Genomic DNA, 57,671 nt, shown 5'->3' on the forward strand with positions numbered 1-57,671 from the left:
ATCGGTTCGGCATGTGTCGAGAACTTCCAATTTAGGCGGAGTGGACCCGCCTCGCAAGCGAATTCGGAGAGAACCTCCGTGTCGCCCGACGCCGGGGGTAAATGGACTTATCGCCCGCCGCCGTCAAGTCCCCAATTCGCTTGCCGGCGGCGAAAATCTGCGAACACAATCGGACGCTGGGAAAAGGGACCGGGGAGGCGCGCGGACAAGGTGAAGAAACCCGTCATCGGCCTGGCCCTGGGCGCCGGCATCGCCCGCGGATGGGCGCATATCGGCGTGCTGCGCCGTCTCGAACAGGCTGGCATCGCCCCCGACATCATCTGTGGCACCTCGATCGGCGCGCTGGTCGGCGGCACCTACGCCGCCGGCAAGCTGGACGCGATGGAGCACTGGGCCGGCGAGCTGACGCGCGGGCGCATGTTCCGCTACATGGACCTTGCCTTCGGCGGCGGCGGGCTGATGGGCGGACGCAAGCTGGTCCGCCGCCTGGAGCAGGACTGCGGCGAGGTGCGCATCGAGGAGATGGCGGTGAAGTTCGCCGCCGTCACCACCGAACTCGCCACCGGGCACGAGATCTGGCTGCGCGACGGCCCGCTGGTGCCCGCGATCACCGCCTCCTACGCCCTGCCCGGCATCTTTCCGCCGGTGAAGGTCAAGGATCGCTGGCTGGTCGACGGCGCCATGGTCAATCCGGTTCCGGTCAGCGTCTGCCGCGCCCTGGGCGCCCGCCTGGTCATCGCCGTCAATCTCAACGGCGACGTCTTCGGCAAGAACAACCTCGCCGCCGATCTGATCGACGAGGACCTGCATTTCGACGACCTGCTGGCGCGCATCCGCGAGAACCCGGTCAAGGCGCTGAGTCCGCAGACGCTGATGATGCGCCAGATCTTCGGCCGCGAGGAAGGCCGGCCCAGTGTCTTCTCGGTGATGATGAGCTCGATCCAGATCGTCCAGGACCGCCTCAACCGCTCGCGCATGGCCGGCGACCCCGCCGACGTCACGGTCGAGCCGCGGCTGAGCCACATCGGGCTGCTGGAGTTCGACCGCGCCGAAGAGGCCATCCGCGAGGGCCGCGAGGCCGTCGAGCGGGCCCTGCCCGGCATCGCCGACGCCTACGCCGTCCTCGCCTGACGCCGCCCGCCGGGCCGTTTCCGGACAGCCGATGGTCGCATTCGGGCGCGCGGGGGCCTATGTTCTGGCGCACAAGCCAACGGCCGCCGCCCCGATCGCCGACGGAAAAGAAGAAGGTCAACATGCTGGGCGCTCTCCTCTCCCTCTCCGCCCTGTTCATCGGCATCGGCCTGATGATGGCCGGCAACGGTCTGCAGGGCTCGCTGCTGGGCCTGCGCGGTTCGCTGGAAGGCTTCGACACTGCCGTCCTCGGCATCGTGATGTCGGGCTATTTCATGGGCTTTCTCGCCGGCTCCCTCTACGCGCCCCGGGTGGTCAAGCGCGTCGGCCATATCCGCGTCTTCGCCGCCCTCGCCTCGCTGGCGTCCGCGGCGATCCTGGTGCACTCGATCTTCATCGACCCCTGGGTCTGGGGGGCGATGCGGGTGGTCACCGGCTTCTGCTATGCCGGCCTCTACATCGTCTGCGAGAGCTGGCTCAACGACATGAGCGACAACCAGAACCGCGGGCGGCTGCTGGCCATCTACATGGTGGTGCAGATGGGCGCGATGTCGGGCGGGCAGTTCCTGCTGGGCCTGTCCGACCCGAGCGGCGCCAACCTGTTCATGCTGATCGCCGTGCTGGTCTCGCTGGCGGTGCTGCCGCTCTGTCTCTCGGCCACCCGCGCCCCCGACATCTCGGCGCCGGAGGCGATGAGCTTCCGCGAACTCTTCCAGGCCTCGCCGCTCGGCACCATCGGCATCTTCATGTCGGGCATCGCCAACGGCGCCCTGTTCGGCTTCGGCGCCATCTACGCTCAGCGCGCCGGCCTGACCGTCGGCGAGATATCGACCTTCGTCGCCGCCATCTTCCTGGGCGGCATGCTGCTGCAGTTTCCGATCGGGCGCTTTTCCGACATCTTCGACAGGCGGATCGTCATCATGGCCGCGACCCTGGCGGCGTCCGTCGCCGCGGCCTCGGCGCTGTTCGTGCCGACGCCGGCGCCGCTGGATCCGATGGGCCCGGTGACAGAAGAGCGTCTGGTCTGGCCGATTCTCGCTCTCGCCGTGCTGATCGGCGGGCTGTCCATGCCGCACTATTCGCTGTTCACCGCGCATGTGAACGACCGCGTGCCGACGGCGAAGATGATCTCCGCCTCGAGCGGGCTCGTCTTTCTCAACGGCGCGGGCGCCATTCTCGGACCCAATATCGCCGCCGCCTTCATGGGCGCGCTCGGACCGGTGGGGTTCTTCGTCACCATCGCGGTCGTCCACGCCGCCATCGGCATGCTGACCTTCTTCCGTATCTCCCGCCGGGCCGCGCCGACGCCGGACGAGCAGGCCGATTTCGTCGCCATGCCGATGCGGGGCACCCAGTACGCCAGCCAGATGCCGACCGGCTGGGACAGCGACGAGACACCGGAACAGTCCGACGACGATGCCGAACCGGCGATGATCTTCGATGACGAATCGGAGCCGGAGGACCAACCTGCGGGCCCATGACTGAAAAGGCGGACGTGGTGGTGGTCGGGGCGGGCGTGATCGGCCTGGCGGCGGCGCGCGCCTTCGCGCTGGCGGGACGGGAGGTCATCGTCATCGAGCGCGAGGGCCATGTCGGCGAGGGCACCAGCTCGCGCAATTCCGAAGTGATCCACGCCGGCATCTACTATCCGAAGGACAGTCTGAAGGCGCGCGCCTGCGTCGCCGGCAAGCATGCGCTGTACGACTATTGCGCCGGGCACGGCGTCCCTCACCGGCGCTGCGGCAAACTGATCGTGGCAAGCGGTTCCGACCAACTCGACGAACTGCGCGCGCTCCGCGCCAGGGGCGCGGCCAACGGCGTCGGCGACCTGCGGCTGCTCGACCGCGAGGAAATGCTGGCGCTGGAGCCGGCGGTGGACGGTGTCGCGGCCCTACTCTCCCCTTCCACGGGTATCATCGACAGCCACGCCTACATGCTGGCCCTGCAAGGCGACGCCGAGGCCGCCGGGGCGATGATCGCCTTTCTGACGCCCCTTCTCGCCGTCGAGGCGGGCGAGGCCGGCCCGGTCATCGAAACCGGCGGCGCGCAGCCCATGCGGCTGGCCTGCCGGACGCTGGTCAACGCCGCGGGCCTGGCAGCGCCGGTCGTCGCCGACCTGGCCGACGGCCGCCGCCGCCGCCGCTTCTACGCCAAGGGTAACTACTACACCCTGGCGGGCCGCTGCCCGTTCTCGCGCCTGATCTATCCCGTCCCGGAACCGGGTGGCCTGGGGGTCCACCTGACCATCGACATGGCCGGCGAGGCGCGCTTCGGACCCGACGTCGAGTGGCTGACCGAAGACGATCCGGCCGCCATCGACTACCGGGTCGATCCGGCCCGCGCCGAGCGCTTTCACGACGCCATCCGGCGCTACTGGCCGGGCCTGCCCGAGGATGCGCTGCAGCCCGGCTATAGCGGCGTGCGCCCGAAGCTCTCCGGCCCCGGCGAACCGGCCGCGGACTTCGTGGTGGAAGGCCCCCGGGAACACGGTGTCCCGGGCCTGGTCAACATGCTGGGCATCGAGAGCCCGGGAATCACGGCCTCGCTGGCTCTCGCGGACCTGGCGATGACGGCGGCCGGCCCGACGGACTGACGGGACCGGACGGCAAGTCGGTCAGGCGTCCCCGCCGGCCGGGTCCTGCGGCTTCGCCGCTATCGCCGCCAGCGCCCGCGCCTGTTCCTCGACATCGATCGGCATGGCGGAGGCGATCTCCAGCTCCCGGGCTTCCAGCGCCCGAGGACCCTGCCGCGCCACAGCCGCCAGCAGCACGGCGTCGCGGCGGCGTATCAGATGCTCGATCTGCGGCCGGAACAGCACGACCAACGCCCGCAGCCAGCGGTCGACGTCGGCGGGCGGCCCCGCGCCGGCGGGCCGGAAGCGGTCCAGCATGGCAATCACGTCGTCGCCGGCGCAAAGCGCTTCCCCGGTCACCCAGCGGTTGGTGGTGAACAGATGGCTGGGCCTGCCGCGCCGGTCGACCGCAAGCGCGACGAGGTGCGAGACCGATCCCCGCCCTCCGGGCCAGGACGTGGCCTCGTCCGGAACCAGCGGCCGGACGCTCGCCGGCATGCCGGGCGCGCGCAGGAAGGTATGGAAGTGGCCGAGGTCGCCCGGCGCACCGTCGTGACGGTGGAAATAATACTGCGCGTGGCTCTCGGGATCGTGGGCATCGCCCTCGGGCAGTCGACGCCAGTCCGCCGGTGTGGGTCCGTCGTCGCCCAACAGCAATCCGGCGACGCCACCGGGCCGGCCGCGGTGACGCGCCTCGATGGCGGCGACCGTTCTCGCCGCCGCATTCATTGCCGCCAGCCGCGACGCCCCGGCCCCGGCGGCCGGATTCGCCGTGCTCGCCCGGAAGATGTATCGCCAAGGGTCCTTCATCGGGGCTATTCTCCGGCCGGCGGATCGGAATGGAAGGTGCCGGATGCAGACCCCGGCAAGGAAGCCCATAAATTCACCAGATTGCCCAAAATTCCGGCATTTCATTTGACAAAAAATCAGTCAGTTTGCTAACTTGTTGAAAATATTGGGGTAATTTCTACCATTCGGGTGGCACGCGGTGTGCTAATCCGGCTTAGGCTGTGCCGTGGCATCAGCGTGGGGAAATCTGACGACAGGAGGGTGTCAGTACGCGGCGATGAAGAAAATCGAAGCTGTCATCAAACCGTTCAAGCTCGACGAGGTGAAGGAAGCCCTTCACGAGGTCGGTCTTCAGGGCATCACCGTGACCGAGGCCAAGGGCTTCGGGCGCCAGAAGGGCCACACCGAACTCTATCGCGGCGCCGAATATGTCGTCGACTTTCTGCCGAAGGTGAAGGTCGAGGTGGTGCTGGACGACGACATGGTCGAGCGCGCGCTGGAAGCCATCCAGCAGGCCGCCCGCACCGGGCGGATCGGCGACGGAAAGATCTTCGTTTCCACCGTGGACGAGGTCATCCGCATCCGGACCGGCGAGAAGGGCTCGGACGCGGTCTGAGGACCGTGATCAATTCCGGGCGCCGCGGCCCGCCGCAGCGCTCTGTGCAATCTGTGAAAGGACAGGGAATCAAACATGTCTGACGACATCAACAAGGTCATGAGCCGGATCAACTCCGACGAGGTCAAGTACGTGGATCTCCGGTTCACCGACCCGCGGGGCAAGTGGCAGCATCTGACGATGGACGCCGACGTGTTCCCCGAGGATTTCTTCGAGGAAGGCGTGATGTTCGACGGCTCCTCGATTGCTGGCTGGAAGGCGATCAACGAATCCGACATGGCGCTGCTGCCGGATCCGACCTCGGCCGTGATGGACCCGTTCATGGCGCAGCCGACGCTGATCCTGTTCTGCGACATCAACGAGCCGTCGACGGGCGAAGGCTACAGCCGCGACCCGCGCACCACCGCCAAGCGCGCCTCCGAGTACATGAAGTACGCCGGCGTCGGCGATGCGGCCTATTTCGGTCCCGAGGCCGAGTTCTTCCTGTTCGACGACGTCCGCTTCGACGTGAAGATGAACCACACCTTCTTCCGTATCGATGACCAGGAAGGCCCCTACAATTCCGGCACCGAGTTCGAGGCCGGCAACATGGGTCACCGCCCGGGGGTCAAGGGCGGCTACTTCCCCGTGCCGCCGGTCGACGCGGGCCAGGATATCCGCTCCGAGATGCTCGCCGTCATGCGCGAGATGGGCCTGAATACCGACAAGCACCACCACGAGGTGGCGCCGTCGCAGCACGAGCTCGGCATGACCTTCGCCGAGATGACCAAGGCCGCCGACAACATCCAGATCTACAAGTACGTCGTGCAGCAGGTCGCCCATCAGTGGGGCAAGACCGCGACCTTCATGCCAAAGCCGATCATGGGCGACAACGGCTCGGGCATGCACGTCCACCAGTCGATCTGGAAGGGCGGCGAGCCGACCTTCGCCGGCTCCGGCTATGCGGATCTCTCCGACACGGCGCTCTACTACATCGGCGGCATCATCAAGCACGCGAAGGCCATCAACGCCTTCACCAACCCGTCGACGAACTCCTACAAGCGGCTGATTCCGGGCTTCGAGGCGCCGGTCCTGCTGGCCTACTCCGCCCGCAACCGTTCGGCGTCGTGCCGCATCCCCTTCGGCTCCAGCCCCAAGGCGAAGCGCGTGGAGATCCGGTTCCCCGACCCGATGGCGAATCCCTATCTCGCGTTCTCGGCCATGCTGATGGCCGGCCTGGACGGCATCGAGAACAAGATCCATCCGGGCGATCCGATGGACAAGAACCTCTACGACCTGCCGCCGGAGGAGCTGGAAGGCGTGCCGACGGTGTGCGGCTCGCTGCGCGAGGCTCTCACCTCCCTCGACGCCGACCGCGAGTTCCTGAAGAAGGGCGACGTCTTCACCGACGACCAGATCAACGGCTACATGGACCTGAAGTGGGAGGAGATCTTCCGCTTCGAGCACACGCCGCATCCGGTCGAGTTCGCGATGTACTATTCGAACTGATCCCCACGGGGATCGTCGAAACGGGTAAGGCCGCGGCGCAAGCCGCGGCCTTTTCCTTTGGAGTGCCGCGGCGGTGGCGCGCGGCAAGTTTTCGCTGGACAGCGCCCGCCCCCTCCCCAACCTTCCGGCACAGAAAACAAGGGGAGCATGGGATGCCCGAACTGAAGAACCGCCAGGGCTTCGCGACGCGCGCGATCCACGCCGGTCAACGCCCGGATCCGACGACGGGCGCCGTGATGACGCCGATCTACGCCACCTCGACCTACGTCCAGGAAAGTCCCGGCGTCCACAAGGGTTTCGAGTACAGCCGTTCCCAGAACCCGACACGGATGGCGTTCGAAGCCTGTGTCGCCGATCTCGAGAACGGCGCCCACGGCCTTGCCTTCGCGTCCGGCATGGCGGCGATGGGCACCGTACTGGAGCTGCTCGACAGCGGTGATCACGTCGTCGCCATGGACGATCTCTATGGCGGCAGCTACCGGCTGTTCGAGAACGTCCGCAAGCGCTCCGCCGGGCTCGACTTCAGCTTCGCCGATCTCTCCGATCCGGCCGCCTTCGAAGCCGCCATCCGGCCGGAGACGAAGATGGTCTGGGTCGAGAGTCCGACCAATCCGCTGCTGAAGCTGGTGGACCTCAAGGCGATTGCCGACATCGCCCGGTCCCGCGGCATCCTGATGGTCTGCGACAACACCTTCGCCACGCCCTACTGCCAGCAGCCGCTGGAGTTCGGCGCGGACATCGTCGTTCATTCGATCACCAAGTACATCAACGGCCATTCCGACGTCGTCGGCGGCGTCGTCGTGATCGGCGAGAACCCGGACCTGAAGGAACGGCTCTACTACCTGCAGAACGCGGTGGGCGGCATCCTGGGACCGTTCGATTCCTTCCTGGCGCTGCGCGGCGTCAAGACGCTGGCGCTGCGCATGCGCCAGCACTGCAACTCCGCCCTGGCGATCGCCGAGCACCTGGAAGCTCACCCCGGCATCGAGAGGGTGATCTATCCGGGCCTGCCGAGCCATCCCCAGCATGAGCTTGCCGCGCGCCAGATGGACGGCTTCGGCGGCATGGTGACGGCCTTCATCAAGGGCGGACTGGCGGACGCCCGCCGTTTCCTGGAACGCTGCGAGATCTTCGCCCTGGCCGAGAGCCTGGGCGGGGTCGAGAGCCTGATCGAGCATCCGGCGATCATGACCCATGCCTCCGTGCCGGCCGACGTGCGCGCCAAGCTCGGCATTTCCGATACGCTGATCCGCCTTTCGGTGGGGGTCGAGGACATCGACGACCTGATCGCCGAACTTGACCGGGCGCTCGGCTGAGCCGCGGAAAGGAGGGAGCGATGAAGGACCGGGAGCCCGAAGGCCGTCAGGGCGGCGTGGACCCGATGGAGCGGCTGCTGCGTGTCATGGCGCGGCTGCGCGATCCCGAACGCGGCTGCCCCTGGGACGTCGAACAGGATTTCGAGAGCATCGCGCCCTACACCATCGAGGAGGCCTACGAGGTCGCCGACGCCATCGAGCGGCGCAGCATGGAGGATCTGAAGGGGGAACTGGGCGACCTGCTGTTCCAGGTCGTGTTCCACGCCCGCATGGCCGAGGAGCTTGACGCCTTCGACTTCGAGGATGTGGCCGACCACATATCGGAGAAAATGATCGAGCGTCACCCGCATGTCTTCGGCGAGGGCGCCGGGATCGACAGCGCCGGCGCCCAGACCCGTAACTGGGAGGCGCAGAAGGCCGCCGAGCGCGGGCGCCGGGCCGCCCGGGAGGGCCGACGCCCCTCCGCGCTGGATGGCGTCGCCATGGGACTGCCGGCGCTGATGCGGGCGGAGAAGATCCAGAAACGCGCCGCGCGGGTGGGTTTCGATTTCCCCGATATCGCACCGGTCATGGGCAAGATCGACGAGGAGTGGGCCGAAGTCCGGGCCGAGATCGAAAGCGGCGACCGGGATCGTCAGGAGGCCGAGATCGGCGATCTGCTGTTCGCCGTCGTCAACCTCGCCCGATACCTTGGAATCGACGCCGAAGCCGCTCTGCGCAATACGAATTCGCGCTTCGTCAGCCGCTTTCACAGGGTCGAGGCGGCGGTCGCCGCGGAGGGGCGCTCCATCGAGGAAGCCACGCTGGAAGAGATGGACGCCCACTGGAACGCAGCCAAGAAGACGCAGGACTGAGTCCGCTTCCTACTTCCTCGGCCGCAGCACCGTGACCGTCGGGAACGCCGCCTCCACCGCCTTGCGCGTCAGCGGCAGCCGGATGTAGTCGCCCCTCTGCCAGAGCGGCAGCTGGTCGCTGAATCCTTCGGCGTTCAACCAGCCGTCCTGCCCGCCGAGCAGGACGAAATGGTTCTCGTCAGGGTCGGCCATGTCGGAGATCTGCCGGGCCTGGGAGCCGTAGAACGCCCAGTGCCGCTCACTGGCCGGACTGTGGGCGGACTTCATCACCGTCTCGTTGGAGCCGCCGGCGGGCACGTCGCCGAAGACGTAGCGGCCGCCGATCAGCGGCGCGTTGGCCAGCGGGTGGCGAAGCTGCAGACGGTGCATGTCGCCCCAGACGGCGAATTCCTCGCCGGCGGCTTCCATTTCCTCGAAGCCCTTCTCCAGCGCCGCGCGCGCCTGTTCCGGCGTGAGGCGCAGCAGGTCGCGCGCAAGCTTCATGCGGAACCAGGCCCAGCGGCTGACGACCTCCAGAACGTCGACCTCGCCAAGGGCTTCGTAGACGGGGGTGGCAATGCCCGCAATCATGCCTTCCAGCAACAGGGCGCCTCGGGAATCCGCCTCGTAGTCGCCATTCCACTGCGCGAGTTCGTCCGGAACCCGGCTGCCGAGGCCTGCCTTTTCCGCCGCCTCCACGATGGTGTCGCGGAGCACGACGGCCGAGGGCGAGTGGGTGTTCCGCTGAAGCTTCGCCATGAATTCGCGGTCCACGTTCCTGGTCGGCCGGAGATGGGATTCGATCACCGAGATCCGGTCCGGCGGCGTGTCGAAGATGGTCAGCGGCGTGACCGCCTCTGCGGTCGGGTTGTTGGCCGAAGCCACGAAGCCCTTCTCTGGATTGACGATCCAGGGCAGCGAAGATGCGGTCAGCAAGGTGTTCCACGGATCGGCCTCGCCGGACGCCGGCGGCTGCACCACCAAGTCGTCGGGGGCGCCGTGCGGGCGGGCGGGCAGACGGGCCGCCGTGCCGATGGCGATGTCGCCGTCGGCCGCGGCCAGCACGAAGGCCAGGCCCGGAATGGCGAAGCCTTCCATGGCCGCGCGGAATTCGCCCACATCGTTGGCGCGCGCGGCGTCCATATAGGCGCTGAGTTCGTCGCTGCCGCCCTGCCCCACCCAGCGCAGGGCAAGCTGCCGCCCTCGCGGGTCATCGACCATGGGCGCGTCGGTGATCACAGGGCCATAGGGCGAAACGCGAATCTCGATATCGCGATCGAAGCCGAAGCGGATCGGCACCTCCTCCCGAACCGTCGTGAAGGCGCTGTCGGGCAGGGCGCTGACGTCGATCAGGTCGGACGATCGCGCGCGAAGGTTGGTCGCGCCCCAGGCGAGATGCCGGTTCCGGCCCAGACCGAAGACCGGCATGCCGGCCGGCATCATGCCCACCACCTCTAAACTGGGCGTCTTCAGTCCGGCCAGCAGCCAGATGTTCGGCACGGTGATGCCGAGATGGGGGTCGGTGGCGAGCATCGGCGCGCCACTGGCCGTGCGCGCACCCGAGACCGCCCAGGCGTTGGAGCCGGCCCGCGCGTCGCCGCCCAGCGCGAACAGCAGCGCGGCAAGCAGCCGCCCGCCGTCGCGGTCCTCTTCCAGATCCGCAATGCTGGGAAGCGATCCGCCGTTGAAACGCATCACCTCGTCCCAGATCTCCGGCCAGTCCTCGCGGTCCGTCAGGCCGAGCAGGCCGATCGAAACCAGCCAGTTGACGTCGGAGCCGGCGAGGCGGCCGAAGGCCAGCACGTCGATCGCCGACCATGGCTTCGGTTCGAAGGCGAACAGCCGGTATTCGTGCGGCAGTTCGTCCAGCCTGGCGACGTAAGCGTTGACGCCCTCGGCGAAGCGGTCGAGCCACAGCTTCGTTTCCACGGGCAATGCGGGGTAGTTGGCCTCGGCCGCGCGGCGGTAGCCGATGGTGCGCAGGGTCTGGTCCAGGTCCGCCGCCAACGGACCCGCGACCTCGGCCAGGCGCCCGCTGGCGGCGCGCCGCAGGATCTCCATCTGGCCGAGCCGCAGATGCGCGTGGACATAGCCCAGCGCATAGGCGCCGTCGGCGTCGGACTCTGCGGTGATCCACGGCACCATGTGCTCGTTCCAGCGAATCTCGACCGGCGCCGCGACATCCAGACCCGCCGTTTCCAGCGCGGCGATCCGGTTTCCGACGTCGACCGGTTCGGGGACCGAGGTCAGCAGACTGCATCCGCCGATCAGCGCCGCCACGGCGACGGTCGACAACAGGGTAGAAATGCGTCGCGTCATGGGCTGCGCTTTCTCCGGAACCGCACTGGCCCCATCTACGTGCGCGAGGGGTATCCGGATGACAAGTGAAGGCAGGCCGTTTCCGCGCAACGGTTACAAATCGTAATTCCGGCGCGGGATTCCGGCCAGACGCCGGTCAGGGTCCGGCCGATTCCTGCACGATGATCGCGAAGCACGCGCCAAGACCCGGCGTCGAACGCACTTCGACGCGCCCGCCGAGTGAGTCCACCTCCGACAGCGCCACGTCGAGGCCGATACCCCGGCCGGCGTAGAGGCTGACGTCCGCGGCGCCGCTGACGCCCGGCTGGAAGACACGCGCGGACAGTTCGTCCGGCAATCCCGCGCCATCGTCGGAGACCTCGACGGTGAGCAGGCCGCCGGCACGGTGCGCGGCGATCGCGATGGTCCCGCGCTGCGGCTTGCCCAGCGCAGACCGCCGGTCCGGCGTCTCGATACCGTGAACGATGGCGTTGCGGACCAGATGCTGCAGCGCCCGGGTGAGCGCCGCGCGGCTCTGATCGTCAATCCGAAGATCGCCGCCGGTGATGTTGAGTTCGGCTTCCTTGCCCAGGGAGGCGGAGATCTGCCCGATCATCCGTTCCGCCCACCACAGACACTGGGTGAACGCGCCCTCCCCGGCCAACCCGGCGGACGCGGGCGCGCCCGTGCCGATTTCCGAATCCAGCAGACGCCGCGCCTCCGACACGCGCTGCGCCACGTCGCTGCCATCGCCGCCGCGGCCCATGACCCCTTCGAGTTCGTGCAGGGCGCCGGCAAGTTCGGAAAGACCGAGAAACCCGACCGCGCCCTTGACCGTGTGCAGATCGCGCAGCGCCCTGTCCCGCCCCTGGGGATCGCCGTGAGCGGTTTCGGCAGACTCGATGGCGCGGCGGACATCGGCCAGCACTTCGGCCCGGTGGCTGTCCGCAGCGTCTTCCTGGATCGCAATATTCATGGATGAACGGTATTCAGACCCCGAGACAGAACAGACTCGCAGGAGACGCTTAATTTTGGATGAAGCCGCCGCGCCCCTGATCCGTTTCGACCCGCCGCTGATCCGCGCCACATTGCTCAGGCGCTACAAGCGATTCCTGGCCGACGTGCGCCTGGAGGACGGGCGTGAAGTAACGGCCCACTGCCCCAATCCCGGTTCCATGCTGAGCCTGATCGATGGCGGGGCGCAGACCGTCTGGCTCACGCCGGTCGACAACCCGGCGCGCAAGCTGAAGTGGACGCTGGAACTGATCGAGGCCGGCGGCGCCGTGGTCTGCGTCAATACCCAGCGGCCGAACGCCATCGCGGAAGCGGCGCTGGCGGGCGGGACGATCCCCGAACTCGCCGGCTATCCGGTCCGCCGCCGGGAGGTCCGCTATGGCGAGAACTCCCGCATCGACCTGTTGCTGCAGGCCGAGGGGCGTCCGGATTGCTATGTCGAGGTGAAGGGCGTGACCCTCTCCCGCCAGCCAGGCCTGGTCGAGTTCCCGGATTCGGTGACAAGAAGAGGCGCCAAGCACCTGAAGGAATTGACCGAAATGGCGGCGCGCGGCCATCGGGCGGTGATGCTGTTCCTCAGCCCCAGGGGCGACGGACAGGCCTTCCGCCCCGCCGCCGATATCGATTCCGCCTACGCCGCAGGCCTTGCCGCCGCGATGGACGCAGGGGTGGAAGCGGTCTGCCGGACTTGCCACGTTTCCGCGCTGGGCATATATCCGGGCGACGCCATTCCCGTCCTCATCGACTGAGCGCCATATGAACTACATCTCGGCGGACAACGCACCGGTCCGCAACACCGGCCAGATCAAGCTGCACGACGCGGCCGCCTTCGATGGCATGCGCGCCGCGGGGCGGCTGGCCGCCGAGACGCTCGACATGATCGTCGGGCACGTGAAACCGGGCGTGACCACGGAAGAGCTCGACGGCCTCTGCCACGAGTTCATCACCGCCCGGGGCGCGGTGCCGGCGCCGCTCAACTACCGGGGCTTTCCGAAGTCGATCTGCACGTCCATCAACCATGTCGTCTGTCACGGCATCCCGGGCCCGCGGGCGCTGAAGGACGGCGACATCATGAACATCGACGTCACCGTCATCCTCGACGGCTGGCACGGCGACACCAGCCGCATGTTCCACGTCGGCAAACCGAAGAAGAAGTCGGAGCGGCTGATCGACGTCACCTACGAGGCCATGATGCGCGGCATCCGGGCCGTCAAGCCCGGCGCCCGGCTGGGCGACATCGGCGCGGCGATCCAGGAATACGCGGAGGCCGAGCGCTGCTCGGTCGTGCGCGACTTCTGCGGTCACGGCCTGGGCCGCGTCTTCCACGACGCGCCCAACGTCCTGCATTACGGCCAGGCGAACTCCGGCGTCGAGTTGAAGCCCGGGATGTTCTTCACCGTCGAGCCGATGATCAATCTCGGCGACTGGCGGGTGAAGATCCTGGAGGACGGCTGGACCGCCGTGACCCGCGACCGCTCGCTGTCGGCGCAGTTCGAACACTCGATCGGCGTCACCGAAGACGGCGTCGAGATCTTCACGGAATCGCCGGCCGGCCTGCACAAGCCCCCCTACGGCTGAGGCGGCGGGGCGCGGCCATGGCGGAAGCGAAACGCGCCGGCACGGAAAAGCCCCACTACCACGGTCACCGGCAGCGGGTCCGCGAGAAGCTGATCGAAAACGGGCCCGATGGCTTCAAGGACTACGAGATCCTCGAAATCCTGCTCTGGGCGGCCAGCCCGCGTGGCGACACCAAACCGCTGGCCAAGCGCCTGATCGATCATTTCGGCGACTACGCCCATGTCATCACGGCCGGTCCCGAGCAACTCCGCGAGGTACCCGGCATCGGCGACGCCGCGGTGGCCGCCATCCGCATCGTCGAGGCATCGGCCGTCCGCCTCGCCCGCGCCCGGGTGATGCACCGGGATGTCGTGCTGTCCTCCTGGCAGGCCCTGCTCGACTACTGCAACGCCACCAAGCGCTACAAGGCGACCGAGGAGTTCCATGTCCTGTTCCTCGACCGCAAGAACGTATTGATTGCCGACGAGGTGCAGCAGAAGGGCACCGTCGATCACACGCCGGTCTATCCCCGGGAGATCGTCAAGCGCGCGCTCAACCTCGAAGCCTCCGCGCTGATCATGGTGCACAACCACCCCTCCGGCGACCCGACGCCGTCCCGCGCGGACATCGACATGACGAAGCAGGTCCGCGACGCGGCCAAGGCAGTTGGGCTGGTCCTTCACGATCACCTGGTGATCGGTCGCGACGAACCCTTCAGCTTTCGCTCGAACGGTCTGCTCTAACGTCCGAAGATTTCATCGAATTGCCGCTTCAGCGCGGCGTCGAGATCGGCCATCGACGCCGCGACCCCCAGTTCCGCGAACGACGTCACGCCATAGTCGCTGATGCCACAGGGCACGATGCCGCCGAAATGCTCCAGGTCGGGGTTCAGGTTGATGGCGATGCCGTGGAAGCTGACCCAGCGCCGGAGCCGGATGCCGAGCGCGGCGATCTTTTTCTCGCCCTCGGCGGTCTCGACCCATACGCCAACGCGGCCCTGGCGCCGTTCGCCGGCGATGCCGAATTCGGCGAGCGTCCCGATCACCCAGCGTTCCAGGTCGTTGACGAAGCGCCGGACGTCGGGTCCGCGGCGGCGCAGGTCCAGCATGACGTAGCCGACGCGCTGCCCGGGACCGTGATAGGTGTACTCGCCCCCCCGCCCCGTCCGGTGCACGGGAAAGCGGTCGGGCGTCAGCAGATCGGCCGCGTCGGCCGAAGTGCCCGCGGTGTAGAGCGGCGGATGCTCCAGCAGCCAGACGCACTCGTCCGCGCCGTCGTCGCGGATCGCCGCCGCGCGGCGCTCCATCCAGCCGACCGCCGCCGGATAGTCGACCGGCGCCGCCGATTCTCGCCATTCCACCGTCATGCGCCGCCGCCTTTACCTTCCGCTAACCGGTTTCTGCCTAGATGGTGCGCATGAACGATGACGAAAACAAAGCCCAGCCCGAGAGCATCGCCGACAATTTCGAACTGGCCATAGCCGACGTCGATGTCGAAATCTCCGTCGTCCTGGGCCGGGCCCAGATGCCGATCCATCAGCTTCTCAAGATGGGCCGCGGCGCGGTGATCGAACTCGATTCCGGCGTCGACGACCCGGCCTGGATCCTGGCCAACAATCAGGTCATCGCCCGCGGCGAGATCGTCGTCACCGGCGAGCATGTGGGCATTTCCGTTCTGGAGAAGGTGAAGGCCTTCCAGTAGGCCCCGCCCGCGCTATTGTCCCAAGGGTCAATTGCCGGTGGAGACGGAAAGCATGTCGGACGAACTCAGGCGGATGGTCAGCGAGCGCATGACGCCCTTCGGCGCGCTCCTCGGGATCGAATTCACCACCGTCGAGCCCGACCTTGTCGAGGCCGAGATGCTGGTGAAGCCGGAGTTCTGCACCAACCCCGCGATCATGCACGGCGGCGCGGTGATGGCACTGGCCGACAATGTCGGCGCGGTGGCGACCGTCATCAACCTGCCGCCGGATACCGTCACCACGACGCTCGAGAGCAAGACCAACTTCCTGGCCGCCGTGCCGGTGAACCAGAAGGCCATCGCCCGCTGCGTGCCGGTTCACAAGGGCCGCACGACCATGGTCTGGACCACGACGATCAGCCGGGAGGACGGGCGCAAGGCCGCCGTCGTCACCCAGACACAGATGGTGCTGCCGGCGAAGAAATGACCTCGGCTCAGGCCCGCTCGTCCTTCGGGGAATCCAGCACGACATAGGTGGTGATCGCGTTGACCTGCGGCAGCGCACCCAGCACCTGGGTGTGGAAATGCTTGTAGGCTGTCAGGTCCGTCGCCTCCACGCGCAGCATGTATTCCACCGCCCCCGTGATGTTGTGACACTCCAGCACTTCCGGGGCCGTGGCGATGGCGCGCTCGAACGCTTCCTGTGAAGCCTTGGTGTGACTGGAGAGCCCCACGGCGACCAGGGCGACGAACCCGGTCCCCAGCCTGGTGCGGTCGATGACCGCGCGATAGCCGCGGATGACGCCGCGCCGCTCCAGATCCTGCACGCGTCTGAGGCAGGCCGACGGCGACAGGCCGACACGCTGAGCGAGCTCGATATTGCTGATACGGCCGTCGCGGGACAGCTCTTGCAATATTCTCTCGAAAATTCGATCCATACCGATCATTGATTGCAATATATTCACGATATACGTCGAAACAGCAATCAAATACCGCCAGTTTTGAATAATTATTGCGTCATGTCATATGAACTTGCCGGCGCTCTGGCGGTCTTCGCCTTTGTCTCCTCGATCACACCCGGACCGAACAACCTGATGCTGATGGCATCGGGCGCAAACTACGGCTTTCGCCGAACCATCCCCCACATGCTCGGCGTCGGACTGGGCTTTGTGTTCATGGTGCTGGTGCTCGGTTCGGGCGCCGGGCGGCTGGTCGCGGAAACACCGGAACTTCTCATGATGCTAAAGGCCGTCAGCGTGGTCTACATGCTCTGGCTGGCCTGGAAGATCGCGAATGCTGCCCCGCCGGAGGCGGCAGCCGCACCGGGGCGCCCCCTGACCTTCCTGCAGGCCGCGGGCTTCCAATGGGTCAATCCGAAGGCATGGGCGATGGCGCTGTCAGCGGTAACTGTCTACGCCCCCGGCCAGGATTTCCTCTCCATCCTGGCTGTCGGGCTGATTTTCGGCGCCATCAACCTGCCATCCGTCAGTTCATGGACCCTTGCTGGCCAGCAGATGCGGCGGCTGATCGGCAGCCGCCGCCGTCTGCGGATATTCAACCTGATGATGGCCGCACTACTGCTGGCGTCACTCTATCCGGTACTGATGCCGTGACCGATGATTACCCGCCGGAACGCACCTTCACGTAGGAGCCCGGCGCGTCCTCGATCGCCTTCAGGCCGCCCTCGCCCGGTACGCGGGCCGGCACCTTCTTGCCGGAGTGCTTCTGCATCCACTTGATCCAGTCCGGCCACCAGGAACCCGGCGTCTCAGTGGCGTCGGCCAGCCATTCGTCCGGCGTCGCGTACTTCTTGCGCTTCTCGTTCGTCCAGTACTGATACTTCTTCGCGTCCGGCGGGTTGACCACGCCCGCGATATGCCCCGAACCCGCCAGCATGAACCGGACCGGCCCGGAGAAGTGCTGCGTCGCCTTGAAGACCGAGCGGTACGGCGCGATGTGGTCCTCCTTGCCCGCCTGCACGTAGACCGGGATCTTCACCTTGCCCAGGTCGATCGGCGTGCCGTTGAATTCCAGCCCGCCCGGCTGCGCCAGCAGGTTCTGCTGATACATCTTGCGCAGGTAGAAGCTGTGCATGACCCGCGGCAGACGCGTGGCGTCGGAATTCCAGTAGAGCAGATCGAAGGGGAACGGGTCCTTGCCCATCAGGTAGTTGTTGACCACGAAGGACCAGATAAGGTCGTTGGCGCGCAGCATGTTGAACGTGGACGCCATCTCCGCGCCCTCCAGATAGCCGCGCTCCTCCATCATTTCCTCGATGTGGGCGATGCTCTCGTCGTCGATGAAGACGCCCAGTTCGCCGGGCTCGGTGAAATCGACCTGGGCTGTGAAGAACGTGGTGGCCTTGATCCGGTCGTCGCCGCGGGCCGCCATGTAGGCCAGAGTGGCGGCCATCAGCGTGCCGCCCAGGCAATAGCCGATGGTCGTGACCTCGCGCACGCCGACCGCCTGCTCGATAGCGTCGAGCGCGGCCAGGATGCCCTCGTGCATGTAATCCTCGAAGTTCTTGTTCGCGAGCTTCTCGTCCGGATTCACCCATGAGATGACGAAGACGGTCAGCCCCTGCTCGGTGCACCAGCGGATGAACGAGTTCTCGGCCCGGAGATCGAGAATGTAGAACTTGTTGATCCACGGCGGCGCGATCAGCAGCGGCCGCTCGTGAACCTGCTCGGTCGCCGGCGCATACTGGATCAACTGCATCAGCTCGTTCTGATAGACCACCTTTCCGGGCGTCGTGGCGACGTTGCCGCCGACTTCGAAGGCGTCCAGATCGGTCATCTTGATGGCCAGCTTGCCCCGGCCCCGCTCCAGATCCTCCAGCAGGTGATCGAGGCCGCGCACCAGGTTCTCGCCGTTGGTGGCCAGGGTCTCGCGCAGGACCATCGGATTGGTCATGACGAAATTCGACGGCGACATCGCGTCGGCGAACTGCCGGGTGTAGAAGTCGACCTTCTCCGCGGTGTGCTGGTCCAGTCCCTCGACATCGTGCACGGTGTCGGTCATCCATTTCGACGTCAGCAGGTAGGATTGCTTGATGAAGTCGAAGATCTGGTTTTCCTGCCAGGCGGCGTCCTTGAAGCGCTTGTCGGAGCGCGGCGTGGGCACCGCGTCCTCGACCTCCTCGCCCATCATCTTCTGCGCCGCCTGCTGCCAGAGCTCCATGTAGCCCTTGAACAGGTTCATCTGCGCGTCGACCAGCTTGCCCGGGTCGGCCATCATCCGCGAGGTCATCTCCATGAACGCCTTGCCGACGTTCATGGGATCCGCGGGACCGGGCGCCGCCGGCGCCTGATCCTGATGGCGCTCCAGGAAGTCGGCCACCAGACGCTGGCTCTGCGCAGCGACCCTGGACATGTTCAGCGAGAACTCGTTCAGGTCCGGTGTCGGGAATTCCTCATTGGACTTCTCTGCCATCGCCTCCTCCCATGGTTCATGGCGGATCTGTCGTCCGTTGCCGTCATTGTGCGGACGGCGCGGCGGAATGAACAGGGGAAGGTTAACGCGGCGTCGCTTTTGCTGCACTGCACAATTTGACGCAAGCCCGTCCTGCAGCCTCTTCCGCACGCGCCCGATTGCCGGCCATTCCGGGGCAGACAAATCAATTCCGGCCCGCTAGATTGCCCGGGAATCTGCAAACCTCGGTCTCGTGGAGGAGATGGCGAGATGTCCGCATCGATGTCCGCGACAGCAGCAACCCGAACGCATCTGGCGCGCGCCGGACGGCTGGCCGCCGTCGCCGCCGCGCTTGCGCTGGGCGCCTGCTCGCTGCCCGACTGGGCCGATCCCGCCGGACTGTTTGAGCCCGACTACGGGCCGGCGCCGCAGCCGGTGGCGCGGGCCGCAAGGCCGGCCCCCGCAATTCCGATGCCCGCGGCCGCTCAGGAAACGGAGAAAGCCTCGCCCGAGCGCGATGTCCAGATCGTTGCCGCGCCCCAGCCGCCGCGCCGCGTCGCCGCGGCCGAGCCTCGCCCTGTCACGCCCGCCAGGGCAGAACCGCGCCGCGCCCCCGACCCGGCGCCCGCCCGGCCCGCCGCCGAGGCCCCCGCCCAGGACGAACGCGTGCGCGTTGTCCAGGCGCCCCGCGACGAGTCGCCGACGCCGATGATCGCGGCCATGACCCGCGGCGAGGAACCGCCGTCCTTCTCGGAGGAGGGCACCGTGGTTCCCCGGCGCACCAGCATTGCCGCCGATCCCGAAGTGGAGCCCCGCAAGGAGGACTCCAGTCCGGGCGTCATCACCGACACCCGCACCAGCTTGCCCGCGCAGACCGCCATGGTCACGCCCGCGCCCACGCCCGACAGGGCCCCCGATACGCCGCAGCGGCGGCCGGCGGCAGTGACGCCGCAGCAGTCGCCGTCCTACAGCGAACGTCTGAGGGAAGCCGGCATCGAGCCGCGCAGCGAGGCGTCGGCAGGCGGTGGCCGGGTCGCGCCCGGACAGTTCCCGAACAGCGTCTCGCCGGTGGTCCAGCAGACCTATCACGAGTCCCTGAACGCGCCCCGCACCTATGAGGAAGCGATCGCTGGCACCCGCGGCGGCGGCGTGACGCGGGGGTCCGCCGCGCTCGGCGAACCCGTGGTGATTTCTGGGGACGGCGTCTACCAGCCCGCGGCCTACGGTCCCGCCGCGCGCGGTGGCCGGGCGCCGGACGAGGTGATCCTTTTCCGCCATGGTTCGGTCTCGCTTTCGTCCGATGACCACGCGACCATCCGCCGAATCGCGGAACAGGCGAAACGGACCAATGCGCGCATCCGGATCCAGGGACACGCTTCCAGCCGCACCGGCGAGATGGCGGTGGACAACCACCTGCTGGCCAATCTCAGGGTATCGGCCGCCCGCGCCGACGCCGTCGCCGACGCGCTGGCCCGGGAAGGCATCCCCTATGACCGCCTCTACATCGAGGCAAAGGGAGACAACGCCCCCATCTACAACGAAGCCATGCCCAGCGGCGAGGCTGGCAACCGCCGCGCCGAAATCTATCTCGAGTACTAACAGCCCTGGGTTTGCTCGCCGCGTCGCGGGCAACAACCCCGGCCCGCAAGAGTCCCGGTAGCACGTCATGCAAGTCGACTTTCATCTGATCAAGCGCCTGCCCCCCTATGTCTTCAACGAGGTCAACCGCCTGAAGGCGGAAGCGCGCGCCGCCGGCCGCGACATCATCGACTTCGGCATGGGCAATCCCGACCAGCCGACGCCCCGGCACATCGTCGACAAGCTGGTCGAGGCGTCCGCCAATCCGCGCACTCACCGCTACTCCGCCTCCAAGGGCATTCCCGGCCTACGGCGCGCGGTTTCCGCCTATTACGAACGCCGTTTCGGCGTCTCCGTCGATCCGGAGACCGAGACCATCGTGACCCTCGGCTCGAAGGAGGGGCTGGCCCATCTCGCCATGGCGATCACCACGCCCGGCGACACCATTCTGGCGCCGAACCCGTCCTATCCGATCCACCCCTACGGCTTCATCATCGCAGGGGCCGTGATCCGCCATTTCCCCGTGGGTCCGGAGTATGATTTCCTGGCCAGCCTGGAGCGCGCGATGAAGCACTGCGTGCCCACGCCCGAGGTGCTGGTACTCAACTTCCCGTCCAATCCGACCGCGATGGTGGTGGATCTCGATTTCTACCGGGAAGTGGTCGACTTCGCCCGGCGGCGCGGTCTCTACATCCTTTCCGATCTGGCCTATGCGGAGATCTACTTCGACGGCACGCCGCCGCCGTCCATCCTGCAGGTGCCCGGCGCGCGGGAGCGCGCCGTGGAGTTCACCTCCATGTCGAAGACCTACAGCATGCCCGGCTGGCGCGTTGGTTTCGCCACCGGCAACAAGGACCTGATCGCGGCGCTGACGCGCATCAAGTCCTATCTGGACTATGGCGCCTTCACGCCGGTCCAGGTCGCTGCGACGGCGGCGCTGAACGGTCCGCAGGACTGCGTCGACGAGATCCGCGATCTCTACCGCTCGCGCCGCGACGTGCTGATCAAAGGCTTTGCAGACGCCGGTTGGGACGTCCCCTCGCCGGCCGCAACCATGTTCGCCTGGGCGCCGATTCCGGAGCCTTATCGCAGCCTGGGCAGCCTGGAGTTCTCCAAGCTGCTGCTGGAGGAGGCCGAAGTCGCCGTCTCCCCCGGCGTCGGCTTCGGCGAGTATGGCGACGGTCATGTCCGCATCGCCCTGGTGGAGAACGAGCAGCGCATCAGACAGGCGGTCCGCAGCCTCAAGCGCTTCATGCAGTCAGGCGACGAGCCCCTGGAACGGCGTCAGCGCCAACTCGCCGCCGAATAGCCGCCAACAGACACAAGACCTGGAACCAGACGATTGACCAATGACTTGCGCATTGCCGTCGCCGGCGTCGGCACGGTCGGCAGCGGGCTGATCCGGCTGCTGGAGGAGAACGCGGACGTGATCGAGGGCCGCGCCGGACGGCCGCTCGTCGTCCGGGCCGTATCGGCGCGGAACCGCGGGCGCGACCGCGGCGTCGACATCGACCGCTTCGACTGGGAGGACAACCCCGCCGCCCTCGCCCGCCGCGACGATATCGACGTGGTCGTGGAGCTGATGGGCGGCTCGGACGGGCCAGCGCGGCATCTGGTCGAGACGGCGCTGCAGAACGGCAAGCCCGTGGTCACGGCCAACAAGGCCCTGATCGCCGAGCACGGCGCGGCGCTGGCGCGGCTGGCCGACGAGAAGGGCCTGCCCTTCGCCTACGAGGCCGCGGTGGCTGGCGGCATTCCCATCATCAAGGCGGTCCGCGAGGGTCTGTCGGCGAACCGGATCAGCCGCGTCTATGGCATTCTGAACGGCACCTGCAATTACATCCTGACGGAAATGCGCAATTCCGGCAGGGACTTCGACGATGTTCTGAAGGATGCGCAGGAACTCGGCTATGCCGAGGCCGACCCCACCTTCGACGTCGGCGGCGTGGACGCGGCCCACAAGCTGGCGATCCTGGCCTCGGTCTGCTTCGGCTCGGAGATCGACTTCGCTGCCGTCGGCATCGAAGGCATCCAGCGCATATCCTCGGTCGATATCGCCTATGCGGACGAGTTCGGCTACCGCATCAAGCTGCTGGGCGTCGCCGAGTGGATCGACGGACAGGTGGCGCAGCGGGTTCAGCCATGCCTTGTCCGGGCGGATACCCCGATCGCCAAGGTCGAGGGCGTCGACAACGCCATCGTGACGGAAGCGAATCACGTCGGCCGCACGATGTTCGAGGGCCCCGGCGCCGGGGCCGGGCCGACGGCCTCCGCCGTCGCCGCCGATCTGGTCGACATCGCCCGCCGGCGCAACACGCCGATGTTCGGCCTTCCGTCGCGCCGGTTGACCGCCGCGTCGGCCTATCCGCCAGAGAAGCGGCGCGGGCATTACTATATCCGCCTCAACGTGCTTGACCGGCCCGGCGTGATAGCGGATGTCTCGGCCGTGCTGCGGGACACGGAGATCTCGATCGAGCAGATGCTGCAGCGCGCCGATCACGACGATGGCGGCACCGCGCCCGTGGTCGTCATTACCCATGAGACGACGGAGGCGCGTATCATGGCGGCGCTGCAGCGAATCGAGGCGCTCGATTCCATCGTCGAGACGCCGCACCTGCTCAGGATCGAGAACTTCTGACCGCCGCGATCACGGTCTGAGGGAGCCGGAGGGAACCATGTCGAAGACCACCAAGCTGGACCGCAATCTGACGCTCGAGGCCGTCCGCGTGACCGAGGCGGGCGCCATTGCGTCCTTCGACTGGATCGGCATGGGCAACGAGAAGCAGGCCGACCAGGCGGCCGTCGACGCCATGCGCACGGCGCTCAACGGCATGGCGATCCGCGGCACCGTCGTCATCGGCGAAGGCGAGCGCGACGAGGCGCCGATGCTCTATATCGGCGAGGATGTCGGCAACGGCCACGCCGACGGCGTCGGACCGGAGATCGACATCGCCCTGGATCCGCTGGAAGGCACCACCATCACCGCCAAGGCCGCCCCGGGTTCGCTCTCGGTCATGGCGCTGTCGGAGAAGGGCATGCTGCTCAACTCGCCGGACGTCTACATGGACAAGATCGCCGTCGGCGGCGGCCTGCCCGACGGCGTCGTGGACCTGGACCGCAGCGTGACCGAGAACCTGACCAGCCTCGCCGCGGCCAAGGGCTGCGCCGTGGCCGACCTCATGATCTGCATTCTCGACCGGCCCCGGCATTCGGACATCATCAAGGAAACCCGCGCTGCAGGCGCGCGCATCCAGCTCATCCCCGACGGCGACATCGCCGGCGTGATCGCCACCACCGATCCGGAGACGCGGATCGACTTGTACATCGGAACCGGCGGCGCGCCCGAGGGCGTCCTGGCCGCGGCGGCGCTCCGCTGCGTCGGCGGCCAGATGCAGGGACGGCTGATCTTCCGCAACAACGACGAGAAGGAACGCGCGCGCCGCATCGGCATCACCGATCTCGACCGGAAGTACGAGATGGAGGAGATGGCGGCGGGCGACGTCATCTTCACCGCCACCGGGGTGACCGACGGCGGCATGCTGCGCGGCGTGCGCCGCCACAACGGCGTGATCGTGACGGATTCCGTCGTCATGCGCTCCAAGACGGGCACGGTCCGGCGCATCGAAGGCCGGCGCCGGATCGCCAGCTAGACCCGGGTGCCGGAGACGGACACCTTCCTTCAGGTCGAGCGCTCGCTGAGCGGCCTGCGCTGGCGGCGCGGCGCGGCGAGCGAACGCACCATCGAAGCCCTGCGCCAGCGCCATCAGCTCTCCGACATCCTGGCCAGCACCCTGGCCAACCGCGATGTGGGCATCGACGATGCGCCGGGATATCTGGAGCCACGGCTGAAGGATCTGCTGCCCGACCCCTCCAGCTTCGCCGACATGGATCGCGCCGCCGAACTCATCGCCCGGCACGTGGCCGAGAGCCGTCGCATCGCGATCTTCGGCGACTACGACGTCGACGGAGCGACGTCCTCGGCGCTGCTGATCCGCTATCTCCGTGCCGTCGGCGCCGACGCGGGCTGTCACATCCCCGACCGTATCGCCGAAGGCTACGGCCCCAATCTCCCGGCACTGGAGAAACTTGCCGGCGCGGGCCATGAACTGATCGTCACGGTCGACTGCGGCACCGCAGCCTTCGAGGTGCTCGACGCTGCCCACGACCAGGGCATCAACGTCATTGTCGTCGATCACCACCTGGCGGAAAGCCGCTTGCCCAAGGCGGCGGCGGTGGTCAATCCGAACCGGCTCGACTGCACCGGTGGCCATGGCAATCTCGCCGCCGTGGGCGTCGCCTTCCTGTTGCTGATCGCCGTCAGCCGCACCCTGCGTTCCATGGGCTGGTTCCGGGAACGGCCGGAGCCCAACCTGCTGCAGTTCCTCGATCTCGTCGCCGTCGGCACCGTCTGCGACGTGGTCCCGCTGACGGGACTCAACCGCGCCCTGGTGGCGCAGGGGCTGAAGGTTCTCGCCTCGCGGCGGCAGACGGGCCTGACGGCGCTTTCCGACATTGCGCGGATGAACGGGCCGCCCGGCGCCTACCACGCGGGCTTTCTGATCGGGCCTCGCATCAACGCCGGCGGGCGCGTCGGTCTCGCGGATCTCGGCGTCCGCCTTCTGACCACCGACGACCGCGAGGAGGCTGTCGGCATCGCCGTCGAGCTGGACCGGCTGAATGCCGAGCGCCGGCGGATCGAGCAGACGGTCCTCGACGAAGCCTTCGCCCTCACCGGCCGGCAGGACAACCGCGCCGTGGTGGTCCTTGATGGCGAGGGCTGGCATCCCGGCGTCATCGGCATCGTCGCCAGCCGGGTCAAGGACCGCGCCGGCCGACCCGCCTTCGTCATCGCCCGCGACGGCGAGACCGCCAAGGGCTCGGGCCGCTCGATCCGGGGCGTCGATCTCGGCGCGGCGGTTACCGCGGCGCGCCAGGCGGGCCTGCTGATCAATGGCGGCGGCCACAGCATGGCGGCCGGCATCACCGTCCGCGCCGACGGCATCGAGGCATTCGCCGAATTCATGCACGAACGGCTCGACGCTCAGGTCCAGAAGGCCCGCCAGGACCGCGCGCTCGTTCTCGACGGCGCCATCGCCGCCTCCGGCGTGACCCTGGAACTGGCTGAGGAACTGCAGCGGGCCGGACCCTACGGGTCGGGCAATCCGGAACCCCGCATCGCGATTCCGGAAGCGCAGCTGGTGAAGGCGGACATTGTCGGCGGCCAGCACGTGCGCGCCCAGATCGCCGGCCGCGGCAAGGGCTGGGTCGGCGCCATCGCCTTCCGTACTGCCGAGGAACCGCTGGGCCGCGCGCTTCTGGGCCGCGCCCGCGACAACCGTCCCGTTCACCTGGCCGGCCACCTGCGCATCGACCACTGGCAGGGCAGTCCGCGCGTGCAGTTCCAGATCGAGGACGCGGCGGACGTAGCGTAAGGCCCAACTGCGCGACCGTGCGGCGAAAAATCCGCTCATCGCAGTTGATTTCGGCGGTGGGGACCGGTAAATGCGGAGGCCGTTCAGCGGTCCCTTCGTCTAGTGGTTAGGACGCGAGATTTTCATTCTTGAAACAGGGGTTCGATTCCCCTAGGGACCGCCACCCCGCCCCCTGTTGCTCCATCTGGGAGGGCGTATTTCCATGAAGATATGCATCTACGGTGCCGGCGCGATCGGCGGCTATGTCGGCGCGATGCTGGCGCGTCAGGGCGTCGACGTCAGCCTGATCGCCCGCGGGCCGCATCTGGCCGCCATGAAGGCCAACGGCCTGAAGCTGATCAGCGCCGAAGACGCATTCGTCGTGCGGCCGACGGTGACCGACGATCCGTCGGAGCTCGGCCCGCAGGATTATGTCCTGCTGACCATGAAGGCCCATGGCGTCCGCGCTGTCGCCGACGCGATGCAGCCGCTGCTGGGGCCCGAGACGGCCGTGGTCACGGCGCAGAACGGCATGCCCTGGTGGTACTTCTTCGGCCATGAAGGGCCGTTCGAGAACCGGCGGCTGGAAAGCGCCGATCCGGGCGGCGAGATCTGGGAAAAGATCGGCCCCGAACGCGCCATCGGCTCCGTCGTCTGGCAGGCGGCGGAAGTGCCGGAGCCCGGCGTGGTGAAACTCGGCTATGGCGATCGCCTGGCGCTGGGAGAGCCCGACGGCAGCCGGTCGGAACGTATCCAGGCGCTGTCGAAGACACTGATCGCCGCCGGCGTGAAGGCGCCGGTGCGTCCCAATCTCCGTAACGAGATCTGGGCCAAGCTCTGGGGCAATCTCAGCTTCAACCCGGTTTCCGCGTTGACGGCGGCGACCCTGGAAGGCATGGCCGGGGACGCCGGCGTGCGCGAGGTCATCGCCGGGATGATGACCGAGGCCCAGGCCATCGGCGAGAAGCTGGGCGTGCGTTTTCCCATGACCGTGGACAAGCGGATCGAGGCCGCCTCGGCCGTCGGCGCGCACAAGACCTCGATGCTGCAGGATCTGGAAGGCGGGCGGACCATGGAGATCGAGCCGATCCTGGGCGCCGTGGCCGAACTGGGCCGCATGCTGGAACTGCCGACGCCGACCATCGACATCGTCTACAGTCTGGTGGTGCTGCGGGCGAAGAGCGCCGGCTGCTACGCCGCCTGAGGGGAGGATGCAATGACCTACTGGCAGGACTGGTCCGACGAGGAAATGGAGCGGAACTTCAATCCGCGCGTGGCCGCGCCCGACGCGGCGGACCTGCTCGCCGGCTTCGTGGAGAAGGCCGCCCAGGCGCGCCGCAACCTCGATATGCGCCGAAACATCGCCTATGGCGACCACCTGCGCGAGGTCTACGACGTCTTTCCCGGCATCGTCGGCGGTCCGATGCACATCTTCATTCACGGCGGCTACTGGCGGGCGCTGTCGAAGGACGAGCACAGCTTCGTCGCCCAGCCGTTCAACGGCGCCGGCGCGACCGTCGTGCTGATCAACTATCCGCTCTGCCCGGAAGTCACGCTGCAGAGCCTGGCGGATTCGGTGATGCGCGGGATTGCCCACGCCGCAAAGCGCGCCGCCGACTACGGCGCGGATCCGGCTCGGGTGCACCTGAGCGGCCACTCGGCGGGGGCGCATCTCTCGGCCCTCGCCGCCGCCCGCGACTGGACCGGTGACGGCCTGGAAGCCGACCTTATCAAATCGGCGACGCTGCTTTCCGGCGTCTTCGACCCGGCGGTCGCCATGCGCACCACCATCAACGCCGAGATCGGGCTGGACGACGCCCAGGCGCGCCGCATGAACGTGCTGCAGGCCGGCTTCCGTCCCCTGCCCCACGTGGACGTTCTTCTCGCCGCCGGCGGCGCCGAGCCCGATGGCTGGATCCGCCAGTCCACCGACTATCGCGACATGTTCGGCATCGAGCGCGAGGTGATGCTCCCCGAGGGCGCCAACCACTTCACGCTGCTCGATCACGTGACCGACCCGAAGGATCCCCTCGGCCGCTCGATGCTGGCCCTCATGGACCTCTGAGCACGAGGTCCAGCGCCCGTTCGCCCTCGATGCGCGGCCCGGCGGCCTCGAAATCGCCTTCGGCGGCCAGGGCTTCGTTCAGCCGCACCATGAAGGCGTGCCGCGGCACCGCCTCGACGCCGAACTGCTTCAGGTGATCGTTGACGAACTGGCTGTCGAGCAGCCGGTAGCCGCCGGCCCGCAGACGCGCGACCAGATGCACCAGCGCGACCTTGGAGGCATCGGTCTCGATCGAGAACATGCTCTCGCCGAAGAAGGCGGCGCGGATCGCCACGCCGTAGAGTCCGCCGACCAGCCGGCCCTCGCTCCAGCATTCCACCGAGTGCGCCAGACCCAGGCGGAACAGTTCGCCATAAGCGCGCACGATCTCCGAGTTGATCCAGCTGTCGAACCGCCCGCGGGTATAGTTGAGCTCGCCGCACTGGCGGATGACCTCGTCGAAGGCGACATCCGCCGTGACCTTGAAGCGGTCCTGCCGCACCGTCTTCCGCAACCGTTTCGGCACATGGAAACCTTCGAGCGGCAATACCCCGCGCTCGTCCGGATCGACCCAGAAGAGCTGGGAATCGTCCCGGGTTTCGGCCATGGGGAACAGGCCGCGCGAATAGGCCTGAACCAGCAGGTTCGGTGTCAGCCGGTCAGCCACCGACCAGTCTGTCGAGGTTCTGTTCCAGCCAGTGGATGTCATAGGCGCCGTCGATGAACGCCTGGTCGTCCACCAGGGCCATATGCAGCGGGATCGTCGTCGAGATGCCGCCGATGACGTACTCCTCCAGACAGCGGCGCAGCCGCATGAGGCATTCGTTCCGCGTCCGGCCGTGGACCACCAGCTTGGCGATGAGGCTGTCGTAGTAGGGCGGCACCGAATAGCCGTCATAGAGGCCGGAATCGACGCGCACGCCGAGGCCGCCCGGCGGATGGTAGTCCGTGACCCGGCCGGGCGTCGGCGAAAAGGTGCGGTGGTTCTCGGCGTTGATCCGGCATTCGACCGCATGGCCGGTGAACTCGACGTCGTCCTGGGCGAAGCTCAGCGGCGCACCGGAGGCGACGCGAATCTGCTCGCGGACCAGGTCGATGCCGGTGATCGCCTCGGTCACCGGATGCTCCACCTGCAGGCGCGTGTTCATCTCGATGAAGAAGAACTCGCCATCCTCGTAGAGGAATTCGATGGTCCCGGCGCCGCGGTAGTTGAGATCGCTGACCGCCTTGGCCGCCTTGGCGCCGATATCGGCCCGCTGCGCGGCGTTCAGCGCAGGCGACGGCGCTTCCTCGAGAACCTTCTGGTGACGGCGCTGGAGCGAGCAGTCCCGCTCGCCCAGATGGACCGCGTGGCCCTGACCGTCGCCGAAGACCTGCACTTCGATATGCCGGGGCTGACCGAGATACTTCTCCATGTACATCCGGTCGTCGCCGAAGGCGTGCATGGCTTCCGCCCTGGCCTGGGAGAGCAGCTCCGGCAGCCGCTCGGCGTCCGGGATCACCTGCATGCCGCGCCCACCGCCGCCGGCCGCGGCCTTGACCAGAACCGGATAGCCGATCTCGGCGGCGATGGCGCGCGCCTTGTCGATGTCCTCCAGCGCGCCGTCATAGCCCGGCACCACGGGCACGCCGAGTTCCTTCATCGAGGTCTTGGCCGCGATCTTGTCGCCCATCAGGCGAATATGCTCGGGCGTCGGGCCGATGAAGGCGATGTTGTGCGCCTCGACGATCTCGGCGAAGCGGGCGTTTTCCGAGAGGAAGCCATAGCCCGGATGGATGGCGTCGGCGTCGGTGATCTCGGCGGCCGAAATGATCGCGGGAATGTTCAGATAGCTCAGCTTCGGGCTGGGCGGACCGATGCAGACGGATTCGTCGGCCAGGCGCACATGCATGGCCTCGGCGTCCGCGGTGGAGTGGATCGCCACCGTCTTGATGCCCATCTCGTGGCAGGCGCGGTGGATGCGAAGCGCGATCTCGCCCCGATTCGCGATCAGAATCTTTTCGAACATGGCCCGGCCGTTCCTATTCGATCACGACCAGCGGCTGCTCGAACTCGACCGGCTGTTCATTCTCGACCAGAACCGCAACCACCTTGCCGGACAGCGGGGCGGGCACCGGGTTCATGGTCTTCATCGCCTCGACGATCATGACGGTCTGGCCCTTCTCGATCGTATCGCCGACCGTAACGAAGGGCCTGGCCCCCGGTTCGGGCGCCGTGTAGACGGTGCCGACCATCGGGGAGAGCACCTTCGTCCCCGCGGTCTCGGCCTCACGGCCGCCCTCCGTTCCGGGCTGCCCCGCCATCGCGGGCGCGGCCGCCGGAGCCTGGGATGCGGCGGCCATGACCGGCGCCGGCGACTTGCCGAGGCGGACCTTGACGTCGCCCTCTTCCCATTCGATCTCCGTCAGACCGCTCTCGTTCAACAGCGCCGCCAGTTTGGTCAGCGCTTCCATATCGACGTTCAGTTTGGTCATGAACCCGCCATCTGCTGTTGTTTGGCCGCCTTCAGTTCAGCGGTCAGCGCCTGAATCGCAAGTATATAGCCTAGCGAACCGAAGCCGCAGATCACCCCCTTCGCGGCCTTCGACACCCAGGAATGGTGTCTGAAGTCCTCCCGCTGGTGAATGTTGGAGAGATGGACCTCGATCGTCGGAATCTCAACCGCCAGCAACGCGTCCAGTATCGCGACCGACGTGTGGGAGTAGCCGGCCGGGTTGATGATGATTCCGTCCGCCCCCCCCTTGGCTTCGTGGATCCAGTCCACAAGTTCGCCTTCATGGTTGGATTGCCGGAAATCGATCTGCACGCCGAAGCCCTGGGCGATCTGCCGGCAGGAACCTTCGATATCGGCCAGTGTCTCGCGGCCGTAGACCTCCGGCTGGCGCGTGCCCAGCAGGTTCAGGTTCGGTCCGTTGAGTATCAGCAAGGTTTCGGACATGCGTGACGCGCACCCCTTTTTTCTTGATTGCCCGCGCGGTTATAGTGCCTTTACCGATCACGGGAAACCGTCGCCTGCGCGCCGGACGCGCCACGGACGGCCTCACCAGAAAAGACGCAGTGGAACGGCTGAGATGCGGATTACCGTCAATGGCAAGGAGCGCGATTTCGACGAGGGAATCACGATCCTCGACCTCCTGAGCCAGATGCGCCTCGATTCGCGCAAGATCGCGGTCGAACTCAACCTGGAGATCGTGCCCCGCTCCGCCTATCACCGCACGGCGCTGGAGTACGGCGACCAGATCGAGATCGTCCATTTCATCGGCGGCGGCGCAGATACCGCCAGCCGGCGCGGCGAAGACAGCTTCACCGTCGCCGGCCGCACCTTCACCTCGCGTCTGCTGGTCGGCACCGGCAAGTACAAGGACTACGAGCAGAACGCCCGCGCCCTGGAGGCGTCGGGCGCGGAGATCATCACCGTCGCGGTCCGCCGGGTGAACCTCACCGATCCCGACAAGCCCATGCTGGTGGATTTCATCGACCCGAAGAAATACACTTTCCTGCCCAACACCGCCGGGTGCTTCACGGCGGAGGATGCCGTGCGCACGCTCCGCCTGGCGCGCGAGGCCGGCGGCTGGGACCTGGTCAAGCTGGAGGTCCTGGGCGACCAGAAGACGCTCTACCCCGACATGCCGGAAACCGTCCGCGCGGCCGAGATGCTGCTCAAGGAAGGCTTCGAGGTCATGGTCTATTGCTCCGACGACCCGATCCAGGCGAAGCGGCTGGAGGACATGGGCTGCTGTGCGATCATGCCGCTGGGCGCGCCGATCGGCTCGGGCCTGGGCATCCAGAACCCGGTCAATATCCGCCTGATCATCGAACAGGCCAATGTGCCGGTGCTGGTCGACGCCGGCGTCGGCACGGCCTCCGACGCGGCCATCGCCATGGAGCTGGGCTGCGACGGCGTGCTGATGAACACCGCCATCGCCGAGGCCGGGGACCCGATCCTGATGGCCCGGGCCATGAAGGCCGCGGTCGAGGCCGGCCGCATGGCCTATCTCGCCGGCCGCATGCCGAAGAAGAAATACGCCGATCCGTCCTCGCCGCTGGGCGGGTTGATCTAGGCAATCATCTGACAAGAAACGCATCCAGAGGGAGGGGTTAGCGCATGATGTTCGACCTGCGCGGCAAGACCGCGATCGTCACCGGTTCGACCAAGGGTATCGGCAAGGCCATCGCGGAGGCCTTCGCGAAGCAGGGGGCCAACGTGGTCGTCTCCAGCCGCAAGGCGGATGCCGTCGAGGCGGTGACGCAGGATATCAACGACAATCACGCCGCCCATGGCGGCCGCGCCGTCGGCATTCCGTGCAACATCTCCTACAAGGAACAGCTCGAGATGCTGGTCGCGGAGACCCGCAACGCCTTCGACAAGGTCGACGTGCTGGTGTGCAACGCCGCGGTCAACCCGTTCTACGGCTCCTCGCTGGAAATTCCGGACACGGCCTTCGACAAGATCATGGACGTCAACATCAAGTCCAATCACTGGCTGGCCAACCTGGTGCTGCCGGAGATGATCGAGCGCAAGGACGGCACCATCATCATCGTCTCGTCGATCGGCGGCCTGCGCGGCTCCCGCGTGCTCGGCGCCTATGCCATCTCCAAGGCGGCGGACATGCAGATGGTGCGCAACATCGCCATGGAATACGGCAAGTCGAACATCCGCGCCAACGCCATCGCGCCGGGGCTGATCCAGACCGACTTCGCCCGCGCGCTCTGGGAGGATCCGGAGTTCCGCGCCCGCTCCGAGGCCCAGGCCCCGCTGAACCGCATCGGCCAGCCCGAGGAGATCGCCGGTCTCGCCGTCTACATGGCCTCGAAGGAAGGCAGCTTCCTCACGGGTCAGACCATCGCCGTCGACGGCGGTGTGACCATCTCCGGCGGCTGACGGCCGGCGCCAGCCACGCCCCGACGAACGAAGGGCGGCCGCTTCCGGGCGGCCGCCCTTTTTCTTCGCCGCATTCCCCTGACGGTCAGAAGATGAAGTCGTCGGTTTCGTCGAGTGTCGTGGAGACGACGCCCTGCAGGGTGATCGACTGCCCGTTAAAGGTGATCACCGTGTCGCCGCCGGTCTGCTGGATCGACAGATCGCCGAAGCCGATGCCCAGCGCCGACAGATCGATCACGTCCTCCGTGGCGGCGCCCGCGGTGAAGTCCTCGATCACGTCGTCGCCCCAGAGATCGTTGTCGAAGACGAACAGGTCGTCGCCGACCTCGCCGGCCAGGGTGTCATTGTCGCCGCCGCCGGAGCCGCCGTTCAGCGTGTCGTTGCCGTCATCGCCGAACATGCTGTCGTCGCCCGCGCCGCCGAAGAGCTGGTCGTTGCCGAGGCCGCCGTCGACCACGTCGTCGCCCGCATTGCCGAGGACCGTGTCGTCGCCTTCCTCGCCGCGCACGGTGTCGAGGCCGTCGCCGCCCTCGAGGCTGTCATTGTCCAGCCCGCCCAGCAGCGAGTCGTTGTCGTCCCCGCCGAACAGCACGTCCTGCCCGCCGGCGCCGTTCAGCTGATCGTCGCCGATGCCGCCGAAGATGGTGTCGAAGCCGACCAGCGTGTCGAGCGCCGGATCGTCGCCATTGATCGTGTCGTTGCCGGCCCCGCCGAAGAGAAGGTCCAGATTGCCGCCGCCCAGGATCAGGTCGTCGCCGTCACCGCCGTTGATCGTATCGTTGCCGAACTGGCCGCGCAGCGTGTCGTTGCCGAGGCCGCCGTCGATGGTGTCGTCTTCGGAACCCCCCAGCACGCGGTCGTCGCCGTCGCCGGCGTCGACGGTGTCGTTGCCGGCCCCGGCCGAGATCGTGTCGTTGCCGGCGCCGCCGAACAGCAGATCGTCATCGTCGCCGCCGTTCAGGCTGTCGGCGCCGTCACCGCCGTTCAGGATGTCGGCCCCGGCCGCGCCGATCAGCGTGTCGCTGCCGCCATTGCCATCGATGGAGTCCGCGCCCGCGCCGCCGTTCAGGCTGTCGGCGCCGAGATCCGCCCCGCCGTCCATGGTGTCGTCATCTGCGCCGCCGTTGATCGTGTCGTTGCCATCCCCGCCGCTCAGGCTGTCGAAGCCGGAACCGCCGTCGATCAGGTCGTCATCCGCGCCGCCGTCGACGGTGTCGTCGCCATCGCCAGCGTCGACCGTGTCGTTGCCCGCACCTGCGTCGAGCGTGTCGGCGCCTGCGCCGCCGGTGATGGTATCGGCGCCCGCGCCGCCGCGGATCGTATCGTTGTCGTCGCCGCCATCCAGCGTGTCGGCGCCGTCGCCGCCGACAATGCTGTCCGCGCCGGCCAGGCCGAAGAAGTGGTTGTCCAGCGTGTCGCCGGTCAGCGTGTCGGCGAAGGCCGAGCCGATCGCACCCTCGATCGCGGTGAGCGTGTCACCCGTGGCGTCGCCGCCATTGGCGATGCCGAGGCCGAGATCGATCTCCACCGCCTCGCCCGAGGTCGAGTAGTCGGCGCAATCCTCACCCGAATTGCCGTCCAGACTGTCGGCGCCCGCGCCGCCGCGGAGCGTATCGTTCAGCAGACCGCCGTCGACGGAGTCGTTGCCATCCCCGGCGACGATGAAGTCGTTGCCGTCGAGTCCCTGGATGATGTCGTTGCCGGCCGTCCCGTTCAGCGGGATGTCGTCGCCATTGGTCCCCTGGATGATGCTCGGGCCGCCGAATTCGAAGTCGTCGGCGTCGAGCTGGCCGACCAGCACGCCGGTCAGGACCAGGCTGTTGCCGCCGCCCAGGTCTATGGTCGTGTCGGTACCGTTATCGGTGGCGTTCGCCAGCACGTCCGCGAAGTCGTTCAGCGCCGAGACGCCCTGGACGTCGATCACGTCGATGGTCCCCGCGCCCGGCGTGAAGTTGCCGATGGTGTCGTTGCCGTCGCCGTCGGCGATGACGAAGCGGTCGTCGCCCGCGCCGCCGTCCATGAAGTCGTCGCCCAGGCCCCCGATCAGCGTATCGTCGCCCGTGCCCCCGCCCAGCGTGTCGGCGCCGTCGCCGCCGTCTAGCGTGTCCGCCCCGCCGTCACCGGCCAGGAAGTCGTCGCCGCCGCCCGCGGCAATGGTGTCCGCACCGTCGCCGCCGAAGAAGCGGTTGGCCTCTGCGCCGCCGGTGAGCGTGTCATTCGCCGCTGTGCCGATGGCGCCTTCGAAGTTCGAAACCGTATCATCGCCGACCAGCGTATCCGCGGTGTCGAAGTCGACCGGGCCCGCTTCGCCGGAGAAGTCCAGCAGATCCAGCCCCGCGCCGCCGTCGAGCACGTTCGCGCCCGCGCCGCCGGCGACCGTGTCGGCGCCGATACCGGCGTCGACCGTGTCATCGCCGTCGCCCGCCGCAATGCTGTCTGCGCCCGCGCCGCCGAACAGGGTGTCGCCCGCCGCGCTGCCGATCAGCGTGTCGGCGAAGGCCGAGCCGATCACCTGCTCGATGCCGGAAACCGTATCGTTGCCGCCGTTGGAGAGGTCGAAGCTGACGCCCGACGTCTCGCCGGAGAAGTCGACCGTATCCGAACCCGCGCCGCCGACCACCGAGTCCGCGCCCTGGCCCACGAACAGCAGGTCGTCGCCGTCGCCGCCGAACAGGCTGTCATTGCCCGCATTGCCGCCCAGCGTGTCGTTGCCGTCGCCGGCGGTGATGATATCGGCCCCGATGCCGCCCAGCAGGATGTTGCCGCCGGCCGTACCGGTCAGCGTATCGTTGAAGTTCGAGCCGGTGATGTTCTCGAAAGCCGCGATCTGGTCGCCCGCCGCGTGGCCGCCGGACGCCGTGTTGAGTGCGATGTTGACGGTCACCGCCGCCGAGGAGCCGGCATAGGAAATCGTGTCATTGCCCAGGCCGCCGTCCAGCGTGTCCGCGCCGGCGCGGCCCTCGATCAGGTCGTTGCCGAGCAGGCCCGAGAGCAGGTTGGCGAAGCCGTCGCCGCGCAGGACATCATCGAAGGCCGATCCGATGACATTCTCGATCCGGTCGAAGATGTCGCCCGTGGCTTCGCCGCCATTGGCGAAACCGGTATCCAGATCGACAACCACGCCGGCGGCGGAATTCTCGTAGGTCAGCGTGTCGTTGCCGAGGCCGCCGCGCATGGTATCGGCGCCGTTGCCGCCCTCGAACAGGTCGTCGCCGGTGCCGCCGACCATCGAATCATTGCCGCCCTGACCACGCAGCGTGTCGTTGTCGAAACCGCCGAGGATCGTGTCGTCCCCTGTGCCGCCGAGCAGGCTGTCCAGGCCCTCGCCGCCGTCGATCAGATCCGCGTCCGCGCCGCCGTCGATGAAATCATCGCCATGATCGCCGAGCAGGGTATCGGCGCCGTTGTTGCCCTCCAGCGTGTCGTTGTGACAGTCGCCGTTCAGCGAATCCGCGCCCTCGCCGCCCTGGACAAAGTCGTTGTCGTCGCCGGCATTCACCGTGTCGTCGCCGTCGCCGCCGATCACCGTGTCGGCGCCGGTGTCGGTCGTGATCAGGTCGGCGCCCAGCCCGCCATTGACGGAATCCGCGCCAGCCCCGCCGATGATCGTGTCCAGGCCGTCCTCGCCGATCAGCGTGTCGTCGCCGTCGCCGCCGACGATGCGATCGTCGCCCGCGCCGCCCAGGACACTGTCCGCGCCCGCGCCGGCCTCGATCGTGTCATTGCCCGCATCGCCGAAGGCCTGGTCATCATCGTCGCCGGTACGGATCAGGTCGTTGCCGTCGCCGCCGCGCACCGTGTCGAAGCCGCCATCGGCGTCCAGCACGTCATTGCCGATGCCGCCATCCAGGGAATCGTTGCCGGTCCCGCCGTCCAGGGTATCCGCGCCGTCATTGCCGATCAGCGTGTCGTCGCCATCCTCGCCGAACAGGCGGTCGATGCCGCCGCCGCCGGCGATGCTGTCATTGTCCAGCCCGCCACGCAGCGTGTCGTCGCCGGCGTCGCCCAGCATGGTGTCGGCCCCGGCCCCGCCCGTGACCGAGTCGGCGCCAACGCCGCCGTCCAGAACATCCGCGCCCGCGCCGCCGTCGATGCGGTCGTCGTCTTCCTCGCCGCGCAGCGTGTCATCGCCGTCGCCGCCGAACAGACTGTCATTGCCGGACCCGCCGAGGAGCGAGTCCACCCCCGCGCCGCCCAGCAGGGTGTCGAGGCCATCGCCGCCGTTCAATTGATCATCGTCGTCGCCGCCGTTCAGGCTGTCATCGCCGCCGTCGCCGGTGATCGTGTCGGCGCCCGCGCCGCCATTGGCGGTGTCGTTGTCCGCGCCGCCGACAATGAGATCCGCACCCTCGTCGCCCAGCAGCAGATCGGCGCCGATCTGGCCCTGCAGCGTGTCGTTGCCCAGTCCGCCGGTCAGCGTGTCCGCTCCGTCGCCGCCGAAGGTCTGGTCGTCGCCGTCGCCGCCGTCGATCTGGTCCGCGCCGGCCGCGCCGGAAAGCGTGTCGTTGTCGGCGCCGCCACCCAGCGTGTCGTTGCCGTCCGCGCCGCTCAGGTTGTCCGCCCCATCCAGGCCGAAGATCTGATTGTCGGAGGCATTGCCGGTCACGACGTCGTCGAAGTTCGACCCGATCAGGTTCTCGAACGCCACGACGGTATCGCCCTGGGCATCGCCGCCGGAACCGACGCCACCGGACATGTCCACTGTCACACCGGCCGCGGAACCCGAATAGTCGATCAGATCGATGCCGTCGCCGCCGTCCAGGTCGTCAGCGCCCGCCGCGGCGACAACCGTATCGTTGCCCTGGCCCGCGCGGACCGTGTCATCGCCGGCGCCGTCGCTCACGAAGTCGTTGCCCTCGCCGGCCTCAAGCGAATCGCCGCCGTCGCCGCCGATCAGCGTGTCATTGCCGTTGCCGGCCAGGATCGCATCCGCGCCCAGACCGCCGTCCAGGCTGTCGTCGCCGCCCGCGCCTTCCAGGGTGTCATCGCCGTCATTGCCGATCAGCACATCGTCGCCGCCCAGCCCTTCCAGCTTGTTGGCGCTGGCGTCGCCGGTCAGCGTATCGCCAAAACCGTTGGTGCCGACCGCGCTCTCGATGGAGATCAGCGTGTCGCCTGCGGCGTGGCCGCCGGTCGCGACGCCAAGCGCGATATCCACGTTCACCGCGGCGTTGGAGCCGCGGTAGTCGGCGGAATCATTGCCATCGCCGCCGTCCAGGATGTCGGCGCCGGCCCCACCCTCCAGGCTGTCGTCGCCCAGCCCGCCGCGGATCGTGTCGTCCCCGGCACCGGCCGAGATCAGGTCGTTGCCGCCGCCGCCCGACAGCGAGTTCTGCAGCGCATTGCCGGTGATGATGTCGTCGTCGAAGCCGCCGATGACATTCTCGATATTGGCGTAGAAGTCGCCCGTGGCATCCGAACGATCACCGATGCCGGTCGTCAGGTTGACCGTCAGCGCGCCGCCGGCGGCGGAGTAGTCGACCGTGTCGACGCCGTCATTACCGTTCATGACGTCCGCGCCGCCGTCGCCCAGCAGCACATCGTCGCCGGCGCCGCCGGACAGCGTGTCGTCGCCCAGGTCGCCGGTCAGCGTGTCGGACCCGGCCTCGCCCAGCACGATGTCATTGTCGGCGCCGCCGAACAGCAGGTCGCCGTCCGCGCCACCGAAGATCGTGTCGTCGCCCGCGTCGCCCAGCAGGGTGTCGACGCCATCCTCGCCCAGGATCTTGTCGGCCCCACCACCGCCGATGGCCGAATCGTCGCCTGTCCCGCCCTTCAGAAGATCGAGACCCAGATTGCCGTTCAGCGTGTCGTTGCCGGCGCCGCCGCTGACGGTGTCGTCGCCGTCACCGCCCTGCACCTGATCGTCCCCGTCCTCGCCGAGGACGGCGTCATTGCCGGCGCCGCCGAGCACCGTGTCGTTACCCAGGCCGCCCAGGGCCTGGTCGGACCCGTCGCCGCCATTGACCACGTCGTTGCCCGCGCCGCCGCGCAAAGTGTCGTTGTCGGCCAGGCCGGAGACGATGTCGTCGTCATCGCCGCCGTCCAGAACGTCATTGCCCTCGTCGCCGGTCAGGGTGTCGTTGCCGCTGTCACCGAACATGGTGTCGTTGCCCGCGTCGCCGTCGACCACGTCCGCGCCGGCGCCGCCGCGCACCACGTCATCGCCCAGTTCACCGCGGACGGTGTCGTCGCCCGCGTCGCCCAGAACGGAATCGTTGTCGTCGCCGCCGCGGATGGAATCGTTGCCTTCACCGCCGAAAATGAGGTCGTTGCCGGTCGAACCGAGCAGGTTGTCGACACCCGCGCCGCCCAGAATGACGTCGTCGCCCGCCTCGCCGTTCAGGCCGTCCGCGCCGGCGCCGCCGTCGAGGGTGTCGTTGTCCGCGCCGCCGAACGCCGTGTCGTCGCCGTCGCCGCCCTCCAGGCGGTCATCGCCGGCGTCGCCGTTCATGGTGTCGTTGCCCAGGCCGCCCTTCAGGATGTCACCGGCGTCGCCGCCGAACAGGCGGTCGTTGCCGGCATCGGCCAGAATCACGTCCGCGCCGGCATTGCCCGATAGCGTATCGTTGTCGTCGCCGCCGAAGATGCGGTCCGCGTCGCCCGCGCCGCTGATCGAATCCGCACCCGCCAGGCCGAACAGCTTGTTGGCCGCGTTGGAGCCGACGATCGTGTCGGCGAAGGCGGTGCCGACCACGTCCTCGATGTTGACGTAGGTGTCGCCCTGCGCGTCGCCGCCGGTCCCGACGCCGAGGCCCAGATCGACATTCACACCCGCTGCGGATCCCGAGAAATCCAGCCGGTCCACGCCGCCGCCGCCGTTGATGGCATCGGCGCCGGCGCCGCCGATGATGGTATCCTCGTTGGCGCCGCCGAAGATGGTGTCGTTGCCCGCGCCGTCGACAATCAGGTCGTCGCCATTACCCGCAGTCAGCGAATCCGCGCCGTCGCCACCTTCCAGCGTATCGTTGCCGTTGCCGCCGTCGATGGTGTCCGCGCCGCCGGCGCCGACGATGGAATCCTGTCCGATGCCGCCCTGGAAGAAGTTCGCGCCCGCATCGCCGATCAGCGTGTCGTCTGCGGTGGTGCCGATCGCGCCCTCGATGGCGGTCAGCGTGTCGCCGTCGGCATCGCCGCCGGTGGCGAGGCCGAGGCCGATGTCGACGCTGATGGGCCCGGCCGAGCCGGAATAGTCGGCGACATCGATCCCCGCGCCGCCGTCCAGGCTGTCGGCGCCGGCGCCGCCCTTCAGCGTGTCGTTGCCCAGGCCGCCCAGCAGCGTGTCGTCGCCGCCCAGGCCGCGCAGATTGTCCGCGCCCGCGCCGCCGTCGAGCACGTTGGCGTCGGCGTTGCCCTGCAGCGTGTCGACCTGCGAGGTGCCGATGACGTTCTCGATCTTGCGCAGCTCGTCGCCCTCGGCGTCGGAACGCGAACCCTTGCCGTTGTTCAGGTTGACGGTCACGCCTGCGGCCGAGCCGGAATAGTCGGCGACATCGATGCCCGCGCCGCCGGCCATACGGTCCGCGCCGGACGCGCCGATCAGCGTGTCGTCGCCCAGGCCGCCGCGCATGTCGTCATTGCCGGAGCCGCCGAACAGCAGATCGTTGCCGGCGTCACCGTTGACGATGTCGTTGCCGCCCTGGCCAAGCAGCGTGTCGGCGTCGTCGCCGCCGCGCAGGATGTCGTCGTCGGAGCCGCCGTCCAGGCTGTCGCTGCCTTCGCCGCCCTCCAGGATGTCGGACTCGGTGCCGCCGAACAGGCTGTCGCCGCCCTCTCGCCCGCGGATGATGTCATTGCCGGCATTGCCCGAAAGGCTGTCGTCGCCCAGACCGCCGTCGACCGTATCGCTGCCGGTATTGCCCAGGATGGTGTCGTTGCCCACGCCGCCGAACAGCTGGTCGATGCCGCCGCCGCCGTCGATCACGTCGTCGCCGTCGTCTCCCTTGACCGTGTCCTTGCCTTCATTGCCGAACAGCAGGTCGGCGTCATCCCCGCCGCGGATCAGATCGTTGTCGTCGAGGCCGCGGATGGTGTCGGCGCCGGCCTCGCCGAAGAGCTGGTCGCGTCCGGCCTCGCCGTGAATGGAATCGTTTCCAAGTCCGCCAAGGACCGTGTCGTCGCCGAGATCGCCGTTGAGCGAGTCATTGCCGTCCTGCCCCAGGATGCGGTCGGCCCCCAGACCGCCACGGATGGTGTCCGCGCCGATGCCGCCCTCGGCCGAATCGTCGCCATCGCCGCCGAGTACGGAATCCGCGCCGTCGCCGCCGAACAGGGTATCGTCGCCCTCATTGCCGGCCACGGTGTCGTCACCGAGGCCGCCGAAGACCCGGTCGTTGCCTTGTTCGCCCGAGACGAAATCGTTGCCCGCCTCGCCGTCGACGGAATCGCCGCCGAAGCCGCCGACGATGGTGTCGCCGTCGTCACCGCCAAGCAGCGTGTCGACGCCGGAGCCGCCGAACATCGAATCCGCGCCGGACCCGCCGACCAGCAGATCGTCGCCGGAATCGCCCAGCATGGTGTCGTTGCCGCCGTCGCCGGCGACGGTGTCGTTCTCGGAACCGCCTTCCAGCAGATCCGCGCCCGCGCCGCCGGAGATCGAGTCGTCGTCGGCACCGCCGCGCACCGTGTCGATGCCGTCGCCGCCGGTCAGCGTGTCCGCGCCCCGGCCGCCGGCCACCTCGTCATTGCCGAGGCCGCCCGCGGCGAGATCGTCGCCGTCGTCGCCGACCACACGATCGTCGCCTTCGCCACCATCGAGAATGTCGTTGGCCGCGCCGCCCACCAGCGTGTCGGCGTCGACGCCGCCCGACAGCGTGTCCGCGCCCTCCTGGCCGAACATCCGGTTTGCGCCGCCCGTGGCGCTGATCAGGTCGTTGCCGCGGCCGCCCTGGATATCGTCGTCGCCGTCGCCGCCCTCCAGCGTATCCGCGCCGCCGATTGTGTCGCTGCCCAGGTCGCCGCGCAGCGTATCGGCGCCATCGCCGCCAGCCAGACTGTCACCGCCCTGGCCACCAAAGACGATGTCGTTGCCCTGACCGGCGAACACGGTGTCGGAGCCCTCCCGGCTGCGCACCAGATCGTCGCCGTCGCCGGCGTCCAGCAGATCGTCGCCGCTGCCGCCGTCCAGAAGGTCGTTCTCCGAGCCGCCGAAAAGGACGTCCGCGCCGGTCTGGCCGAACAACCGGTCGAAACCGGCCTCGCCCAGCAGCGTGTCGTCGTCGCCGCCACCCACCAGGATGTCGTTGCCGGCCTGGCCGTTCAGCGTGTCCTGGCCCGCGCCGCCCGCGATCTCATCCGAATCCGCCCCGCCGTCGATCGAATCGTTGCCGATTTCGCCCGCCAGCGAATCCGCGCCGGGGCCGCCGTCGATCGTGTCGTCCCCGTCCTTGCCGAAAACCGTGTCCAGACCGTCGCCGCCAGAGACCAGATCACCGCCTTCGCCCGCATTGATCAGGTCGCCGCCCGTACCGCCATCGAGCGTGTCCGCACCCGCGCCACCGAACAGCGTATCCAGACCATCGCCGCCTGAGAGGGAGTCGTCGCCGTCGCGGCCATCGATGAAATTGCCCGAGGCGTTGCCGGCGATGGTGTCGCCGCCGGCCCCGCCGATCACGTTCTGGATGGCGTCGAGCGTATCCGACCCTATGCCGGCGCCGCTGGCGAGGCCGAGACCGAGATCCACCGTGACCGGGGCGATCTGGGCGGAATAATCCACCTGATTGACGCCCGCGCCGCCCAGATAGGTATCGTCGCCCAGGCCGCCGACGAAGGTGTCGTCGCCTGCGTTGCCGGTCACGAAGTCGTTGTCGGCCCCGCCGGTCAGCAGGTCATTGCCGTCATTGCCCTGGATGGTGTCATCGCCGCCCAGGCCGGACAGCGTGTCGTCCAGCGGACTGCCGATCAGGACATCTCCGCCCGACGTCCCCGATTCATTGACGAACGTCAAACGCGCACGGGGGTGAATCCGCAGCAACTCGCACAACAGCGACATGATCGCCCTCCTAACAGGCCATCAACAGAACGTACTTGCCGCGGCGGACCCTTGATTGTCTTGTTTTTCTTGTTCGCCAATTGGTTAAACCAGAAAGGTGCAGCGGGCGCAACTGAAATGCCCCGGGCCCGGGCCGTGCCGCAGCGTCCGACGAGCGCTGCCGAGGTACCCGGATCGTGCCGCGACGGCCCCGCGTCTTCGCAGGAAATCAGGCCCTACCCCCAAAGGACGAATGCCCCTAGGATTGCCCAGTTGATTGAATCGGTAGTCAAGGGTTCTACCCGGTCCAGTTGCAGGGAGCACCAGGATGAAGGCTGGCGCGCCATGGAGCGTCAAGGGAGTCGAAGTGGACGCCCGCGAAACCGCGAAGGCGAAAGCCAGGGCGGCAGGTATGACTCTCGGCCAATGGCTCAACCGGGCGATTGTCGAGGCCGACAAGCCTGCCCCGCCGGCGCCGGCGGGGCAGGGTGGCGGTTCGCTGGAGACCGCGCGGGTGATGCGGGCGATCGCCGAACTGGCGCGCCGCGTCGACCAGTTGCGCGACGCCGGCGGCTCGGCCATACCCGAAGCTGCCCGGCTGGAGGCCGCGCTGGACGATATCGGCGAACGCGTCGACCGTATGGCCCGGGCGCTACCAGCGCCGGAACAGCAGATCGACCAGCCCCGGCTGGAACGTGGCCTGCTTACGATCGTGCGCCGTCTCGACGAACTTGACCGCAAGACCTCCGAGCAGACCGACCTGACGCCATTGCGGGAGGGGCTGAGCCGGCTGGAACAACGGATCGGCAGCGCACCGGAAAACCGCGCCGGACTGGAAGATGTCCGCCGCGCCGTCACGGAACTCACCGAGCGACTGGACGCTCCGTCCGGCTCCGGCGGCGAGGCCGCCGAACTCAAGGCGATCGTCGAGCGGCAGGCGGAAGACATCCGCAAGCTGATGAACGGCATGGTCAACATCGCCGCCAAGATCGACGAGGTCGAGGCCGCGGTGAAAGACGGCAGCCGCGACCTGCCGGCCCCCGGCGACGAGGACGCACGCCCCGACCAGTTCGCCGAAGAACTCGCCGCGCTCCGCCGGGAACTCGCTGAACGCGACAGTCAGACCGGCCCGGCAGGCCGCGACGCCGCATTTGCGGCGATGCTCGCTCCGGTGACCGACGCCATCCGAGATCTCGAAGGCCGGCTCGGCGCGCGCGATCAGGCGCAGGCCGAATCCGATGCGCGGCCGCCCCTGGCCGACGCCGCGGAATCTGCAACCGGTGAAGCCGAGGCCGAGGCCGCCGATCCCGAGCCGCCCGCGCCCGAAGCCGAGGACGAGCCTGCGGACGCGCCGCTGACGGAAGCGAGTCCCGAACTGGCCGCGCTGCACGACCTGACCGCCCGTCAGGATGAACGGATCGCGCCCAAGCACGAGTCCGATGAAAACCGCGATCCTCTCTTCCATGACCTGCCCCCCTTCGACGACCCGGACGCGGCGCCCGACGAGGAGGAGGGGGAGGAGATCGCACCCGATGTCGAGCCGGAACCCGAAGCGACGGCCGCAATCGATCCGATCGAAACCGTTCCGCCGCGTTCCGATGGCGGACCCGCCATGGCGACGGAAATCCCCGATGACGCGACTCCCGACCGGCCACGGCGCCTGGTGCCGGTCGAATCGCTGCTCGGCGACACACTGACCGGGCGCACGCCACCGCCGGATGATCGCGACGAAGGCGGTCTTGGCGGTGTCGGCGCATTCGGTGACGACGGCGGCTTCCATAGCCGGGACCATGAAGAACCGGCAGCCCCTCGCCGCGAAGGCGCAATGCGGCTCGACCGGCCCATCGACATCGACAGACGGGAACCGCCGGCCCCTGCGCCCTACCCCCCACGCCGGCGCGGCAGGGGTTATCTCGTTGCAGCGGTGATCTTCCTCGCGCTGCTGCTGGGCGGCTACTGGTTCGTCGGCACGCCGGCCTTCCAGCAGGTCGCGGAGCGGGCCAAGGCGCTCTGGGATGACGGCGTGACCGCCATCGGCCGGTTCCAACTGCCTGGCGGCGGCGAGGGACCGGGCGCCGAGGCGCCAATGGCGGAGAGTGAAGCGACGGTGCCCGCAGCGACCGAGCGTGCGCCTGAGACCACTTCTCCGGAACCGGCATCCGGGGCCGCGCCGGCAGCGTCATCCGCCGCGACTGACGATCCGCCGCTGCAGATGGAGACCAGCGAGACCGACCTCGCCGCCGTGAAGCCGGAAGAGCCGGCGGCGCCGGCTTCCGCGCCGCCGCAGGAATCCGAGGTCGACCCCGTTCTTGCCGCCGCCCGCGACGGCGATGCCGAGGCCCAGTACGAAATGGCCATCCGCTATCGCGATGGCGTGGGCGTCGACGTCAGCTATGGCGAGGCGGCGGACTGGTTCGACCGCGCCGCCCAGCAGGGCCATGTCGACGCGCAGGCCAATCTGGGTGTGATGTACCGTCAGGGGGTGGGCGTGCCGCGCGACATTGATCTCGCCAAGCTCTGGCTGCACGCCGCCGCCCGGTCGGGGCATGCGGACGCGCAGAAGTATCTGGGCGAGGTCTACGCGCAGGACGATCTGGGGACGCCGGACTACTTCCAGGCCGCGCGCTGGTTCCGCGAGGCGGCCGAACAGGGCCTGGTCGATGCGCAGTACAACATGGGCGTGCTCTACGAAGGGGGCCTTGGGGTCCCGCGCGACTTCGAGCAGGCCTATTACTGGTTCCGCCTGGCCGCCAGGGCCGGCGACGAGACGGCCGAAGCCGACGTGCGCCGCGTCATCCCCCTGCTGACACAGGAGCAGCGCACGGAAGTCGATGCCCGTGTCGACGCCTTCACGCCGGCCAGCGGCGAGAACGCCGCAACGGCGCCGTCGGACAGCGGCCAGACCCTGACGCGGCGCGACCAGATCCGCGAACTGCAGCAATTGCTGGTCGACCGTGGCTACGACCCCGGCGAGCCAGACGGCCTGATCGGCGCCCGCACCCGCGACGCGATCCGGCAATGGCAGGAGACTCAGGGCCTGCCGGAGACCGGACAGGTCACGATGCAGGTGCTCGAAGGCCTGCGGTCGGGCGGATGACCGGCGGTGAAGACAATCGAGACGGCGACACCGGGAGCGTCTGGCGCATCCGCGGCGTCGAGAGCGAAATCCAGGAGGCCGCGCGTCTGGCCGCGCGACAATCCGGCCAGACCCTTGCCGAATGGCTGAGCCGCGCCGTTGGCGCAGCGGCGCTGGCGGAGCTGGACGGCACCACCGAGAACGCGACCGCGGCCGCCGCGGCGGACATGGCGGATTTCCGCGTCCTGCTGGACGAACGGACGCGCGAATTCCTTGACCGCAACGCCACGTCCGCCGGTTCGCCCGATCCGGACGTTTCCGGGGACGAGCCCATGACCGCCGTGGTGGAGCTCAATGATCCGGCGCCTTCGGGGGGTCTCTCCCCCGAGATGCAGGAAGAATTCGACCGGCTGCGGTTGCTGATCCACGAGTATCTCGGCGCCATGCTTCCAGCGCTGGAGTCGGTTGACGACACGTCCCGGACCTTGCGCGATCTGTCCGCTCTGGCGCAGGATGTGCGCCGCTCGGCAGAGGAGGCGCGCCGCGCGGCGGAGCTGATCGGCCCGCTGGAGCGAACACTCGCGCGCCTCGCCGACACCAGGGGACAGGATTTCACAGAGGAACGGAATGGACGTCGGGCAGCAGGTATCGGAAAACTGTTCCGAGGCTGACCGCCTGCGCCGGCGCGTTCCTCCAGGCCCGACGAGGCGCTGAACCCGACGTGCAGATCTATCTCCCCATCGCCGAAATCTCCGTCAGCATATTCCTGCTGCTCGGGCTTGGCGCGGGCGTGGGCTTTCTCTCGGGCATGTTCGGCGTCGGCGGCGGCTTCCTGATGACGCCGCTGCTGATGTTCCTCGGCATCCCGCCGGCCGTGGCCGTGGCCACCGAGGCGAACCAGATCGTGGCCGCCAGCGTCTCCGGCGCCCTGGCCCACTGGCGGCGCAGGAACGTCGACGTGAAGATGGGACTGGTGCTGCTGTGCGGCGGCCTGGTCGGCTCGGTCATCGGCACGGTGATCTTCACCTGGATGAAGACGCTCGGTCAGAGCGACCTGCTGATCAAGCTCTGCTACGTGGTCTTCCTGGGGATCATCGGCGCGCTGATGTTCATCGAGAGCGCAAGGGCGCTCTTCCGCCAGCGGCGCGGCGGCGCGCGCCGCAAGAAGCGTCAGCACTACTGGATCCACGGCCTGCCGCTGAAGATGCGTTTCAAGCGCTCCAAGCTCTACATCAGCGCCCTGCCGCCGCTGGTCATCGGCTGCCTGGTCGGCATTCTCGCCGCCATCATGGGCGTTGGCGGCGGCTTCATCATGGTGCCGGCGATGATCTACCTGCTGGGCATGCCCACGGCCGTGGTGGTCGGCACGTCGCTGTTCCAGATCACTTTCGTCACTGCCGCCGTGACTGTCCTGCATTCCGTCAACACCCAGACCGTGGACGTTGTCCTGGCGCTCCTTTTGCTGACGGGATCGGTCATCGGCGCACAGTTCGGCACGCGGGTCGGCCTCTATCTGAAGGGCGAACAGCTCCGCTTCCTCCTCGCCGCCATGGTGCTGCTGGTCTGCGGCAAGCTGGCCTATGACCTGATCGCGGTACCGTCGGAGCTGTTCAGCATCGCCATTGGCGCGGAGGCAGGACATTGATCGCCCGTCTGATCCTGCTCGCCGGACTGCTGACCGGTCTCGCCGCCGAAGCGCAGTCACCGCTGGTCTCCGACATCTCCTCCAGACGAATCGGCATCGATTCCAGCTTCACCGGGACCGAACTCTTGCTGTTCGGCTCGCTGGACCAGCCCGGCGACGTCGTCATCGTCATCAAGGGCCCGCCGCAATCACTGACCGTGCGGCGCAAGGAGCGCATCGCCGGCGTCTGGGTGAATGCCGATGCGGTCACCTACCGCAACGTGCCCGGCTTCTACGCGGTCGTTTCGAACCGGCCATTGACGGATATCGCCAGCGAGCGGGTGCTGCGCCGCCACGGCATCGGCATCGAGAACATCCGGGTCGAGTCCATCGAAGGCGGCGCCACCGAGGCCGGCTTCGACGCCGCCGTCAAGCGGCTACGCCAGCAGAACAACCTGTTCCACCAGGACACCAGCGGCGTCACCATCCTGTTCGACCGGCTGTATCGGTCCACCATCGCCTTTCCCGCCAACGTGCCGGTGGGCTCCTACACGACGGAAGTCTATCTGTTCCAGGACGGCAGCGTGGTCAGCGCCCAGACCAGTCCCATCCTGATCGACAAGTCGGGCATCGAGCGGGCGCTGTTCTCGTTCGCGCACCAGTGGCCGCTGTTCTATGGCCTGTTCGCGGTGGTCATCGCCGCCTTCGCCGGCTGGGGCGCGGCGCAGATCTTCCGCAAGTCCTGATCCCTCAGAGATCCGAAGCCAGGCTGGCGGCGATCGCCCACATCACCAGCCCGATCACGATATCGAAGACGCGCCACGCCGCCGCACGCGCGAACAGCGGCGCCAGAAGACGCGCGCCAAATCCCAGCCCGTAGAAGAAGACGGCGCTGGCGGCGGCCCCGCCCAGCCAGAACAACAGCCGTCCCTCCGCATCGTGGCGTGCCGCGATCCCGCCCAGCAGCACGACCGTGTCGAGATAGACATGCGGGTTCAGGAAGGTGAAGGCGAGCGTGGCGGCAGCGGCCGCGCGCCACGACGTCTCCCCGCCCCCGGCGGGCAGCAGCCGGCCCGGACGCAACGCCCGGCCCAGCGCCAGCGCGCCATAGACGAACAGGAACACGGCTCCGCCCAGCGTCACCCACCAGACGAGTTCCGGCGCCTGCCCGATCAGAGCGCCCAGTCCCATCACCCCCGCCCCGATCAGAAGGGCGTCGGACAGCGCGCAAATGGAGGCGATGAGCAGCACATGGCGGCACTTCAGCCCCTGACGCAGCACGTACGCATTCTGCGCCCCGATCGCGAGGATCAGGCCGAAGCCGAGCGCAAATCCCTCCAGTGCCGGCTCCAGCGTCCCCTCCTTCCGATGGCCATGGCAAACCGGCGGCGGATATAGCACGTCCGCGCCGGGGCGCCCGGGCGGAATGCCATGTCGCCGGCCTCGCACGTCCGCCGCATGGTCGGCATGCGCCGCACGGGCTGGACCGGCGCAGTCGCCCTACCTATTTTCCGCCGCTCACGAAGGTTTCCCCGTCAGATCAGGAGTATCCCGCATGGCGTTGAGCCAGCCTGTCAGGCGCAAGCATCGGCACACGAGAGGCATCGAGATCCGCGGCTATGAGCGCGAGGACGGCCTCTGGGACATCGAGGGCGTGATCTCCGACCACAAGCCCGAGGCCTATGGCCGGATGGAAGAGCGGCGGCCCGACGGTATGGTCCACAAGATGTGGGTGCGGCTGACCGTGGATACCGACTTCCTGATCCACGAGGCCGAGAGCTGGTCCGAGGTCACCCCCTACGGCATCTGCAAGGACGTCAACGCCAACTTCGACGCGCTGGCGGGCCTGAAGATCGGCCCCGGCTTCAACCGCAAGGCGCGCGAACGCATCGGCGGCACCCTGGGCTGCACCCATATCGTCGAACTGCTGCCGCAGATGGCGACGGCCGCGATGCAGACCATCTGGCCGATCAAGGACAGCATGGGCGGCGACGGCCGGCCCGGCGTCAAACCGCCGATCCTGAATACCTGCCACGCCTGGGCCGAGTACAGCCCGGCGGTCAAGGATCGCTTCCCGGCGTTCCACAACCCCGACAGCAAGCTGCCCCGCGCGGGCTGAGCCGTGTTGACAGGCGGCGGCGAGCGGCTATCGTCCGCGCGCTTCGACCGAGATGTCATCCGAGGGGAAGGGCCGCCGACCATGAGCCTGCACGCGCTGGAAAAGAAGATCGAACAGGCTTGGGAGAGCCGCGACAGGATCGGCCCGGCCACGACCGGCGAACTGCGCGAGGCGGTCAACCAGGCCCTCGACGCCCTGGATTCGGGCGAGACGCGCGTCGCCGAGAAGCGCTCGGGCGAGTGGGTCGTCAACCAGTGGCTGAAGAAGGCGGTGCTGCTCAGCTTCCGTCTCAACGACATGACGCCGATTTCCGGCGGACCAGGCGGCGATTCCACCTGGTTCGACAAGGTGCCCAGCAAGTTCGCCGGCTGGGGCGACGGCGAGTTTCGCAAGGCCGGCTTCCGCGCCGTGCCGAACTGCATCGTGCGCCGTTCCGCCTATATCGCGCCGGGCGTGGTGTTGATGCCGAGCTTCGTCAATCTGGGCGCCTATGTGGACGAAGGCACCATGGTCGACACCTGGGCCACGGTCGGCTCCTGTGCCCAGATCGGCAAGGAATGTCACATCTCGGGCGGCGCCGGCATCGGCGGCGTGCTGGAGCCGCTGCAGGCGAATCCGGTGATCATCGAGGACAACTGCTTCATCGGCGCCCGTTCCGAAGTCGCCGAAGGCGTCATCGTCGAACAGGGCTCGGTGCTCTCCATGGGCGTCTATATCGGCGCATCCACCAAGATCGTGAACCGGGAAACCGGCGAGGTCCATATCGGCCGCGTGCCGTCCTACTCCGTCGTGGTGCCCGGCGCCATGCCGGGCCCCGTGATCGACGGCCGGCCGACGCCGTCGCTCTATTGCGCCGTGATCGTCAAGCGCGTCGACGAGCGCACACGGGCGAAGACCTCGATCAACGAACTGCTCCGGACCTGATCACTCCAGCAGCCGTGGCCTGACGAAACGCTCCAGGCGGCCGCTGCCGGGCTGCACACCGCTCCAGCCGTCATCGAAGACGATCTCGGTCAGGGCGCCGGTCGGGTACGACCCGGCCAGCGCCGCCATGTCCGCCCGATCGCCGTCTCCGGCCAGGGAACGGGCGAGGATCTCGATCCCCGGACTGTGGCCCAGCATCAGCACACGGCCGACGCGGTCGGGCAGCACGTGGAGCAACTTCAGATAGTCGCGCGGCTCGCCGAGATAGAGCGATCGCTCGAAACGGGGCGCGTGATCCCAGGCCGCCGCCGCCGACAGGCGCCGCCAGGTTTCCCGCGTCCGCGCCGCGGTCGAGGAACAGACCAGATCGGGTGTGAGGCCCTCTTCCGCCATGTAGCGGCCCATGCGGTCCGCCGCCTTGCGGCCGCGTTCGTTCAGGGGCCGGTCGTGATCGCCGAGCGCGGGGTTGCTCCAGGCGGACTTGGCGTGGCGCAGCAGCATCAGCGTCTTCATGGAGACACTGTCATGCGACGGTCAAAATGATTCAAGAGAACTGCTATAAGCACTCAGCGAAGATACGGGGCCCCGACATGAACGATACCGCCATGACGACAGCGACGAAGCGGCCGCCCGAGCCGCCGAGTCCGGCGATCGAGGCGATCGACATGACGTCGCCCGGCCGCTTCATCAATCGCGAGCTGTCCTGGCTGCAGTTCAACGCCCGCGTGATGGAGGAATCCCAGAACCCGCGTCATCCCTTGCTGGAACGGGTCCGCTTCCTGTCGATCTCGGCGTCCAATCTCGACGAGTTCTTCATGGTCCGCGTCGCGGGCCTCTGGGACATGGTCCAGGCTGACGTGAAGACGGTGACGCCGGACGGGCTGACGCCGTCGCAGCAGCTGGAGAAGATCGACGACCTCGCCGGCCGGCTGATGCGCCAGCAGCAGAGCTACTGGAGCGCGCTGCAGAAGGAACTGCGCGAGAACGGCATAGCCATCGTCGAGGCCGACGAACTGTCGGCGACGGAACGCGAATGGCTGGACGGCCATTTCCTCGACCAGATCCTGCCGGTCCTCACGCCGCTGGCCATCGACCCCGCGCACCCCTTTCCCTTCATCCCCAATCTGGGCCTGGCGATGATCGCCCAGCTGAAGCGCACCGACGACGGACGCCTGCTGGATGCGATCGTGCCCATCCCCCAGCACGTCGCGCGCTTCGTCCGGCTGCCCAGCGATTCCATCCGCTTCGTCGCGGTCAGCCAGCTTATCGCCATGTACATGTCGCGGCTGTTCCCGGGCTACGAGATCGTCAGCCGCGGCCAGATCCGCGCCATCCGCGATTCGGACATCGAGCTGGAGGAGGAATCGGAGGACCTGGTCCGCACCTATGAATCCGCCCTCCGCCGCCGCCGCCGCGGCCACATCGTGCGTCTCCAGATCACCGGCGGACTGAACGATCATCTCAAGCGTCTGGTGGTCGAGGAGACCGACACCCGGCCGCAGGACATCGTCGTGGTCGAGGGCATGCTGGCGCTGGCCGACATCAGAAGGGTGATCGTCGACGAACGCCACGATCTGCTGTTCAAGCCCTATCACGCGCGCTTCCCCGAGCGCATACGCCAGTTCGGCGGCGACTGCTTCGCCGCCATCCGCTCCAAGGACATCGTCGTCCACCATCCTTTCGAGAGCTTCGACGTGGTGGTGCAGTTCCTCCGCCAGGCGGCCGAGGATCCCAACGTGCTGGCGATCAAGCAGACGCTCTACCGGACCTCCGACAATTCGCCGATCGTCCAGGCGCTGATCGCCGCCGCCGAGGCCGGCATCTCGGTGACCGCGATGGTCGAGCTCAAGGCGCGCTTCGACGAGGCCAGAAACATCAAGTGGGCCCGCGATCTGGAGCGCGCCGGCGTTCAGGTGGTCTACGGCTTCGTGGAGTTGAAGACCCACGCCAAGATCTCGCTGGTAGTGCGCCGGGAGAAGGACGGTCTCAGGACCTACTCCCATTTCGGCACCGGCAACTACCACCCGATTACGGCGAAGATCTACACCGACCTCTCCTACTTCACGGCGGACCCGCAACTCGGCAGGGAAGCGAGCGCCATCTTCAACTTCCTCACCGGCTATGCCCGACCCGAGGGGCTGAAGGAGATCGCCTATTCGCCGCATACCCTGGCGCCGAAGGTGCTGGCCGAGATCGAGGGCGAGATCGAGCACGCCAAGGCCGGCCGGCCGGGCTGCATCTGGGCCAAGCTGAACAGCCTGGTCGACCCCGACATCATCGATGCGCTCTACCGCGCCAGCCAGGCCGGGGTGGAGGTGGAACTGGTCATCCGCGGCATCTGCTGTCTCCGGCCGGGCGTTCCGGGCCTGTCGGAGAACATCCGCGTGCGCAGCATGATCGGCCGCTTCCTGGAGCATTCGCGCATCGTCGCCTTCGGAAATGGCGCCGAACTGCCCAGCCGCCAGGCCAAGGTCTACATCACCTCCGCCGACTGGATGCCGCGCAACCTCTACCGCCGGGTGGAGAGTTTCGTGCCGATCAAGAACGAGACCGTCCACGCCCAGGTGCTGGAACAGATCATGGTCGCCAATCTGAAGGACGACCTGCAGAGCTGGATGATGCTGCCGGATGGAGAATATCGTCGCATTCCGGTGGACGGCGAGGGATTCAGCGCGCATGAATACTTCATGACCAACCCCAGCCTGTCGGGCCGGGGCAAGGCCATGGACGGCGACCGCGCGCCGCTGGAACTCAAACTGGACGACCACGACGACTGACGGAGTCGCATGCCGGACTCGATAACCGCCAGATCAAAGTCGGACAGGATCGCCGTCGTCGACGTCGGCTCGAATTCCGTCCGGCTGGTGATATTCGGCGACTGCGAACGTGCGCCGCTCGCCATGCTGAACGAACGCGCCTTCTGCTCTCTGGGCAAGGGGCTGGGCAAGACCGGCCGCCTCAATCCGGAAGGCGTGGATCACGCGCTGAAGACGCTGCGCCGCTTCGACTGGATGAGCCGCGCCGCCGGCGCCTCGCGCGTCTTCGCCTTCGCCACCGCAGCCGTGCGCGACGCCCGCGACGGGGCCGAGTTCGTGGAGCGCGCCCGCCGAGAGACCGGAATCGACCTGCGCGTGCTGACCGGCCCCGAAGAAGCCAATCTCGCCGGTCTAGGCGTTCTGTTCGGACTGCCCGACGCCCAGGGCGTCGTCGGCGACCTTGGCGGCAGCAGCCTCGAACTCGCCCCGATCCGGGACCGGAAGGTACTGGAAGGCGCGACCCTGCCCGTCGGGCCGCTGCAGTTTCCCGCCGACAGTTTCCAGCCAGCGGCAATCCGGCGCGCCGTGCACCACCATCTCGACCGGCTCGACTGGCTGGAGGGCTGCGCCGGCCAGGATCTCTATCTGGTCGGCGGCACCTGGCGCGCTGTGGCCAAGCTCGATATCGGCATGCGCAATTACGGGCTGAACATCATCCACGGTTACGAAATGACCCCGGACAGGGCCATCGCCATCGCCCGACTGATTGCGCGGCAGAGCCCCGAATCCCTGGCCGGGGCCGAAGGCATTTCCAACCGCCGCCTGCAGGTGCTGCCCGCCGCCTCGCTCGTGCTGGAGGCGATCGTGGACCGCCTGGCGCCGCCGCGGCTGGTCTTCAGCGCCCACGGCGTCCGCGAAGGCGCCTATCTCGAATGCCTCAGCGAGGCAGCGCGCGACAACGACCCGCTGCTGGCGGGCGTGGAGGCGCTGGCGCGCCACGAAGCGCGGTTCAGCCCCGCGGTCGGCAAGGAGATCTTCGACTGGACCGGCAATCTGTTCGCCGGCGAGACCGCCCGGGAAGCACGGCTAAGGATGGCGGCCTGTCTGCTCTGCGATGTCGGCTGGCGAACGCATCCCGACTATCGCGCCACCCAGTCCTACCGCCGCGTGCTGCGCGCGCCGCTGCTGGCCGTCAGCCACGCCGACCGCGCCTTTCTGGCGGTGACGATGTTGCGGCGCTATTCCCACAAGGCCGGACGGGACGTGGTGGATGAAGCCCGCACGCTGCTCTCCGACGATCAGGTGATGCGGGCGGAACGGATCGGCGGCGCGATGCGGCTGGCGCAGACGCTGACCGGCGGCGCGCCCGGCCTGCTTCCGGCCTTCTCGCTGGAGCTGAAGGACCGCAGGATCACCCTGGCGGGCCCCGCCCCGCAGATCGCGGTGATCGGCGAATCCGTGCAATCGCGGCTGAAGCGCCTGGCCGGGCTGTTCGACGCCGACGAGGCGATCGTGGCGCTCTGACGGCGACTCAGCGCCAGACCGGCAGAACGAATATCGCCGCGACAGTGCAGAGCGTCAGCGCGAAGGCGCGAAACAGACGCTCGGACGCGAAGCCGAACAGGGCGCTGCCCGAATAGATCGCCACCGCGTAGGCCGGCGCGATGAGCGCGGCTAGCATGATCCGCTCCGGCGTGAACAGGCCGGCCACGAGGTGGGCGATACCGGCGAGCACCCCGGTCAGGCCGAAGAAGGCGAAGGTGTTCATGCGCACCTGGGCGGGCGCGGTCTCGCTGCCGACCCAGAAGACGATCACCGGGGGGCCCGTCAGGCCGGCGAGGCCGCCGCCGACGCCTGCGGCCGCGCCGACGGCGACGACGCCGGCCCGGTGGAGCGGCTTGCGGCGCCTGTAGCCGCTGGCGAGGCCGGCCACGGCGACCAGCACCAGCACCGCGATGGTCCAGCGCAGCGGATCCTCCGGCGCGTTGGCGAGCAGCCAGACGCCTGCCGGCGCGCCGAACACCGCGCCCAGGAACAGTGGCCGGATCTCGGCCCAGGCGCAGTGCCTGAATCCCTGCACCACCAGCGGCAGGGTGACCAGATTGTCCATGATCCAGAGTGCGATCACGGCCGTGGGCGGATCGACGATCACGCTGGCCAGCGGCACGAAGATCATCGCCGCCCCGAAACCGGAGAAGCCCCGAACGAAGCCCGCCGCCATCGCGGCCAGCGCCAGCATCAGCGTGTCGGCGGTGAGAAACCCGGCGGCCAGCGCCGCCAGTTCGTTCATCCCCAGCCGTCCGGGGCCGGCGTGATCTCGATGACCTCGCCGTCATGGACGGCCAGACCGATCCGGCCGTGTTTCAGGTCCAGCGCCGCATCGCCGAAGACGCCGCGCCGCCAGCCCTTCAGCGCCTGCACGTCGGCGTCGTCATCGGCGGCAATGCGCTCCAGTTCAGCCGAGGGACAGACCAGCTTCTGGGCCACGTTGTGCGTGGCGCAGCGCCGCTTCAGCAGGACCTTGAGCATCTCGATCACCGGCGCCAGCGCCGGATCGGGCGGCTCCGACCTGGGCAGCTGCGGCCATTGCTCCTTCGGCTGCTTCAGGACTTCCTGGATCGTCGCCAGGATGGCCTCGCCGAAGGGGCCGTGCGCGACCTTCGCGTTCAGGCCGCGCACATGGGCGAGCTTCTCGGCGTCCTTCGGCGGATCGGCCGCAATCTCCATGATCGATTCGTCGCGTACGACCCTGTTACGCGGTAGGTTGCGGCGCTGCGCCTCCCGCTCCCGCCAGGCGGCCAGGGCCTTCAGCATGGCGAGGAAGCGCGGCTTGTTGGAGCGCGCCTTGAGGCGCCGCCAGGCATCCTCCGGCTGGACGATATAGGTCTCTTTCGCCGCCAGTGTCGCCATCTCGTCGGCGACCCAGCTGGCCCGTCCGGAGCGGGCCAGCTCCTCCTGCATCTTGCGGTAGACGACGCGCAGATGGGTCACGTCGGAGAGCGCGTATTCAAGTTGCCGGTCACTCAGCGGGCGGCGCGCCCAGTCGGTGAAGCGGCTGGTCTTGTCGATCCGCTCGCCCGTCATGCGCTGGACCAGCGCGTCGTAGGCAATCGAGTCGCCGAAGCCCATGACCATCGCCGCCACCTGGGTGTCGAACAGCGGCGTCGGCGTCTCCCCGCCCTCGTGGACGAATATCTCGATGTCCTGACGCGCGGCGTGAAACACCTTCACGATCCGCTCGTCATAGAGCAGGTCATAGAGCGGCTTCAGGTCGATGCCCTTCGCCAGCGGGTCCACGATGACGCCTTCGTCCGCCGGCCCGGCAAGCTGCACCAGACAGAGATTCGGCCAGTAGGTGCTTTCGCGGATGAATTCGGTGTCGATGGCGACGAAGGGCTGTCCCTCCAGTTCCTCGACATAGGCGCGGAGCGCCTCGGTATCGGTGATGATCTTCATTTGGCCCAGCCTCTACCACATTCGGCGGCGGGCCATGTAGTGTTGATCTTGACAAGGCCCCCCGGCGGCTGTTCGTTCCCGTCCACATTGCCAGCCCACTCCCGATCATGGTCGAGAACATGCACGCCTATCGCAGCCACACTTGCGGCGAGCTCCGCCGCGCCAACGAGACCGAAACGGTCCGCCTGTCGGGATGGATCCACCGCAAGCGCGATCACGGCAACCTGCTGTTCGTGGACCTGCGCGACCATTATGGCCGCACCCAGTGCGTGATCGAGAGCGGCGAGCCGGGCTTCGAGACCGTTGACAACGCGCGCTCGGAGAGCGTCATCACGATCACCGGCAAGGTGGTGCTGCGCTCCGACGACACGCGGAATCCCGACCTGCCGACCGGCGACATCGAGGTCCGTATCCAGGACGTCGAGGTGCAGAGCGCGACCGGCGATCTGCCCATGCCGGTCTTCGGCGACCAGGAATATCCGGAGGACATCCGCCTCCGCTACCGCTTCCTGGACCTGCGCCGCGACCGCATGCACCGCAACGTGACCATGCGCGCCAAGATCATCGCCGACATCCGCCGACGGATGACGGAAGGCGGCTTCTTCGAGTTCCAGACGCCGATTCTCACGGCCTCCAGCCCCGAGGGCGCACGCGACTTCCTGGTGCCGAGCCGGCTGCATCCGGGCAAGTTCTACGCCCTGCCCCAGGCGCCGCAGCAGTTCAAGCAGCTGCTGATGATCTCCGGCTTCGACCGCTATTTCCAGATCGCGCCCTGCTTCCGCGACGAGGACGCCCGCGCCGACCGGTCCCCCGGCGAGTTCTACCAGCTCGACGTGGAAATGAGCTTCGTCGAGCAGGAGGACGTCTTCCAGGCCATCGAGCCGGTGCTGACAGGCACCTTTGAGGCCTTCTCGGAATGGCCGGTGACCACCAAGCCCTTTCCGCGCATCCCCTATGCCGAGGCAATGCTGAAATACGGCTCCGACAAGCCGGACCTGCGCCTGCCGGAGAGCATGGACATCCGCGACGTCACCGAGGCCTTCCGCGGCTCGGGCTTCGGGCTGTTCGCCAAGGCGGTCGACAAGGGCTCGGTCGTGCGCGCCATCCCCGCGCCCGGCGCGGCGG

Annotated in this window: 46 protein-coding genes and 1 tRNA gene (1 of these 47 running past the window's edge); 32 read left to right on the forward strand and 15 right to left on the reverse strand. The window is 67.9% G+C overall.

The features are described from left to right. Nucleotides 1-168 precede the first annotated feature (168 nt). Genes TEF_12245 through TEF_12255 form a run of 3 tightly spaced genes read left to right on the forward strand, consistent with a single transcriptional unit; the run spans nt 169 to nt 3,724 of the window. Nucleotides 169-1,131 (forward strand): hypothetical protein, encoded by a 963-nt coding sequence (locus tag TEF_12245; protein ID ANK83448.1) that lies wholly within the window; start codon nt 169-171, stop codon nt 1,129-1,131. A 59-nt stretch (nt 1,132-1,190) separates the two neighbouring features. Further along, entirely contained in the window at nt 1,191-2,612 is a 1,422-nt protein-coding gene (locus TEF_12250; protein ANK81480.1) for a hypothetical protein, read from the forward strand. Then, nucleotides 2,609-3,724: an FAD-dependent oxidoreductase gene (locus tag TEF_12255; GenBank protein ANK81481.1), complete on the forward strand. Its 1,116-nt coding sequence runs from the start codon at nt 2,609-2,611 to the stop codon at nt 3,722-3,724. The genes TEF_12250 and TEF_12255 overlap by 4 nt, the downstream gene beginning before the upstream one ends. Before the next feature lie 21 nt (nt 3,725-3,745). Here the strand turns inward: TEF_12255 and TEF_12260 are convergent, their stop codons facing one another. Next, nucleotides 3,746-4,513, reverse strand: a complete 768-nt coding sequence (locus tag TEF_12260) for a hypothetical protein (protein ID ANK81482.1) — start codon at nt 4,511-4,513, stop codon at nt 3,746-3,748. 256 nt (nt 4,514-4,769) lie between these two features. Between TEF_12260 and TEF_12265 the strand changes: the two genes are divergently transcribed. The 4 genes from TEF_12265 (at nt 4,770) to TEF_12280 (ending at nt 8,766) form a co-directional block, all read left to right on the forward strand. Beyond that, nucleotides 4,770-5,108 (forward strand): transcriptional regulator, encoded by a 339-nt coding sequence (locus TEF_12265; protein ID ANK81483.1) that lies wholly within the window; start codon nt 4,770-4,772, stop codon nt 5,106-5,108. 75 nt (nt 5,109-5,183) lie between these two features. Further along, nucleotides 5,184-6,596 carry a type I glutamate--ammonia ligase gene (locus TEF_12270; protein ANK81484.1) on the forward strand — a complete coding sequence of 471 codons (1,413 nt, stop codon included), beginning with the start codon at nt 5,184-5,186 and terminating at the stop codon, nt 6,594-6,596. A 152-nt stretch (nt 6,597-6,748) separates the two neighbouring features. After that, nucleotides 6,749-7,912 (forward strand): cystathionine beta-lyase, encoded by a 1,164-nt coding sequence (locus TEF_12275; GenBank protein ID ANK81485.1) that lies wholly within the window; start codon nt 6,749-6,751, stop codon nt 7,910-7,912. A 20-nt stretch (nt 7,913-7,932) separates the two neighbouring features. Then, the gene (locus TEF_12280; protein ID ANK81486.1) at nt 7,933-8,766 is read left to right on the forward strand and encodes a nucleoside triphosphate pyrophosphohydrolase; all 834 of its coding nucleotides are present in this window, start codon (nt 7,933-7,935) and stop codon (nt 8,764-8,766) included. Between the two features lie 9 nt (nt 8,767-8,775). Here TEF_12280 and TEF_12285 read toward each other — a convergent pair whose 3' ends face one another. Both TEF_12285 and TEF_12290 read right to left on the reverse strand, forming a co-directional pair. Then, a complete protein-coding gene (locus TEF_12285; protein ID ANK81487.1) occupies nt 8,776-11,040 on the reverse strand; it encodes a hypothetical protein in 2,265 nt (754 codons plus the stop codon). Nucleotides 11,041-11,200: 160 nt separating this feature from the next. Continuing rightward, nucleotides 11,201-12,019, reverse strand: a complete 819-nt coding sequence (locus TEF_12290) for a hypothetical protein (protein ID ANK81488.1) — start codon at nt 12,017-12,019, stop codon at nt 11,201-11,203. 79 nt (nt 12,020-12,098) lie between these two features. Here TEF_12290 and TEF_12295 point away from each other — a divergent pair, with 79 nt between their 5' ends. From TEF_12295 to TEF_12305, 3 genes are read left to right on the forward strand one after another with little or no spacing between them, the layout of a single operon-like run. Next, complete coding sequence (locus TEF_12295) at nt 12,099-12,806, forward strand: sugar fermentation stimulation protein SfsA (protein ANK83449.1); 708 nt, start codon at nt 12,099-12,101, stop codon at nt 12,804-12,806. Nucleotides 12,807-12,813: 7 nt separating this feature from the next. Further along, entirely contained in the window at nt 12,814-13,635 is an 822-nt protein-coding gene (locus TEF_12300; protein ID ANK81489.1) for a type I methionyl aminopeptidase, read from the forward strand. A gap of 17 nt (nt 13,636-13,652) precedes the next feature. Further along, entirely contained in the window at nt 13,653-14,357 is a 705-nt protein-coding gene (locus TEF_12305) for a hypothetical protein (GenBank protein ANK81490.1), read from the forward strand. Here the strand turns inward: TEF_12305 and TEF_12310 are convergent. Next, nucleotides 14,354-14,974 (reverse strand): lipoate-protein ligase B, encoded by a 621-nt coding sequence (locus TEF_12310; GenBank protein ID ANK83450.1) that lies wholly within the window; start codon nt 14,972-14,974, stop codon nt 14,354-14,356. The two genes, TEF_12305 and TEF_12310, sit on opposite strands and share 4 nt — an antisense overlap. A gap of 47 nt (nt 14,975-15,021) precedes the next feature. Here TEF_12310 and TEF_12315 point away from each other — a divergent pair, with 47 nt between their 5' ends. Beyond that, complete coding sequence (locus TEF_12315; GenBank protein ANK81491.1) at nt 15,022-15,315, forward strand: hypothetical protein; 294 nt, start codon at nt 15,022-15,024, stop codon at nt 15,313-15,315. A gap of 52 nt (nt 15,316-15,367) precedes the next feature. Next, nucleotides 15,368-15,781 carry a phenylacetic acid degradation protein gene (locus TEF_12320; protein ANK83451.1) on the forward strand — a complete coding sequence of 138 codons (414 nt, stop codon included), beginning with the start codon at nt 15,368-15,370 and terminating at the stop codon, nt 15,779-15,781. A gap of 7 nt (nt 15,782-15,788) precedes the next feature. Here the strand turns inward: TEF_12320 and TEF_12325 are convergent, their stop codons facing one another. Then, complete coding sequence (locus TEF_12325; protein ANK83452.1) at nt 15,789-16,232, reverse strand: AsnC family transcriptional regulator; 444 nt, start codon at nt 16,230-16,232, stop codon at nt 15,789-15,791. An 81-nt stretch (nt 16,233-16,313) separates the two neighbouring features. Between TEF_12325 and TEF_12330 the strand changes: the two genes are divergently transcribed. Then, complete coding sequence (locus TEF_12330) at nt 16,314-16,907, forward strand: hypothetical protein (protein ANK81492.1); 594 nt, start codon at nt 16,314-16,316, stop codon at nt 16,905-16,907. A 7-nt stretch (nt 16,908-16,914) separates the two neighbouring features. On the opposite strand, the gene TEF_12335 is transcribed toward TEF_12330, so the two are convergent. Next, nucleotides 16,915-18,726, reverse strand: coding sequence for a class I poly(R)-hydroxyalkanoic acid synthase (locus TEF_12335; protein ID ANK81493.1), 1,812 nt, complete (start codon nt 18,724-18,726; stop codon nt 16,915-16,917). 249 nt (nt 18,727-18,975) lie between these two features. Between TEF_12335 and TEF_12340 the strand changes: the two genes are divergently transcribed. From TEF_12340 to TEF_12375, 8 genes are all read left to right on the forward strand, one after another. Continuing rightward, nucleotides 18,976-20,304, forward strand: coding sequence for a hypothetical protein (locus TEF_12340; GenBank protein ANK81494.1), 1,329 nt, complete (start codon nt 18,976-18,978; stop codon nt 20,302-20,304). Between the two features lie 67 nt (nt 20,305-20,371). Next, nucleotides 20,372-21,592 (forward strand): aminotransferase, encoded by a 1,221-nt coding sequence (locus tag TEF_12345; protein ANK81495.1) that lies wholly within the window; start codon nt 20,372-20,374, stop codon nt 21,590-21,592. 33 nt (nt 21,593-21,625) lie between these two features. Next, on the forward strand, nt 21,626-22,921 hold the full coding sequence (locus TEF_12350; GenBank protein ANK81496.1) for a homoserine dehydrogenase: 1,296 nt from the start codon (nt 21,626-21,628) through the stop codon (nt 22,919-22,921). A 55-nt stretch (nt 22,922-22,976) separates the two neighbouring features. Continuing rightward, the gene (locus TEF_12355) at nt 22,977-23,933 is read left to right on the forward strand and encodes a fructose-1,6-bisphosphatase, class II (GenBank protein ANK83453.1); all 957 of its coding nucleotides are present in this window, start codon (nt 22,977-22,979) and stop codon (nt 23,931-23,933) included. A 6-nt stretch (nt 23,934-23,939) separates the two neighbouring features. Next, entirely contained in the window at nt 23,940-25,715 is a 1,776-nt protein-coding gene (locus TEF_12360) for a single-stranded-DNA-specific exonuclease RecJ (GenBank protein ANK81497.1), read from the forward strand. 88 nt (nt 25,716-25,803) lie between these two features. Further along, nucleotides 25,804-25,878 (forward strand) — tRNA-Glu (locus TEF_12365). A gap of 39 nt (nt 25,879-25,917) precedes the next feature. Further along, nucleotides 25,918-26,898, forward strand: a complete 981-nt coding sequence (locus TEF_12370) for a 2-dehydropantoate 2-reductase (protein ID ANK81498.1) — start codon at nt 25,918-25,920, stop codon at nt 26,896-26,898. A 12-nt stretch (nt 26,899-26,910) separates the two neighbouring features. Beyond that, nucleotides 26,911-27,759, forward strand: a complete 849-nt coding sequence (locus TEF_12375; GenBank protein ANK81499.1) for a hypothetical protein — start codon at nt 26,911-26,913, stop codon at nt 27,757-27,759. Here the strand turns inward: TEF_12375 and TEF_12380 are convergent. From TEF_12380 to TEF_12395, 4 genes are read right to left on the reverse strand one after another with little or no spacing between them, the layout of a single operon-like run. Next, complete coding sequence (locus TEF_12380; GenBank protein ID ANK81500.1) at nt 27,746-28,447, reverse strand: leucyl/phenylalanyl-tRNA--protein transferase; 702 nt, start codon at nt 28,445-28,447, stop codon at nt 27,746-27,748. The genes TEF_12375 and TEF_12380 overlap by 14 nt on opposite strands. Beyond that, nucleotides 28,398-29,747, reverse strand: coding sequence for an acetyl-CoA carboxylase biotin carboxylase subunit (locus TEF_12385; protein ANK81501.1), 1,350 nt, complete (start codon nt 29,745-29,747; stop codon nt 28,398-28,400). The genes TEF_12380 and TEF_12385 overlap by 50 nt, the downstream gene beginning before the upstream one ends. A gap of 13 nt (nt 29,748-29,760) precedes the next feature. Then, the gene (locus tag TEF_12390) at nt 29,761-30,213 is read right to left on the reverse strand and encodes an acetyl-CoA carboxylase, biotin carboxyl carrier protein (GenBank protein ANK81502.1); all 453 of its coding nucleotides are present in this window, start codon (nt 30,211-30,213) and stop codon (nt 29,761-29,763) included. Continuing rightward, a complete protein-coding gene (locus TEF_12395) occupies nt 30,210-30,677 on the reverse strand; it encodes a type II 3-dehydroquinate dehydratase (GenBank protein ID ANK81503.1) in 468 nt (155 codons plus the stop codon). The genes TEF_12390 and TEF_12395 overlap by 4 nt, the downstream gene beginning before the upstream one ends. A 133-nt stretch (nt 30,678-30,810) precedes the next feature. Between TEF_12395 and TEF_12400 the strand changes: the two genes are divergently transcribed. Both TEF_12400 and TEF_12405 read left to right on the forward strand, forming a co-directional pair. After that, complete coding sequence (locus TEF_12400; protein ANK81504.1) at nt 30,811-31,800, forward strand: thiamine biosynthesis protein ThiS; 990 nt, start codon at nt 30,811-30,813, stop codon at nt 31,798-31,800. 44 nt (nt 31,801-31,844) lie between these two features. Next, nucleotides 31,845-32,621 carry a short-chain dehydrogenase gene (locus TEF_12405; GenBank protein ANK81505.1) on the forward strand — a complete coding sequence of 259 codons (777 nt, stop codon included), beginning with the start codon at nt 31,845-31,847 and terminating at the stop codon, nt 32,619-32,621. Nucleotides 32,622-32,706: 85 nt separating this feature from the next. Here the strand turns inward: TEF_12405 and TEF_12410 are convergent, their stop codons facing one another. Continuing rightward, the gene (locus TEF_12410; protein ANK81506.1) at nt 32,707-42,567 is read right to left on the reverse strand and encodes a hypothetical protein; all 9,861 of its coding nucleotides are present in this window, start codon (nt 42,565-42,567) and stop codon (nt 32,707-32,709) included. Nucleotides 42,568-43,003: 436 nt separating this feature from the next. On the opposite strand from TEF_12410, the gene TEF_12415 reads away from it, so the two are divergent. Genes TEF_12415 through TEF_12430 form a run of 4 tightly spaced genes read left to right on the forward strand, consistent with a single transcriptional unit; the run spans nt 43,004 to nt 48,037 of the window. Then, a complete protein-coding gene (locus TEF_12415; protein ID ANK81507.1) occupies nt 43,004-45,688 on the forward strand; it encodes a hypothetical protein in 2,685 nt (894 codons plus the stop codon). Next, complete coding sequence (locus TEF_12420; GenBank protein ID ANK81508.1) at nt 45,685-46,338, forward strand: hypothetical protein; 654 nt, start codon at nt 45,685-45,687, stop codon at nt 46,336-46,338. The genes TEF_12415 and TEF_12420 overlap by 4 nt, the downstream gene beginning before the upstream one ends. Before the next feature lie 50 nt (nt 46,339-46,388). After that, the gene (locus tag TEF_12425) at nt 46,389-47,312 is read left to right on the forward strand and encodes a permease (GenBank protein ID ANK81509.1); all 924 of its coding nucleotides are present in this window, start codon (nt 46,389-46,391) and stop codon (nt 47,310-47,312) included. 8 nt (nt 47,313-47,320) lie between these two features. Next, complete coding sequence (locus tag TEF_12430; GenBank protein ID ANK83454.1) at nt 47,321-48,037, forward strand: hypothetical protein; 717 nt, start codon at nt 47,321-47,323, stop codon at nt 48,035-48,037. A 4-nt stretch (nt 48,038-48,041) separates the two neighbouring features. Here TEF_12430 and TEF_12435 read toward each other — a convergent pair whose 3' ends face one another. Beyond that, nucleotides 48,042-48,644: an amino acid transporter gene (locus TEF_12435; protein ANK83455.1), complete on the reverse strand. Its 603-nt coding sequence runs from the start codon at nt 48,642-48,644 to the stop codon at nt 48,042-48,044. Between the two features lie 202 nt (nt 48,645-48,846). Between TEF_12435 and TEF_12440 the strand changes: the two genes are divergently transcribed. Together TEF_12440 and TEF_12445 are read left to right on the forward strand one after the other, a co-directional pair. Then, complete coding sequence (locus TEF_12440) at nt 48,847-49,410, forward strand: hypothetical protein (protein ANK81510.1); 564 nt, start codon at nt 48,847-48,849, stop codon at nt 49,408-49,410. An 81-nt stretch (nt 49,411-49,491) separates the two neighbouring features. Then, nucleotides 49,492-50,334, forward strand: coding sequence for a 2,3,4,5-tetrahydropyridine-2,6-dicarboxylate N-succinyltransferase (locus tag TEF_12445; GenBank protein ID ANK81511.1), 843 nt, complete (start codon nt 49,492-49,494; stop codon nt 50,332-50,334). On the opposite strand, the gene TEF_12450 is transcribed toward TEF_12445, so the two are convergent. Further along, the gene (locus TEF_12450; GenBank protein ID ANK81512.1) at nt 50,335-50,847 is read right to left on the reverse strand and encodes a hypothetical protein; all 513 of its coding nucleotides are present in this window, start codon (nt 50,845-50,847) and stop codon (nt 50,335-50,337) included. A gap of 92 nt (nt 50,848-50,939) precedes the next feature. On the opposite strand from TEF_12450, the gene TEF_12455 reads away from it, so the two are divergent. Together TEF_12455 and TEF_12460 are read left to right on the forward strand one after the other, a co-directional pair. Beyond that, complete coding sequence (locus TEF_12455) at nt 50,940-53,111, forward strand: RNA degradosome polyphosphate kinase (GenBank protein ANK83456.1); 2,172 nt, start codon at nt 50,940-50,942, stop codon at nt 53,109-53,111. 9 nt (nt 53,112-53,120) lie between these two features. Beyond that, nucleotides 53,121-54,614 (forward strand): hypothetical protein, encoded by a 1,494-nt coding sequence (locus TEF_12460; protein ID ANK81513.1) that lies wholly within the window; start codon nt 53,121-53,123, stop codon nt 54,612-54,614. Nucleotides 54,615-54,621: 7 nt separating this feature from the next. Here the strand turns inward: TEF_12460 and TEF_12465 are convergent, their stop codons facing one another. Then, nucleotides 54,622-55,329 carry a hypothetical protein gene (locus TEF_12465; GenBank protein ANK83457.1) on the reverse strand — a complete coding sequence of 236 codons (708 nt, stop codon included), beginning with the start codon at nt 55,327-55,329 and terminating at the stop codon, nt 54,622-54,624. Nucleotides 55,330-55,376: 47 nt separating this feature from the next. Beyond that, on the reverse strand, nt 55,377-56,546 hold the full coding sequence (locus TEF_12470) for a ribonuclease D (protein ID ANK81514.1): 1,170 nt from the start codon (nt 56,544-56,546) through the stop codon (nt 55,377-55,379). A gap of 119 nt (nt 56,547-56,665) precedes the next feature. Between TEF_12470 and TEF_12475 the strand changes: the two genes are divergently transcribed. Beyond that, nucleotides 56,666-57,671, forward strand: partial view of an aspartate--tRNA ligase gene (locus TEF_12475; protein ANK83458.1) — the 5' portion only. 782 nt of this gene lie beyond the right edge of the window; only the first 1,006 of its 1,788 coding nucleotides appear in the window; its start codon is at nt 56,666-56,668; its stop codon lies off the right edge, out of view.

It is taken from the genome of Rhizobiales bacterium NRL2, assembly GCA_001664005.1.
Taxonomy (GTDB): Bacteria; Pseudomonadota; Alphaproteobacteria; order Minwuiales; family Minwuiaceae; genus Minwuia.

What these genes read in the sequence shown, in the direction of transcription:
- TEF_12405 (ANK81505.1), top strand. Translation starts at nt 31,845, where the DNA reads ATGATGTTCGACCTGCGCGGCAAGACCGCGATCGTCACCGGTTCGACC.
- TEF_12460 (ANK81513.1), top strand. Translation starts at nt 53,121, where the DNA reads ATGCCGGACTCGATAACCGCCAGATCAAAGTCGGACAGGATCGCCGTC.
- TEF_12315 (ANK81491.1), top strand. Translation starts at nt 15,022, where the DNA reads ATGGTGCGCATGAACGATGACGAAAACAAAGCCCAGCCCGAGAGCATC.
- TEF_12375 (ANK81499.1), top strand. Translation starts at nt 26,911, where the DNA reads ATGACCTACTGGCAGGACTGGTCCGACGAGGAAATGGAGCGGAACTTC.
- TEF_12320 (ANK83451.1), top strand. Translation starts at nt 15,368, where the DNA reads ATGTCGGACGAACTCAGGCGGATGGTCAGCGAGCGCATGACGCCCTTC.
- TEF_12465 (ANK83457.1), bottom strand. Translation starts at nt 55,329, where the DNA reads ATGCTGGCGCTGGCCGCGATGGCGGCGGGCTTCGTTCGGGGCTTCTCC.
- TEF_12330 (ANK81492.1), top strand. Translation starts at nt 16,314, where the DNA reads ATGTCATATGAACTTGCCGGCGCTCTGGCGGTCTTCGCCTTTGTCTCC.
- TEF_12395 (ANK81503.1), bottom strand. Translation starts at nt 30,677, where the DNA reads ATGTCCGAAACCTTGCTGATACTCAACGGACCGAACCTGAACCTGCTG.
- TEF_12415 (ANK81507.1), top strand. Translation starts at nt 43,004, where the DNA reads ATGACTCTCGGCCAATGGCTCAACCGGGCGATTGTCGAGGCCGACAAG.
- TEF_12440 (ANK81510.1), top strand. Translation starts at nt 48,847, where the DNA reads ATGGCGTTGAGCCAGCCTGTCAGGCGCAAGCATCGGCACACGAGAGGC.
- TEF_12380 (ANK81500.1), bottom strand. Translation starts at nt 28,447, where the DNA reads ATGACATCCACTGGCTGGAACAGAACCTCGACAGACTGGTCGGTGGCT.
- TEF_12335 (ANK81493.1), bottom strand. Translation starts at nt 18,726, where the DNA reads ATGGCAGAGAAGTCCAATGAGGAATTCCCGACACCGGACCTGAACGAG.
- TEF_12260 (ANK81482.1), bottom strand. Translation starts at nt 4,513, where the DNA reads ATGAAGGACCCTTGGCGATACATCTTCCGGGCGAGCACGGCGAATCCG.
- TEF_12400 (ANK81504.1), top strand. Translation starts at nt 30,811, where the DNA reads ATGCGGATTACCGTCAATGGCAAGGAGCGCGATTTCGACGAGGGAATC.
- TEF_12390 (ANK81502.1), bottom strand. Translation starts at nt 30,213, where the DNA reads ATGACCAAACTGAACGTCGATATGGAAGCGCTGACCAAACTGGCGGCG.
- TEF_12345 (ANK81495.1), top strand. Translation starts at nt 20,372, where the DNA reads ATGCAAGTCGACTTTCATCTGATCAAGCGCCTGCCCCCCTATGTCTTC.
- TEF_12275 (ANK81485.1), top strand. Translation starts at nt 6,749, where the DNA reads ATGCCCGAACTGAAGAACCGCCAGGGCTTCGCGACGCGCGCGATCCAC.
- TEF_12385 (ANK81501.1), bottom strand. Translation starts at nt 29,747, where the DNA reads ATGTTCGAAAAGATTCTGATCGCGAATCGGGGCGAGATCGCGCTTCGC.
- TEF_12470 (ANK81514.1), bottom strand. Translation starts at nt 56,546, where the DNA reads ATGAAGATCATCACCGATACCGAGGCGCTCCGCGCCTATGTCGAGGAA.
- TEF_12370 (ANK81498.1), top strand. Translation starts at nt 25,918, where the DNA reads ATGAAGATATGCATCTACGGTGCCGGCGCGATCGGCGGCTATGTCGGC.
- TEF_12290 (ANK81488.1), bottom strand. Translation starts at nt 12,019, where the DNA reads ATGAATATTGCGATCCAGGAAGACGCTGCGGACAGCCACCGGGCCGAA.
- TEF_12300 (ANK81489.1), top strand. Translation starts at nt 12,814, where the DNA reads ATGAACTACATCTCGGCGGACAACGCACCGGTCCGCAACACCGGCCAG.
- TEF_12280 (ANK81486.1), top strand. Translation starts at nt 7,933, where the DNA reads ATGAAGGACCGGGAGCCCGAAGGCCGTCAGGGCGGCGTGGACCCGATG.
- TEF_12455 (ANK83456.1), top strand. Translation starts at nt 50,940, where the DNA reads ATGACGACAGCGACGAAGCGGCCGCCCGAGCCGCCGAGTCCGGCGATC.
- TEF_12250 (ANK81480.1), top strand. Translation starts at nt 1,191, where the DNA reads ATGTTCTGGCGCACAAGCCAACGGCCGCCGCCCCGATCGCCGACGGAA.
- TEF_12420 (ANK81508.1), top strand. Translation starts at nt 45,685, where the DNA reads ATGACCGGCGGTGAAGACAATCGAGACGGCGACACCGGGAGCGTCTGG.
- TEF_12305 (ANK81490.1), top strand. Translation starts at nt 13,653, where the DNA reads ATGGCGGAAGCGAAACGCGCCGGCACGGAAAAGCCCCACTACCACGGT.
- TEF_12325 (ANK83452.1), bottom strand. Translation starts at nt 16,232, where the DNA reads ATGGATCGAATTTTCGAGAGAATATTGCAAGAGCTGTCCCGCGACGGC.
- TEF_12450 (ANK81512.1), bottom strand. Translation starts at nt 50,847, where the DNA reads ATGAAGACGCTGATGCTGCTGCGCCACGCCAAGTCCGCCTGGAGCAAC.
- TEF_12265 (ANK81483.1), top strand. Translation starts at nt 4,770, where the DNA reads ATGAAGAAAATCGAAGCTGTCATCAAACCGTTCAAGCTCGACGAGGTG.
- TEF_12255 (ANK81481.1), top strand. Translation starts at nt 2,609, where the DNA reads ATGACTGAAAAGGCGGACGTGGTGGTGGTCGGGGCGGGCGTGATCGGC.
- TEF_12270 (ANK81484.1), top strand. Translation starts at nt 5,184, where the DNA reads ATGTCTGACGACATCAACAAGGTCATGAGCCGGATCAACTCCGACGAG.
- TEF_12340 (ANK81494.1), top strand. Translation starts at nt 18,976, where the DNA reads ATGTCCGCATCGATGTCCGCGACAGCAGCAACCCGAACGCATCTGGCG.
- TEF_12445 (ANK81511.1), top strand. Translation starts at nt 49,492, where the DNA reads ATGAGCCTGCACGCGCTGGAAAAGAAGATCGAACAGGCTTGGGAGAGC.